Genomic DNA, 55,516 nt, shown 5'->3' with positions numbered 1-55,516 from the left:
CAGGGCGGTGGCTATGCTGAATTCGCCCTCACCCGCCCCAACCAATGCATACCTTTGCCCAAAAGCGCCAGTCTGGCCGATGGCGCGATCATCGAGCCTTTGGCGGTGGCGCTGCACGGGGTGCGGCTGTCCGGCCTGAAACCGGGCGACAGCGCACTGGTGCTGGGCGCGGGACCGATCGGACTGGCAACCGCTTTTTGGGCCAAGCGACTGGGCGCCGCGCGGGTGGTGGTGCAGGATCTGGCCGACTGGCAGCGCGACCGTGCGCAGGCGATGGGGGCCGATGCTTTCATTGCCAATGCCGCCGATCCGGTGGGTGCCAGCGACCGCGCCTTTCCACACGGCAAGCCCGACGTGGTGTTCGAATGCGTCGGCGTGCCCGGCCTGATTGCGCAGGCGGTTGGGCAGGTCCGCAATCGCGGAACGATCCTGCTGCTGGGGCTGTGCACCCGGCCCGATACGTTCAATTCCTTCGCCATGCTGCAAAAGGAGGTGCGACTGGTCACCAGCGCTTTCTTCACCCGGCAGGACTACGAGCACGCGCTCGACGTATTAAGCCAGGGCGCGGTCGAGCCGCGACTGCTGGTGACCGGGACGATTGGGCTTGATGACGTGCCCGATATGTTCGCTGCGCTGAAACAGCGGACCCAGCAATGCAAGGTCCTGATCGCGCCGTGAGTTCGTAGTCCCTCTCCATTTTGCGAAGCCAAATGGGGAGGTGGCAGTTCCGCAGGAATTGACGGAGGGGTAGTGCTGCAAGGCCCTTACCCCTCCACCATCCGCTACGCGGACGGTCCCCCTCCCCATTTGTGCTACGCAAAAATGGAGAGGATCAGAACCGGCCCTACTTCTCGCCCAGCGCCTTGTCCTCGTTGGCGCGCTTGATCAGGTACTGGCGGATGTTTTCGACATCATCCGGGCTGAGTGACGACTTGAACGAGACCATGCCCTTCGGATTGTCGCCGTGCATCAGCACCCCGTCGATCACCACCGCGCGGATACCTTCGGCGGCATTGATGTACTGCGAGCGGCGCAGGTCGGGGTTGAGCGTGCCGGGCAGCGCGGCGTCGCCATGGCAGACCGAGCAGTAGCGCGCGAACTTGTCTGCACCGGCGGCGGCCTGTTCCGGCTTGCCGGTGAACGGCGGCGGATCGAGCGGCAGGTCATTGATGCTCTTCATCGCGGGCAGCGTGCCCTTGGCTCCAAGCTTGAACACCAGCAGACGGCTGATGTTGTAATGCCCGGCGCTCTTGCGCGCGACGACGCCAGTCGCGACGTCCCACACCCCGCCCCAACCGGCCATGACGGCAACATATTGTTCGCCATCGACGGTGTAAGTCATCGGCGCGGCGATCACCCCGGTCTGGGTCGGGAATGACCAGAGCTTGGCACCCTTGTCCGCGCTATAGGCCGCGAAATAGCCATCGGCGTTGCCCTGGAACACCAGGTTACCGGCGGTCGACAGCGTGCCGCCGTTCCATGGACCGGTGAAAGTGACGCGCCAGGCTTCCTTCTGCTTGATCGGATCCCAGGCGATCAGCGCGCCGGTGGTAACCGCCTTGGCTCCTTCACGGATCGCCTTGTCAGCCGGGGCTGCTGTCAGCGCGCCGTCCATCCCGGTCTGGAAACCGATATCGCTGGGCTTCCAGTCCTTGGCGGCGGCATAGGGCATGCCGGCCAGGTTGGCGGGAATATAGACCAGCCCCGTCTTCTGGCTGAAGCTCATCGGTTGCCAGCTGTGTGCGCCGGCGGCACCGGGAAGCGAAAGGAAGGGCTTGCCGGTCTGTTCGTACTTGGCTTCGGGATTGATCTGGGCGCGTCCGGTCTTGGGATCGATCCCGGTGGTCCAGGTCTGCTGCGAGAACACCCCGGCGCTGATGAATTGGCCGGTCTTGGCATCGAGCATGTAGAAATAGCCGTTCTTGGGCGCATGCAGCACCACGCGGCGCTTTTGCCCGTTCACGTCCAGATCGGCGGCAGTGATTTGCGCATTGGAATCGAAGTCCCAGCGGTCTTCCGGAGTTTCCTGGAAGTGCCATTTGTACTCGCCGCTATCCGCGTCGATCGCGACGATCGAGCTGGTGTAAAGGCTGTCGCCGGCGCGGCCATTGGCGGCCGGATTCCACGGTTCAGCATTGCCGGTGCCGAAATAGACCAGATTGGTGGCGGGATCATAAGTGATCGAATCCCACACGGTGCCGCCACCGCCCAGTTCCCACCACTTGGAATTGCCCCAGGTCTTGGCGGCTTCTTCCATGGCCTTGTTTTCAAACCCGTCAGCCGGGTTGCCGGGAACGGTGTGGAACTTCCACAATTCATCGCCGGTCTGCGGATCATAGGCGGCAATGTAACCGCGTGCCTTGTATTCGGCGCCGCCCGAACCGATCAGGATCTTCCCTTTGGCCACGCGCGGCGCGCCGGTGATGGTGTAATCCTTCTGGTTGGGGACCACGACCTTCTCGAAGGCAACCTTGCCAGTCTTCTGATCCAGCCCGACCAGTCGCCCGTCGAGCGTGCCGACATAGACCTTGTCACCATAAAGCGCGACGCCGCGATTGACTGCATCACAGCAGGCGCGGACCAGCGTGTCGCGCGGGACCTTGGGGTCATAGGACCATTTGAGCGCGCCGGTCTTGGCATCGAACGCCTTGACCATCGACCAGGCGGTGGAGACGTACAGCACGCCGTCATGCATCAGCGGAGTCGCTTCCTGCCCGCGCGCGGTTTCCAGATCGTGGCTCCACGCCAGGCCCAGTTGGCCGATGTTCGTATCGTTGACCAAGGTCAGCGGCGAAAAGCGCTGCTCGGCATAGTCTCGGCCATAGGTGAGCCATTCACCTTCAGGGGCAGAGGCGATCATTGCGTCGGTGACGCCTTCGGTTACCGGGGGCGAGGCATGCTTGCCGCAGGCGGCAAGCGGCAACAGACAGATGGCGGCAAGCAGCTTCAAACGCATTTCAATCCCTCTCCAAATTCCCCCGCTTCGCTTGGCACGAAGTCAGATCAATTGACCATCCGGTCACTGCCACCCCAATATGGCTTGCGCAGTTCCTTCTTATCCATCTTGCCCGCTGCTGTTCGCGGAATCGAGTCTATAAATGCAACTGTTTTCGGCGCTTTGACCCCGCCGAGGCGATTTTTGGTGTGAGTAATGACCGCTTCTGCGCTGATTCCGTCCGCAACGACGACTGCGTGGACCTGTTCGCCCCACTTTTCGTGTGGAATCCCGAACACGCAGCATTCGCGCACTTGCGGCAGTTCGGTGATGCAGGCTTCGACCTCGGTGGTGAAGACGTTGAACCCGCCGGTCACGACCATGTCCTTCTTGCGATCGACAATGTAGAGATAGCCATCGGCATCGAATTTGCCGACATCGCCGGTATGGTGCCAGCCGAACTTGCGCACTTCCGCCGTTTCCTCGGGTTTTTCGAAGTAGGAGTGCGAGACCAGCACCCCGCGCGCGCAGATCTCTCCGCTTTCGCCCAGGGCTACCTGCTTGCCATCGTCATCCAGCAGCGCGACCTTGATCGAACGGGTTACTTTGCCGCAGCTCGCCAGCTTTTCCGGCGCTTCCTTCGCAAATCGCGCGACGTCCTCGGGCGGGAACCAGGCGACGATCATCGGGCATTCGACCTGACCATAGCTCTGGCACATACACGGCCCGAACACTTCCACCGCCTGCCGCAGCTTTTCCGGACTGCACGGGCTGCCGACCAGAATGAAGATCCTGAGGCTGGAATAGTCATGACTGTCCAGCTTGGGCGAGGCGAGCAGCTGATAGAGCGCGGTTGGCGGCAGGTACATGTGGGTGATCTTGTAGTGATCGATGGCCTGCAAGACTTCCTCGGCATCGAAACCGGGCAGGATTACCTGGGTCGCCCCCAAACTCATCGTTGAAAGCGCGATCGGCCCGGCGGCGTGGGTGATCGGGGCAGAGACCAGCGCTACGGGAGCTTCAGTGCGCCCGCCCATGGCATCGGCGGCGGTTTCGATCATGGTTCCCCAACCCAGGTTGGTGACGTTCGCGCCCTTGCTGGGGCCGGTGGTGCCGCCGGTGGGGAATATCCCGACCATGTCCATCATATTGCCGAAGGCGTCGATCTCGGGTTCGACAAAGTCGGCAGCGCTGACCCCGGCCATGAACTGCTCCAGGCTGGGATCATCGCCGCAGGGCTGATCGAGACATACGAAGTGCCGCAGCGGCGGGCACAGCGCTTTGAGCTGCTCCACCTCGTCCGCTTTTGACGAATGGTAGAACATCCACTGGCAGCGCACATAGTTGATATAGCCAGCATTGGCGTCAATCGCGTTGCGGGTGTTGACCGGGATCCACTTGCCATTCGCGCGCCACATCGCCAGCAGCACCACCAGCAGCATCCCGTCGTTCGGGCCATACAGCCCCAACAGATCCTGGCTCTGGAAGCCCCCGCGCTGCAGCGCAGCGGCGATCCGCTCGGTCAATTCCTTGACCTCTGCAAAAGTCAGCTTGAGCCCGCTGGCGGTGTCGATAATCGCAAGGCGCTGGGGGTCGCGGTCATGGCCGCGGTCGAAATAGTCAATGGAACGCATGGTTTAACCCCACCGGTTGATTTCCGGGCCGGGAGCCCAGGACTGTTCAGGATTGGCACCCGTGGCCTGCGCCAGCGCGTTTTGCACGGCGGGATGGGCGCGGACGCGAGCGAGCCAGGCAGTGGCGCGGTCCTGACCGGCGAAGGCCTCTGGAACCAGTGCGACCATTCCGGTCAGCCAGCCATAGCTTTCGAAGTCTGCCAGTGTCAGCGGCCCCATCAACCAGTCGCGCCCGTCAGCCAGCTGGTCCTCGACCAGCTGCACCGTCGCAGTGACGTGGCGGACCGAATCCGCCACCTGCTCTTCGGGAAAGTCACCCGCCTGCACCGCAGCCCAGCGCGCAGCAAGGTCCGCGCTGGCAATCGCAGGCGAACCGAGCTTGCCCGCTGCATAGGCCCGGCACCCCAGAAACGCCGCCGCTGGCGCACAGCGTTCGGTTATCCGGCGGCACCACATCAGCATCTGCCAGTGGGCGAATGCCTCCCTGGGCTGGAGCGACTGCTTGCCGCGCTCGTCAAGGAACTGGGCGATGAACACGGACTCGGTCATCGCCTCACCATCGACCACCAGCACCGGACCTTCGCCTTCCACCCCCATGTCGCGGGCCACGGCATCGGTTAGGCCGGGCAATGTGTGGCGGTCCCCCGCGAGCAGATTGATCGGGCGGCACTCTGCCTCAACCCCGCTTTCGGCGAGTGCGGCCAGCACGGCCAGCGACGGACCGTTGGGTTCCCCATGGTACAGGATCATGCTCATCTCAGCGCACTCCGCTCGCAATGCCTTCGCTCTCGTCGCGCGGCGGGATGTAGTCCTGCTCCAGAATCTCGACCCGGCTTGCCATCGGAGTGCGGCCCAGTTTCCAGCATTCGCGCGTGGCGGGGCGGCGATAGATCGCGCGCAGCCAGCGCATGATGTTGGGGGTCAGATCATCGTTGGCGAGATGCGGTTGCGACAGCGGCATGGCATAGGCGAGGTTGAAGCCGTTCACATCGGCCAGCGAATACTGGTCCGAGGCGAGCCATTCGCGCTTGCCCAGTTCCGCCTCCAGCATCTGGATGCCCACCCCGATCCGCCGACCACTTTCGGCCATTTCTGCTTCGCTGAACAGGCCGAACACCGCCTTGCGCCAGGCGGTCTGGCGTTCGGGCAGCGGAATGCGCGCAATCTGCGCTTCGATCTTGTCCTGCCCGTGCGCCTTCAGCGCATTGGGGCCGACGAAGAATTTCCACCCGAACATCGAGAAGCTGGGGGCGAGCCACTGATCCATGAATTTCATCCACCAGCGGATCCGCCAGCGATCGCGCGCATCGCCGGGCATCAGGTCTGGCCCGTCGAACTGTTCGTTGACATATTCCATGATCGCGGTGGATTCGACCAGCACCCGGTCACCCCAGGTGCCACGATGGGTCATCGCCGGGATCGTCCCCTGCGGGTTGATCGCAAGGTATTCGGGCCGGTGCTGATCGAAGTTCAGCATGTCGATGTAGTGGCTGTCGAACGTGACACCCTTTTCCATCAAGGCCAGCATCGGCTTGCCGGAGTTGGCGTTCGGCTCCCAATGATAGAGGGTGACTTCGGCCATTCCGGACCTTTCCTGTTTTTTGTATGTATTGCATACTAAAACAGACTATCATCAGGTCAAGTGCCATATTAGGAATTCGTGAGAGAGGAGACCCGCCATGAGCGACATCGAAATGGAAGACTGGGCCGGAGAGGTAGGCAATCGCTGGCTTGAACATATCGACCAGTTCGAATCGATGATCGCACCGATCGGCGCGGCGCTGATCGCTGAAGCAGCGTTCCGGCCCGGTGAGCGGGTGGTCGATGTGGGGTGCGGCGGCGGGCTGACGACCTTGGCCATCGCTGATGCGGTTGGGCCGGAAGGCGCGGTAACCGGGATCGACATTGCCCCGCAACTGATCGCACTTGCCAATCAGCGGCGCGACCGTGAAGGCCGCAGCAACGCCACCTTCCAGTGCGCGGACGGCCAGATCGCGCGCGCGGCTGGCGCGCCGTTTGACCGGCTCACCTCGCGCTTTGGTGTGATGTTCTTTGGCGATAGCCAGACCGCCTTTACCAACATGCGCAGCTGGTTGAAACCAGGCGGCGAGGCCGTGTTCGCTTGCTGGGCTGCCCCCCAGGACAACCCCTGGATCGGGGTGGTCGGAGCAATCATCAGCCAGTTCGTGGAAGTGCCGCAGCGTGATCCGGACGGACCCGGCCCGTTCCGCTTCGCCGATCCGGAAGCGACTGGTGCGATGCTGCGCGCGGCAGGCTTTGTCGATGTCGATTTCAGACCGCACCGTGCCGACCAACCGCTGGGCGGAAGCGGCGCTGGTGTCGATGGTGCGATCGACTTTGTGCTGGACGCCATGGCGATGCGCGCACCACTGGCGGCGGCCGGTCTAGACGTGCCGGACCGCGCGCGGGCGGCGCTCAGCGAAGCTTTCCGGGGATATGAACGCGACGGCTCGGTGCTGATGCCCGGGGCGAGCTGGTTTATAACCGCCCGCAACCCGGGCTGAAGACGCTCAGCGCGGTGCTGCCATGCTCCACCGGATCAGCGCCCCGCTGCGCGCCTCTGCCGTCACGCGAAAGCCCTGCCTGAACAGTTCGCGGCGCAGCGCGACATAGTCGCTCCAGCGGGTCAGGCCCTCGATCCCGCGCCCCTTGGGCAGGCCCGCGCGCAGACCGGCAAAGCGCTGGGCGTGTTCGACGGCAAGGTCAATTCCGGTCCCGCCCGTCATGCGCGCAAAGGCCAGCGAATGGGGCTCGCGGCTGTCATGCACCACCAGCGCCCCGGTCTTGAACGCCATGGCCCCCGCAGGCACGGCCACGGCGGCACCAGCGACGGCCCCGGCTTTCAGCAAGCCGCGCCGGGTTACGGCGCTCACTTGGCTTTCCCCAGATAGGCCGCCACCGCCTCAAGCTCGGCATCGGTCAGATCGACCTTGGTTTGCGGTGGCATGGCGTTTTTGCCCAGCCGCACCACTTGCTTGACGTAGTCTGCCGTAAGATCGGTGCGATTGGCCAGCAGGCCCTTTTCGGGCGGTTCGCCCGCGGCCATGCGCTGCTTGGTCAGCAAGTTGGTGCCCATGCCGCCGGTCAGGTGGCAATAGCCGCAGTTCACTTCGAACAGGGTCTTGCCGTCACCACCTGCCAGCCGGTTGCCGCCGGGCGCTTCGGGCCGCATCTGGTAAGGCGGCGGCGGTGGCGGGCCTTTACCGGCCTGCGCCGGAGCGGCAGGCGCCTCGCCCTGCTTCGAACAGGCGGCAAGCAGCACGACGGCGGCCACGGTCAGCACGTGCTTCATGCCCGGCCCTCCTTCGCCTGATCGCGGTAGGCGCTGGGCCAGATCCCTTGCTTGCCCGGCGCGATGATCCCGTTGGGATCGAGCGCGTCCTTCACTTTTTCATTGAACCGGCGCAGCGCCCCGTCGTTGAAATCAAACGTATCCATCACCCGGTCCATCCAGCCCAGGTGCGTGCGATATTCGCCGTAACCGGCCTTGGCGGTTTCATCGATCAGCGCGTTGAACAGCTTTTTCATCGTCGCGATCTGTTCAGGCTGGTCGCGGTCAAACATCAGCATGTTGACGTTGTTGGCGAACCGCCCGCCGATGGTGAAGCTGGCGTAGAAATCGACATCGAAGCTGTCGATGATCTTGCGGCTGAGCTCCATCTGCCCCTGCACGTGCTTGCCGGTGGCCGGGACTACGGGCGAAAAGCCCATGTGCGCGCCGCGCCCGCCGATCCAGTCCGACATCTGCAGCGGCACGGCGCTGGGGATGCCCATGGTGGTTTCATAGGCATGGATCGGATCGCCGCTGCGCCACCAGTTTTCAGCCGGGGGGGCTTTCAGGTTCTTCGCCATCGCAGCCTTGATGATCTCGGCCTTGGCCTTGACCACCGGTTCTTCGCCATAGAGCCGCAGCGCGACCTGCCAGTAGCCCAGCTTGTGCTCTTTCAGCAGTTCCTGCACCCGCCATTCGGGAATCGCGCCGGGCTTGTCCCAGAAATCCTTGCGCTGCCCCTTCAGCACCATCTTGCCCAGCCAGCTGGGGATGAACACGTTCTGATCGATCAGGCCCGAAATCTTGAGCGGGGCGATCGTATCGACCACCCAGCCCACATCCCCCGCTTCGGGAATGTCGAACACCAGTTCCAGGCTGCTTTCGGGTGCCGGTTGCAGCCAGATCCCGGCCTTGGTCACGACCCCCAGGTTTGACTGGGTGAAGGCCAGATCAAAGGTCGGGCCATAGCTCATCGGGAACAGGTGCCAGGCCGGATTGTCCTTCATCGCGCCCATCCCGGTGCGCACCACATCGCCGTCGGGCAGCACCGCCTCGACCCCGCAGAGGTTGCGGGCATGGAGGCCATAGGGGGTGTAGCCGATCCCGTGTTCCAGCGCATTGCCGATCACGCTGCCCCAGGCATTGCCCGGCACGCTCATCCACAGCGGCAATTTCTTGCGCTGAATTTCCTCGTACAGGTCAAAGAACCCGACGCCCGGCTCGACCACGCAGTAGGCGAGCTTGTCATCCAGTTCGAGGATCTTGTTCATCCGGCCCAGATCGAGCACCACGCTGCCTGCCATGCGCGGCGCGGCGGTGCCGTAACCCAGGTTCTTGCCGCGCGCGACCGGCCACAGCGGGACCTTGTGTTCGTTGGCGAGGCGGACCAAAGCCTGCACTTCCTCCACCGAGGCAGGCGCCACTGCGGCCCCGGCAGGCCATTGTTCTTGCGGCCCCGGTGCATAAGCATCGGCATAGGCATCGCGGTCAGCATCGCTGGCCATCACCCAGTCCTTGCCGACGACCCCGGCCATGGCCTGCATGGCCACATCGAACTGCTGCGGGCTGACGCGTGGCGGTGTTGTGAGCTTCACGCTCTCCCCCTTCTGCTTTTTATAACAATTGTTATCGTTGAAGCACGGATTGCAGGCGCGGTCAACGGCTCAGGTCAGGTAATAATACCGCACATAGTTCCCGTCGGGCTTGCGCTCACCCACCCCGATCCAGATGTGGCGGGTCAGCCATTCGTACTTGCCCTTGGGCGCCTCAAAGGTGGGCTGCGCGCGCAGATAATATTCCGCGTGGGGCACGGCCTCACCGCCTTCGAACGCCCATTTGCGCAAGCGCGCCATCGTGTCCGGCTCACGCCCCCACAGATAGCCCTTGTTCTGCATGTAGATCGTCACCCCGTCATCGGTTTCCAGCATATAGCGGGCATCGAACACGGCGGTGTCATCGGGGCGGAAGTGGGCATAGTCACCGCCCGAACCCGGCACCGCGATCCCGTTCATTTTCGGCCCCTCGATCTCGCCCTTGTCGACATAGACCCCGCTGCGCCAGCCGCCGGTGGGAATATCAGGCACAATGCTGGTGCGGGTGAACCACAGCCTGATCGCGAAGCCGAATTCCAGATTGGGCATGTCCATGGTGGAGATCATCGCGGTGTTCCTCAGTAGTTCGAAAGGATAGCGGCGCTGGGTGCATCAAGCGCAATGCCCCGACGCCGCTTTTCGGTTTCCTCTTGCCGGACGCGGCCCTGCTCGGTGATCAGCCAGGCGTGGATTGCCTTGCTGTCGGCGGGGGTCAGCAGATCGTCCCAGCGCGGCATGCCCAGCACCACTCGCTGGCCTTTCAGGACAATGTCATCGAAAGCGGCATGGGTTTCCGGTTGCATCCGGCGCAGGTCAGGGGTGATCGAACGATGCTGGTTCGAATGACACAGCGCACAGCCCACTGAATAGAACAGGGCCTGCCCCTGCGCGAGCACAGCGGGCGTCACGCCTGGCAGCTGCGCCGGTGCGGGCGGAGCCACTTGCGGTTCGGGCAGCAGGTCCGGCTGCGGAACTTTCCCGCCATCCAGCCTGAACACCAGTATCCGCCCACGGTTGCCGCGCTGGTAAGCGGCCGAATAGCGCGGAACATAGGGATAGCCGCCCCCGCCCCAGGCCGCCATCACCGCCACATATTGCACGCCGCCGATCTTGTAGGTCATCGGTGCGGCCAGGATCGAAGTGCCGGTCTCGATCGCTTTCAACAGCTTGCCGGTCCTGGCATCGAAGACCCGCAGCTGTCCGGCAAGATTGCCCTGGAAGACCAGTCCGGACGCGGTGGAAAGCACTCCGCCCCGGTCCTGCCACCCGCCCATCGGCACGGCCCAACGGGTCCTGCCGGTAAGCGGGTCGATGGCGCGCAATTCCGACGTTCCGGGGTTGCGCAGAACTTCCTGATAGGCAGGCAGCGCCTTGATCCGGGCGACCAGTGGCGGCGGCAGTATCGCCAGGCTGGTCTGCAGGTCGGGTGTGAAAAACAGGGTGGCCGCCGTGTTGATCCCGTTTTTCTGGAATGGCGGATCGGCGGGCGGCATCAGGATCAGGTTGCCCATGTCCTGGACCGGGGCAAAATAGGTGCCGGTGGCCGGGTCGAAGCTGGCCGGGTGCCAGTTGCGCGCGCCGGGAGTGCCGGGGAAGATGATCTTGGGGCCATGGGACCAGTCGGCCGCCTCGGGATTGGGAATCGGCTTGCCGGTGGCCGGGTCGATCCCCTTGGTCCAGTTCTGCCGCACGATCGGCCGGGCGCTGAGCAATTTGCCGTCGCGGCGGTCCAGCACATAGAGGAAGCCGTTCTTCGGTGCATGCAGCACCACCGGTCGCTCTTCTCCGGCCACGGTCATCCGGGTCAGGATCATCGGCTGGGTAGCGGTGAAATCCCAGTTGTCCGCCGGGGTTTCCTGATAGTGCCACTTGACCCGGCCGGTCCTGGCATCCAGCGCAACCAGACTCGACAGGTACAGCTGGTCGCCGCCTTTGGGGCTGCGTTTGACGGTGTGATAGGGGCCGCCATTGCCCGTGCCAATGATCACCAGCCCCGTTTCCGGATCATAATTGATCGCGTCCCACGGAGTGCCGCCACCGCCGATGTCCCAGCGGCTGTCAGGATCCCAGGTCTTGGCTGCGGCTTCCAGATCGGGATGATCCTGCGCACCCAGTTTGGGATCGCGCGGGACGGTGTGGAACCGCCACTTGAGCTCGCCATCGGCCAGGCCAAAGGCAGAGACATAGCCGCGCACGTCGTATTCCGCGCCGCCATTGCCGATCACCACAACGTCGCCCGCCACTTCGGGCGCGCCGGTGGAATTGATCCCGCGCCCTGAACCGTCGCGGGTATCCGCCTTCCACAGCACCTTGCCGGTCTTGGCATCCAGCGCATAGAGCTGGGCATCGAGCGCGGCGACAAAGACCTTGCCGTTCGCCAGCGCCACCCCGCGGTTGGCCTGATCGCAGCAGACCGTGCGGTTGATCTGCATGTCGACTTCGGGTTCAAACCGCCACAATTCCTTGCCGCTTACCGCATCAAAGGCATAGGCGCGGCCCGCCACGCCGCTGGTATACATCACCCCGCCCGCCACCACCGGGGTCGCTTCAAGCACCCGGTTCGTGCCCAGGTCCGCTTCCCAGGCAAGGCCCAGCCGCGCGACGTTGGCGGGACTAATATCACCCAGCGCGGAATGATGGGTCTTGCCCGCATCGCCGCCGGGATTGGTCCACTCATCCGCCGCCTGCGCCTGCTGCGGCGGGGCTGCTTCACGCGGAGTGCAAGCGGTCAGCGCCAGTGCTGCCAGAACCAGCAGCCGCTTCATGCCGGGTCCCACGGGCTGGGCGTGTGATAGGGCACCGAAATGAAGTCCGCCTCGATCGCTTCGATCATGCCGTGGTCGATCTTGAACAATTCACCCAGGTAAAAGCTGTGCGGGCGGCGGATCGGGCTTTGGTTCCATTCGCCATTGGCCAGCTGATAGCGCCCCAGCCGCCCCGAATGATCGATGAACCCAAAGGCGAACACCAGCCCGCGTTCTTCGTCCACCAAGGGAAAGCGCCGCCCGCGCAGCCGGTCATCATAGCGGTAGATCCCCAGCGCGAACTGTTCTTCGCAGCCCATCGATGCCCAGTGGAACAGCTGCAATTCCGGGTTGTTGGTGGTCTGGACCCCGTTTTCCACCCGGTTGCAATCGGCGGTGAATTTGGTCCGGATCGTGCCATCGTTAAGCTGGAGGGTGGAGAAATAGCCATCGGCCAGTTCTACCATTTCCGCCCGGCTGACCGGGGCCACCACGTTCGTTTCCAGCCGCGGCTTGGTCCAGAACCGCTTGCCCGGCAGCGCCATGCCATATTCCGAATCGCGCACGATCACCATTTCGACTTCGGCAATCGCGCCCGAGGGATCGAGCCCGATGCGCAGACAGCAGGCCGATTCTTCGGCCGGTTCGATCACGCTGCCGAACCAGCCGACCTGCCGGGTGAGCGGATCGGCAAAGCGCAGGTCATAGCTGCCGAGCCGGTCGATCGTGGCCCAGACGCCGTCGCCAGGCACCAGCATCACGTTGTTTTCGCTGTGCCGCACGCCTGCCGCCCAATTCAGCCTGGCCGGATCACGCGCGCCCAGCGCGGCCAGGAAACGATCGAGCGCGGCATAAAGTTCGGCGCGGTCCATAAGCTCTCCCAAGCGGGCTTTACGCCCTCTGCTCGCTCAGGCATATCTTACCAATTGTTATAAAGACAAGGGGAGATTGGCGATGAGCCGGACGGCGGAGGAACAGGCCAACCTGGATCTGGTCATGGCAATGTACCGCGACGTGCTGATGCCGATGGATAGCACCCGGGTCGATGCCTATATCGCGCCCGACTACATCCAGCACAGTTCGCTGGCAGAGCCCGGCGTCCAGGCGCTGAAGGACTTCCTCGACATGGTGAAAGTCCAGTCACCCGGCGCAACGCACAACCTCAAGCGCGCCTTTGTCGACGGGGACCATGTGGTAGTGCATCACCATGTTATCCGGTTCGATGGCGATCCCGGCATGGCCGTGGTCGATATCTTTCGCGTCGCGGGCGGGCGGATCGTGGAGCACTGGGACGTGCTGCAGGATGTGCCCGCCGTGCCGGTCAACCCGCTGCCGATGTTCTGACAGGGAGAAGTGAAATGCGCCCGATTCTGATTGCTGCCCTGGCCGCTGCGGCCCTGCTGCCCCAGCCGGCCCTGGCCAAAGGCTGCGGCCTGACGCCCAAGCAGGTCGTGACCAAATTCATGACCCGGTTCTATATCGAAAAGGACGTGCGCGGCGCGTTCGAAGCCTGGGTCGATCCGGGCTATATCCAGCATAACCCGATGGCCGCCACCGGCCGCGATGCCGCGATCGGTTTTCTGGAGCCCTTCTTCAAAAGCAACCCGGGCATCCGCTATGAAATCAAGCGGGTGATCGCGGACGGCAATCTGGTCGCGGTCCATGCCTGGGGACGGATGAGCGAGAGTGACCGGGGCATGGCCGTGGTCGACATTCTGCGCGTCAAGGGCTGCAAGGTGATGGAGCACTGGGACGTGGTCCAGCCGGTGCCCGAAAAAACCGCCAATTCCAACGGGATGTTCTGATGCGCTTTGCGGGCAAATGCGTGGTTGTGCTGGGCGGCAATGCCGGGATCGGCCTTGCCGCCGCACGGCTGTTCCGGGCCGAGGGAGCAAAGCTCGCGCTGACCGGACGCAACCGCGAAACGCTGGCAGCCGCTGCGGCCGAATGCGAAGCGCTGGGGATCGCCAGCGACATGGGTGAGCCCGCGCAAAGCCGCGCGGCCATGGCCGAAATCGAGCGTGAGCTGGGCGGGATCGACGTGCTGTTCGTCAATGCCGGGGTCGGCGGCTTCGCACCGGTAGAGGCGGTGACCGAGGAATTCTGGGACGGGATCCATTCGGTCAACCTGCGCGGGGCCTTTTTCGCGATTCAGGCCGCGCTGCCCTTGCTGCGCGATGGCGGTTCAATAGTGATCACCGGATCGATCGGCTCGGTCGCCGCAGTGCCGGGCAATGTTGCCTATGCCGCTGCCAAGGCCGGGCTGCGCGCGATGGCGCGGATCCTGGCCAAGGAACTGCTGCCGCGCCGGATCCGGGTCAATCTGGTCAGTCCGGGGCCGACCGACACCGAAATTTTCAAGCGCGGGGCCAGCGCGGAGGAAATCGCGGGCATGCGGACAATGCTGTCCGGGGTGGTGCCAATTGGCCGGATGGGGACGAGTGACGAAATTGCCCATGCCGTGCTGTTTCTGGCCAGCCAGGAAGCCAGCTTTATCAATGGCATAGACCTCTACGTCGATGGCGGCTGCGTGGAGCTGGGTTGAACCGGGCTGTCCGGACAAGGTGACAACAGGGTTACAGGTTGTCCGGGCCTATTATCCTGTTATTTGAATTTGTTACGCCTAAAAAGGTGACACTTGCGCAGTTTCAGGAAATTTCGCGGTTGCAGCCGGGGGCCGACTGGCGTGGTGGGGAAGAACGACGATGTCAAAGAGCGGTGCCCTTATCGCAGATTCGCCGCGTGTAGGAAAGTTTGGCGTGGGATCCGCCCCGGCGCGTTCCGGGCCAGCTCTGATTTCTGCCGCTTCGTCACCCTGAACTTGTTTCAGGGTTCATCGTGCCGCACGCCCTGTTCGCCCTGGGAACGATCAAGCCGCGCGGTTTGCGGGCGATTCGACGCTCTCGTCTGGCTGCGAAATGAACCCTGAATCAAGTTCAGGGTGACGGCGGAACGGGTAGGAAGGGACGTTTACCCTACAGGATGAAATGATCCCCCGCCCCGCGCACGGTAATGTCACCAATCGAGACCCCCCACGGCTGATCGATCGCGTAAACGATTGCATCGGCGATGTGTTCCGGTGCCAGGCTGGCATAGTCGATATTGGCCGGGTCGAGCCGCTCCGCCGGGAATGTGCCATCCTGCATTCCGGCAACCATCGCGCCGAATTCCGGCATGTTCTGCGCCACGATGCCGATCCCGGCTGCCGGGTTGATCACCGTGCCCGACAGGCCGGTTGAAGGAACCCCGGTCGGCTTGACGATGGTCACCTTGATCTTGCCGCGCGTTTCAACCCGGAAACTTTCGGACAGGAAATTGACCGCGCTCTTGCTCGCGCCATAGACCGCCGCGCCCGTCACCGGGAAATTGCCATAGATCGAGCTGACGTTGATCACATGCCCCTGGCCCGCCGCGATCATCGGATCGTGCGCAGCGACCATGCCGTTGAGCACGCCTTTGATATTGATATCGATGCAGCGTTCCCACGCATCATAGGCGGCTTCGTGATCCGCAATGAATGCCAGCGGCATGATCCCGGCGTTGTTGAGCATGACTTCGACCGAGCCATAGGCAGACAGCGCGGCGGCAATCAGGGCCTTGACCTGGGCCAGCCTGGTCACGTCCACCAGCACCGCCTGCGCCTGCCCCCCGGCGGCGCGGATGTCCGCTGCGACCGCTTCGGCAGCATCCAGATTGATATCCCCCAGCGTCACTTTCGCTCCGCGCGCCGCCACCTTGCGCGCGACCAGACTGCCAAAGCCCCCGCCCGCGCCGGTAATGACGATCGATTTGCCGGTGATGTGGTCGGTCATCGTCTGCAGTCCCTCTCTCAAAGCCCAGCCGGCAGTGCATCCAGCAGCATGGTCTTGGTTTCCAGATAGCCCCACAGGCCTTCGGGTCCACCCTCGCGGCCAATCCCGCTTTGCTTGAACCCGCCGAACGGCAGGCCGAAATCCATCCGCAGGCCATTCTGGCCGAATCCGCCGGTGCGGATCCGGCGGCCGATCTGATAGGCGGCCTCAGCGTCCTGCGTCAGCACCGAACCGTTGAGGCCGTAATTGCTCTCATTGGCGATGCGGATCGCATCCTCCTCGTCCTCGCACGGGATCAGGCACAGCACCGGGCCGAAGATTTCCTCCTGCGCGATCCGGCTGTGGTTATCGACATTGGCGAACAGCGTCGGTTCGATGAAATAGCCCTGATTAAGGTGGCTGGGCCGCCCGCCGCCGCAGACCAGATCGGCGGTCTGCTTGCCTTCCTCGATATACATTTCCACCCGTTCCAGCTGGCGCTTCATCGCCAACGGGCCCAGCTGGGTGGCCGGATCATCGGAATGGCCGATCACCACTTTGGCCATTTCCTGCTTGATCGCGGCGGCGAGTTCATCGTGGCGGTGGCGCGGGACAATCGCGCGGCTGAGCATGGCGCAGACTTGCCCGGACAGCGTGTTGAGCGTGCCGGTCAGCAGCTGCGCCGCAGCTTCGGTCGGGAAATCATCGCGCACGATGGCCGCACTCTTGCCGCCCAGTTCCAGCGTACAGCGCGCGATCCGTTCGCCGCAGACCTGCGCGATCCGCTTGCCCGCCAGGGTCGATCCGGTGAAGCTGACTTTGTCTACGCCGTGGTTGCAGACCAGATGATCCGCCGCCTCGCGGTGGCTGGGGACCAGATTGACCGTGCCGGGCGGCAGGCCCGCAGCCTCAGCGGCTTCGGCAATGATATAGGCTTCCAGCGGGGTTTCCGGGCTTGGCTTCATGATCACGGTGCAGCCGGTCAGCAGGGCATAGGCAACCTTGTTGGCCATGATCCCGAACGGCCCGTTCCACGGCGCGATTGCCGCAACCACGCCAACCGGTTCGTGCACCACCAGACCCACTGCGGCGCCCATGGAGGGGCGCTGCTCGACGAATTTGAACGCTTCGGCAAAGTCGGCAATCTGGGCCAGCCCCATCACTCCGCCGCCGTGCATCGGCCCGGCAAAGCTGACCAGCCCGCCCATCTGCGCGGTCCAGGCTGCGGCCAGTTCGGGCACGCGGGTTTCCAGATGCGCGACCAGCTTGCGGAACGCTGCCACCCGCTCAGCCGGGGGCAGTGTGGGCCAGGGCCCGGTATCGAACGCGGCGCGGGCGGCGGCGACGGCCTTATCCATGTCCACCTCGTCCGCTTCGGCACAGCGCGCGACGACTTGTTCGGTATTGGGCGAGACCATTTCAAGCTGGCGGCCGCTGTGGGGCAGGACCCACTCTCCACCGATGTAAAGCTTGTCGGGATGGGCGATATTCACGCCTTGGGGCAGCATGGCAGACCTCTTCAAAGTTGTGGCGGCAGGGCGGCTTCGACCTTTTCGATCCTGCCGTCGTTGACCGTGTAGAAAATGAACTGGCGGATTTCCTGCACTTCGCCCGCGCGGATCGGAAAGAACCCGGTTGCGCCTTTGGCGTCAAGCTCCTCGCGGGTCAGGTCGCGGAGCGCCTCGATCCGGACGATCGCGTCGCAGGCGGTGCAGGTCTCGCTGGCGGCGAAGCCCCGCAGCGTCACGCTTTCCTTTACGTAGGAATGGAGCCAGGCATAGAACGCCTTCAACTCCTCGCGCGAGGTGATGACGATCCCGAAGAATTCCATGCGCGGCGGTTCGACATAGAAATCGGCCACCGCATCGTAATCCTTCGCATTGAAGGCGGCGAGGTATTGGTCATAGCGCGCACGATCGATCATGCCGCGACTCTCCCGGTATGTTTATAACAATTGTTAGAATTACACAGCTCCGGACGCAGCGCAAAGGAAAAGGGGCGACCGTTGCCGATCGCCCCCATCCCCACCTGGCTGGCAGCCATGCTGCCGGTCAGAATATCGATCAGAATTCCTTCTTGAGCGTAACCGCCCATTCACGCGGACGACCGACCTGCGAATAGATCGTGCCCGAGAAGGCCTGCACCGCGGCGAAGCGGAACGGGGTGTAGTACTTGTCGAACAGGTTCTGGACCTCAAGGCTGATCGACAGGTCTTCACCCTTGTTCTTCCAGGTCAGGCGCGCGTTGCCGAGCGTGTAGGCCGGGTAGAAATCGATCGGACCACCAGCAACCACGCGGCCCGCGCTGTTCTTGCCGGTATAGGCCAGGTCAAAGCGCGGCGTGATCGAACCCGCATCGCCCATATCGGCCTTGTACTGGATGCCGAAGCTGTACTTCCAGTTGGGCGATACGATCGGATCGGTGATCAGGATCGCATTGCCGACGCGGGCGTCGATCGTCGACCAGTTACCGGTCAGGTGGCTGAGCGAGGCATCGATATCCAGACCTTCAACCGGGCTCGCCATCATTTCGATTTCGAAGCCCTTGATCTTCCCGTCACCCGCATTCTGGCGGGCACCGCAAGGAGCCAGCGAACCGAGCGAAGCGCACGAGATCAGCGGCAGCTGGATCGCCTTGTAATCGTTGATGAAGGCCGACAGGTTGATCCGCAGCTTGCGGTCAAACAGGTCGGTCTTGATCCCGGCTTCATAGGCAGTGACCGTTTCCGGACCGAACGAACCGTTCAGCGCCTGCGCGGCGTCAAACGGACGTGCGGTCACGCCGCCGCCCTTGAACCCGGTGCCGGCCGTGACATAGGCCAGTACCTGCGGCGAGAAGCGGTAGTCGGCCGACAGACGCCAGTCGATCTTGTCGCCATCATAGGTGGCGACCACACCATCAAGCGCGCCAAGGAAGATCGACTTCGTGCCGTCATAGTTCTTGCGGACGAAAGTGTAATCCTTGTGCTCGTCGGTATAGCGCAGGCCGCCAGTCAGCGTCAGGGCTTCCGTCGGCTTGACGAAGACCGAACCGAACACCGCCTTGGAATTGGCGCGGACCGGATCGTTGCCCATGAACTGGAAGTTCAGGCCGGGCGCGATGTAGCGGATGTCCTGGCGGGTGAAGTAGGTCGACTGCTGCTTCGAATAGAACCCGCCGAGCGTCCAGTCGACCATGTCGCCGACCTTGCCGTTGAGGCGCAGTTCCTGGCTGAAGAACCAGAAGTCCAGATCGTTGTAACCGCCCGCACCCAGGCCCGCGAACGGCGAGAAATCGTCGTCCGTGCCCCAGATCTGGCGATAGCTGCGATAGGCCGTGATCAGTTGCAGGTTAAGGCTGTCCGACATGGTGATCTTGCCGTTGCCCGACACGCCCCAGCCCTTGAACTCGGTGGTGTTGGGCATGAAATAGCCCTGGCCCACCTGGCCGCCGGCCGGCAGATAGAAGCTGGCATAGGTGCAGAACTTGCCGCACAGCGCGTTGACCGTGGCTGCCTTGGTCGAACTGGTCACCACTTCGGCCGCATTGCTGCGGTTTTCATAGGTGTAGTCGGCGGTCACAGTGTAATCGAACGTGTCGCTCGGGTTGAACCGCAGCGAACCGCGGATCCCCGAATAGTCCACTTCGCCCAGCTTGGACATCACGCAGCCCTTGCTGCCGGTGCTGGGCAGCGGGGCGACCCCTTCGGCATTGCCGGGCTTGGCGCAGCCATAGTCGATCTGGTCAACATAGCCGTCCTGGCGCTTGTAGACGCCCGAGACGCGGCCATAGAGCCCTTCGGCCAGCGTGAAATTCGCGCTCGCCCGCAGTTCGGTGCGATTGCGGCTGCCATAGGTGCCTTGCACCGTGCCCGAATTTCCATCGGTCGGCTTCTTGGAGAACAGCTTGATCGCGCCGCCGATCGCGTTGCGGCCGGTGTTGGTGCCCTGCGGCCCGCGCAGCACTTCGACGCGCTCAAGATCGAGCAGGTCGAAAATCCCGCCGGTCAGCGTGGCGTAATAGACGTCATCGACATACATGCCGACGCCCGGTTCATAGGCCGGGTTAAAGTCAAACTGTCCGACGCCGCGGATCGAGGCACCGAGCGAGGAGCCATAAGCACCGCCCATTGCGTTGAGCGTTACGTTGGGAGCCTGCCGCGCGATCTGCGACAGATCGGTCTGGTTGCGCGATTCGAGCAGCCCGGCATCAACCGCGGTGATCGACAGGGGAGTGTCCTGCAGCTTCTGTTCGCGGAACTGCGCGGTAACGACGATTTCGCGGCCTGCGCTTTCATCATCGTTCGCCTGATCCTGCGCCATGGCAGGTGCAGCAATGCCCATCGCCAGCGACGACGCGCCGAGCGCAAGGCCCGCGCGCCAAAATGCTGTCATGCCGGAATGCTTGGCCATATTTCCCTCTCCTTGTGCTGGCCTCTGGGGGCCACCTCGATTTAGTGAGTAAGACATACAATATTTGCAAAGGCAAGCCCTGCTTGCGTCCACCACACATTTCGCGTGAGTGATGCAAAAAGGTCACGATTGTTAGCTTGCCGGGCCAAAGGCCAGCGTTTCGCCCCTTGCGCGCGGACGCGCGGGAGAGGATACGGCTCGGCCATGGACGCACCAGCCACCCCCTTAGCCGCCACTCAGGACGATCAGTTCGACCTGCTGGTTCGCCTGCTCAAGCTGGGCAGCTTCATCAACGCGCCGATGAAAGAGGGGGTCTGTGACCCCAGCGGGATCAGCCAGATCGAACTCAAAGTGATGATGGCGCTGGCCGGTGAAGGCGCGCTGGCCGGGCATGATCTGGTGGAGATCATGGGCGTCCCCGCCATGAACGTCAGCCGCGCGCTGGCCACCTTGCGCGACAAGGGCTGGATCGAGGACGCGCAGGATCGTGACAACCGCCGCCGCAAGCCCGTGCGGCTGAGCGCGGCGGGCGAAGCGGCCTATGCGCACAGCCTGCCCGCTGCACAGCAGGTGGCGCGCGACTTGCTGGCTGGCCTGTCTCCCCGCCAACTGCGCGATCTTGCCGGGCTGTCCGACAAGGTCATTGCCAACATGACCGACTGGATCCGTGCCCACCACGAAGGCGTGAAACTGGGCTGATCGCCGTCCCGCGTCAGATCAGGGCCACTTGCCCTGCAGCTTGCGGAAATGCTCGATCACAAATTCCGCCCCCAGTACGGGATGCGCAAAACTCATGCTCACTTCCTGCCGTTCGGGCCAGGTCGGGCGCCATTCGCTTTCCTCCAGGATCACGTCGGGACCGATCGGGTTTTCGGGATAGCACTGCGCCGCAGGCTGCAAATGCGCGATCGTGTGAGCCCAGCCGGTTTCGTAATCGGCCTGCCACTGCATCATGTAGTTAAGCCGCCGGATCTTCCACACCCCGTCCTCGCGGACATAGTCGTTTTCATATATCCCGGCCTCCCAGAACTGCTGCGGCATCCCTTCGGGCAGCGCATCGCGGATCGCATCGTGCCAGCCGCCCGCCAGCACGCCGCGGAACCGGCCCTTGGCAGTCTGGCGGTCGGGCGCGATCGTGATCACGTCCTGAAACTGGAAGTGATCGAGCAGCAGGCCCTTTACCGGCCCGCGCCGTCCGCCCGTGAACAGGTTCTGGAACCAGGTGCCGTACAGCCGCATGATTCCGGCATGGCCACGATACTCGCCTGACAGGAACACCACCGCGCCGTCCTGGCTGAACAGCCCGGTCACTTCCTCGGGTCGGTTATAGTCGATGTAATAGCCATAGGCGTTCTGCAGGCGGCGGATCGCGTTCAGATCCTCCAGCTCATCGATCCGCGCTTCGAGGGCCGCGAGGCGCAATTCGACATCGGACATTTCGACTCTCCCATTGATTTGTATGTAATGCTAACAATCGTGAACGATTTGGCGAGAGGAAATTTGGCAATGAGCGAATGGCAGGGCCGGGTGGCCTTTATCAGCGGCGGCGTATCCGGGCTGGGGCTGGGGATCGCGCAAGCCTTCAGCAGTGCCGGGATGCGGCTTGCCCTGTCCTACCGCAATGAGGACTATCGCGCCGCAGCTGCGCGCTGGTTTGCCGAGCAGGGGCGTGAAGAGCCGCTGTGGGTCAAGCTGGACGTGCTGGACCGCGCCGGCTGGGCCCAGGCCGCCGATCAGGTAGAGGCGCATTTCGGCGCAGTCCACGTGCTGTGCAACAACGCCGGGGTCAGCGTGTTCGGTGACACGGCAGAGGCCAGCCATGCCGATTTCGACTGGATCATGGGGGTCAACTTTGGCGGGGTGGCAAACGGGATTGTCGCCTTCCTGCCCAAGCTGAAAGCCGCGAGCGGGCGGCGCCACGTGGTCAACATCGCCTCTATGGCGGCTTACCTGTCAGGCCCGCAGGCCGGGATCTATACCGCCAGCAAGTTCGCGGTGCGGGGGCTGACCGAATCGCTGCGCTACAATCTGGTGCCCTTGGGGATCGGTTGCTCGCTCGTCTGCCCGGCGCTGATCCGCACCAACGCCTGGGACAGCGCCTTTCGCCGCCCGGCGGAATTTGCAGAGAGCGGGTTTGGCGCGATCAACAAGGCCGAGCTGGAACAGTTCGGCACCGCGTTTCAGGCCGGGATGGACCCGCTGGAAGCCGGGACCAGGATCGTCGCCGGGATGAGCGCAGACCGGGGTCTGATCTTTACCCACCCCGAATTCGCCGAGGACTTCAAGGCGATCTATGATGACAGCCTGGCCGCGCTGCCGGACGATATTGCTCCGCCTGAACGGCTGGAAGTGGAACGCCTGCGCCGCGCGGCCAATCATGCGGCGCTGGCGGGCAAAGCGATTTCGATCAGCGATCTGACCTGAGCGGAACCACTGACGGATCAGTCCTAAAACCACCTCCATTCGTGTCGAGCGGAGGTAGGGTCAGGAATGGTGGACGTAGCCGCTTCCGGCGCTATCCTCCCCGGCTGGGGGAGAACAGGAGTGCGCCATGTGTAATGATTTTACCGCCGAACAGGAAGAAGCCGCCCTCGCCGCCAAGGGGCTCAACCGCCGCGAATTTGCCGCGATCGGCACCGCGGCCCTGCTGGCTGCCGGAAGCACCGGCGCATTCGCCAAAGGCAAGGCTGCGCTGAAGGAAGCCACGGTAAGCTTCAAGACCGATGATGGCATGGCCGATGGCTTTTTCGTTCACCCGGCCAAAGGCAAGCACCCCGGCGTGATCCTGTGGCCCGATATCGCCGGGCTGCGCGATGCCTACAAGGAAATGGCGCGGCGGCTGGCGGGTGAAGGTTATGCCGTGCTGGTGCTCAACCATTATTATCGTTCCAGCCCGGCTCCGATCATGAATTCGATCGCCGAATGGCGCACCCCCGATGGGCAGGCGAAATTAAAGCCGATGATCGCCGCGATCACGCCCGAAGGCACGGTCAAGGACGCCTGGGCCTGTGTCAATTTCCTCGATGCGCAAAAGGCGGTGGACCGCAAGCGCGGAATCGGCACCCAGGGCTATTGCATGGGCGGCCCCTACACCGTGCGCGCGGCCTATGCTGTGCCCAGCCGGATCAAGGCGGCGGCATCGTTCCACGGTGGGGGTCTCGTTACCGATCAGCCCGGCAGCCCGCACCGGCTGCTGGCCAAAACCCAGGCCAGCTATCTGATCGCAATCGCGCGCAACGATGATGCCCGCGCCCCGGCAGACAAGGACGCCTTCCGCGACGCCGCCAAGGCCGCAGGGCGCCCGGCCGAAGTGGAAGTCTATAACGCCGATCACGGCTGGTGCACGCTTGACGCGCCGATCTATGACAAGGCCGAAGCGGACCGTGCCTGGGGCCGGTTGCTGGCGCTGTACAAGGGGCTGTAGGCCGGGGATCGCCCGCCCGAACCAGAACTCCGTCACCCTGAACGTGTTTCAGGGTGACGAGTGTCTGGAGCGGGGAATTGGCTCTATTCCTCCCAGCTCGGAGGAGGAATTCAGGCCCACCAGTACGCCGTTGCGCGCATTTCGATGCTGACGCGCGGCGGCGCATCCGCCGGGGCCAGCGGATCGTCGAAAGCGACGTGCGGGATGCAGTGCGCGCGGGCCGGATCGCTGTCATTGGTCTTGAACAGCACTGCTTCGTCGATCCGCAGGTCGGGATAGAAATACCAGCGATGCGCCGGATTGTGCGCCGCGACCCAGCTTTCAAATGACCATTCGGGCGAACCATCAACCGGATCGAAAATCGCCTGAGCCACGATCAGGTCCGCATCGGCAACGCTGCGTGCGTCACACAGCGCCAGCGGCACATCCTGCGGCGCCGGGCTGAGCGCGCGCCACAGGTTATAGGCGGCGCAACGGGTGAACTTTCGCCCGCCCGCCCCGCGCTGGGCAAACTGCGCGGCGGTGACATCGTTTATGTCGACATGGGCAAAGCGCGCCGGGTGCGAATTATCGGTGCTGCCAGCCTTGCCGCTCTTTTCGCTGAAGCGCAGGATGCCAGGGGCAGTGACCTGAACCTCATCCGCGCCGATCACATCCTTGATCAGCGCGGCAACTTCGGCGCGGTGAATTGCGGCCAGCGCGTTACGATCGGTCCAGTCAGTGATCGCGCTGGTGTGGCGGACCAGCTGGAACCCCTCGCGGTCGATGTGGGCATCGATCTGGCGGGCATCGTGCACCGGCATGGGATGCAGCGCTACGGGCACACAGTCTTTTTCGTGCGCGTTGGCGTAGTAATAGGGGCGGGTGCCATCCCGCTCGACATAGGCGATCAGGGCCTCGCGCATTGTTACCTCCGCAATCCAGGCCGAGCATTAGCCCCATCCATTCGTCATTGCGAGCGGAGCGAAGCGATCCAGGGGGGTTAGCGCCGCACTGGATTGCTTCGTCGCTATGCTCCTCGCAATGACGAAGAAGGGATCAACGCTTGATCTTGCTGGTATCGAACGTGCCCAGCCCCGGCTTGAAGCTCTTTTCATCCAGGAACTGGCGTGTCGCCTCATGCCGGGCCTCGACGCCGCCAAAGTTGTGCAGGGCTTCCTGCGCGCGGATCAGATAGTCCTCGGCGTTGTCATAGGTCATTTCGGTCATCCGCCGCACTGCCCACTTGGTCGCGCGCAGGGCGTGGCTGTCCTTGGCCTTCAGCGCATTGGCAATTTCGAGCACGCGGGCATGAAGCTGGTCAGCCGGGACTGCCTCGGTCACCAGACCTTGCGCTTCGGCCTGCTTGCCGGTCAGGTTTTCACCCATCATCGCGTGGTACAGTGCCTTGCGCAGCGGCATCAGATCGGCAACGACCTTGCTCGCGCCGCCGCCGGGCAGGATGCCCCAGTTGATTTCGGACAGGCCGAACTGCGCATCGTCTGCCGCGATCGCGATATCGCAGGCGAACAGCGGGCCATAGCCGCCGCCAAAGCACCAGCCGTTGACCATGGCGATGGTCGGCTTTTCATACCAGCGCAGGCGTTCCCACCACGAATAGGCTTCGCGCTGGCTCTTGCGGATCATGCCAAGACCCTGCTCCTCGGTTTCGCGGAAGTATTCCTTGAGGTCCATGCCCGCCGACCAGGCCTCACCCTCGCCGGTCAGCACCAGCACTTTCACGTCATCGCGAAATTCCAGATCGGCGATCACGCGGCCCATCTGGCGGTTGAGCTTGGGGCTCATGCAATTGCGCTTTTCCGGGCGGTTGAACTTGACCCAGGCGATCCCGTCTTCAACGGTGAAGGCAACGGTATCCTCTTCGGCGCGGTCGGTCTGGCTCATGGCAATCCTCGTTGGCTTGGCAATGTTGTTATGAGATATAACAAAACGAATTGCTATGCACAATAGCCATTGCTAACAACCATCGATCCTCCCCCCTTGGGGGAGGTGGCAGCCCGCAGGGCTGACGGAGAGGGCGTGCAGCGCGCCAGTCCCCCTCCGCCTCGTTGCACTCGGCACCTCCCCCAAGGGGGGAGGATTGGAGAGACATGAAAGACCCGCTGCTCGATCTTCCCGGTTATGCCTTGCGCCGCGCTGCCTCGGCGATGATGGCGGAGTTTTCGCGGCGGCTCGAACCGCTGGGGCTGCGCTATGCCGATGTTTCGGCGCTGCTGCTGATCGGGGCGAATAAAACGCTGACCGCCAGCCAGCTTGGCCGCATGCTCGATATCCAGCGCGCCAACATGGTGCCCTTGCTGGCGCGCCTGACCGATGCGGGCCTGATCACCCGCCGTCCGCTCGACGGCAAGTCGCACTCGCTGCACCTGACCGAAACAGGTGAAGCCAAACTGACCGAGGCGCGTCAGGTGATCGAACTGTTCGAACACTGGCTGGTCGCCAAGGTTCCGCCAGCGCACCGCGACCACCTCAAACCCGCGCTCGACGCGCTGTGGCGGGATTAGAGCGCCGCCGCGCGCAGCGTTTCCGCATTGTCTTCGATCATCTGCCGCACCGAACGCGGCGGGCGACCGAGCAGGCGCTGCACATCGCCTGAGCATAGCTCAAGGAACCCCTCGCGGATCGCCTGGCCAAAGGTGACCATGTCGTCGCTGTTCCACGGAATGCCAGAGACATATTGATCGTCGACCGGGCGGCGCGGGATGCCCATCGCGTCGAACATCGCATATTGCGCGTCGTCATCCACCGCCACGTATTCCAGCGGCACGCCGGTTGCTGCGGCCATCAGCGCCGTAACCTCGGCAAAGGTCTGCAGTTCCGGGCCGGTAATGTCATAGGTCTGTCCGGCATGGCCCTCGCCCGCCAGAACCGCGACGGCACACAGCGCGCAGTCCTCGCGCCAGACCATCGCCTCGCGCCCTTGCCCGGCATTGCTGATCCACTGGCCACTGGCCATCACCCCGGGCCCGGCCATCAGAATCATCGCATCGGCATAATGGGCGTCGCGCAGAAAAGTGAATTGCCGGCCAGAGGCGCGGATCAGGCGTTCGGTTTCGATATGATCGTGGCGCACTTCGGCAGGATTGGCGGGATCGTCGATGCCGATGAAGCTGGTATAGACCACGTGGCCGAGCCCCGCCGCCCCGGCCGCATCGACCGCCGCCTGATGCTGTGCCACCCGCGCGCCAACGCGGGTGCCGGAAATCAGCAGCAATCGCTGCGCCCCGGCCATGGCTTGGACCATGCTGGCAGGCTGGTCATAATCGCCATAGCGCACTTCACAGCCCTGCGCGGCCATGTCGGCCAGCTTGGCCGGGCTGCGGCTCATCAGAATCAGATCGGCGGCGCGGCCCTGATCGACCAGCGCCTGGGTAACGATCCGCCCATATTGGCCGGAGGCACCGGTGATTGCGATCTTGCTCATGCCAGGACGTCCAGCTGGGCCTGCGGCACCCACCAGCCGTGGACTTGCGGGCGCAGCCGGGTCGGGATGGTGATCCGCGCGACCGGGCCAGCGCCAAGGTTGCCGCTATCCACGATCCAGCATTCATGGTGGAACTGGTTGTCACCGGTCTGTTGATCGACAATCATAACCAGCCAGCCAGCATGACCCGGCGTGGCCGAGGGGACGTGGACCGGTTCATTGTATCCCCCCATTGGCGGCAGCGGCAGCGCCTGGGTTACTTGCGGCGCAGCGCTTTGCATCCCGTCCAGCCGCGCCAGCATGTTGAAGCTGACCCCCACTGGCCCGGCAAACAGTGGCGGCCCCTGCAGGTCCGGGTTCATCGTCAGCATCCAGCCGAGGTCATAAGGCTGACCTTGTTTCGCCGCCGGGATCACCGGGAAATCGCCCGGCGGGCCGATCTCGCTTTCCTTGACCTCTCCAGCGGGCCCCCGCGGATCGACTGTCCAGCGCGTCAGCGCACCCTTGATTTCCCAGGGTTGCAGGAAGATCCCCGAAGGTTCGCGGATGAAAGCGAAAGCGTTGGTGCTGTTAAGGCACGCGTCGAAGTGAAGCAGGCCGTCTGCATCCTCCCACGCGTTCATCATATGGTACGAGTGGACGCCCTTGGGACCCTTGAACCACTTGATCTCGCTGACATTGCCATAGCGCGGCATCACCCCCAGCCAGCTGTCAAGCTCGGGCTGGTGATGCCAGTGCTCCCCCCCGGCCTTGAGCCGGTCAAGGTCGCTGGTGGTCGGATAGATCGGGAACAGCGCATAGTTCTGGCTGATGGCGAAATCGTGCATCATCGCGCAGTACGGCGCATCAAACCACTGCTCGCTGCTGAGCGTGCCGTCTGCGCCAACCACGCAATAGGCCACCTTCGTGCTGGCCTGCCCGTCGGCTTCATAGCCATAGAAGAACAGTTCACCCGTAGCGGCATCGATCCGCACATGCGCAGTCATCGTCTCGCTTTTGAGCGCGCCGCCGAAATCATAGCTGCCCAGCGTTTCCAGCGTCAGCGGATCAACGCGGTAGGGGCGGCCATCTTCCTTGGCCATCAACAGCTTGCCCGCGTGCCACACCGGGGTGGTATTGGCGACGGTGCGGTCCACGCCCGCCATCTCGGGATCGTCAGTAAACGGATTGCGGTATTTGCCAAACCGCGCCCGGCCCAGTTCCGTTTCCGCCTTGTGCCGCGCGGTTTCGACGAATTTGATCGCGAAATCGACGCTGCCATCGGCATTGAACGAAAGGCGGCTGACCATGCCGTCGCCCGACAGCGTGTGATCGTCCGCGAATTTCGGCGGGAACGCGGGATCGGGTACCGCGCGGTAGAAGCTGCCGCGCACTTCCGGCGGGATCGTGCCCTGCACCGGCAGCCCGGTCAGGCGAACTTCCTGCCCGACCGGTTCGTTGAGCCCGGTGAAATAGGGGGTCTGCGGAAAGCTGCCCATGATCCTCATCCTAACTATTGTTACGGTTCTCTAGCACGAAAAAAAGGGCGCCGCCAGACCGGCGACGCCCCTCTTTTTTTGGCTGCGGGTCAAACCGCGATCAGAAAGTGCGCTTCAGCGAAACCTGCCAGGTGCGCGGCAGGCCGGGCACACCGGTAACCGCGCCCAGCGCCGTGGTGACATCGCTGACCGACATGTAATAGTACTTGTCGAACAGGTTCTTCACTTCCAGCGTCGCTTTCCAGGCCTTGTCGGCCGAAGTGAACGACAGTTGCCCGTTGCTGATGAACCGGCCCGGAATCCGCGACCACACGGTGTTTTCCGACGAAGTGTAGATCGCGCTCTGGTACGCCCCGTCGAGACGCAGCGTGACCGTGCCCGAGGTCATTTCATGATCATACTGAGCGCCCACCGAATAGGCCGTCTTGGGCGTATAGGGCGTGATGCCGTTCGCCGGGATCCCGGTGCCGACCAGCAGGCCAGCCGCTGACGGGGTGGTGTACTTGAAATCAAGATAGCTGAAGCTGCCATCGAGCGTGAAACCTTCGACCGGGCGGATCGTGGTTTCAAATTCGAAGCCCTTGACGTCAGCCGAACCGATATTGGCCGGACGCAGACACGGTGTGGGCAGCGAGGATTCCGGGCACACCTGTTTGCCCAGCGTGATGTCGCTGTACTTGTTGATGAAGCCCGCCCCGTTCAGGCGAATCCGGCGGTCAAGCAAATCGGCCTTGAAACCCACTTCGTAAGTGGTCAGCGTTTCCGGATTGAACGACAGTGCCTGGTCCGAAACGAACGGACGGGGGTTGACGCCGCCGCCCTTGAACCCGGTCGAGACCGAGGCATAGGCGAGGAATTCGCGGCTGAAGCGATAGTCCACCACCCCGCGCCAATCCCAACGGTTGCCCTTGAAGGTGCCGGTGACGTTGTAGATCCCGGCAAGGATGCAGTTCGGTTCAGAGAACACGCCATTCGTGACGAAACATTTGAACCCGTTGGGAATCGTCCCGTCCGGGTTGGACCGGAAATAGGTGTAGTCCTTCTGGTCCTTGGTATAGCGTACGCCGCCGGTGATGCTCATCGCCTCGGTCGGGTGGAACGTGGCGGTGGCGAACAGCGCCTTGGTGCTGCTGGGCGTGGTATCGGGACCATGGATGAAGTCGATCACCGGGGTCACATAGTTCAGATCGACGCGGGCGGTGTAGGTGCCCTTTTGCTTGAGGTAGAACCCGCCGACGGTGCCTTCGACCAGCCCGTCACCAGCCTTGAAGTTGAGCCGCAGTTCCGAGCTCCAGGCATGGTGGTTAAGCTGGTTGTCGAGCTGCGCGATCGGGATCGGAGTGGCATCCTGATCCTGTCCGAATTTCGATTCATAGGCCCGGTAAGACCCGATATAGAGCAGGTTCACACTGTCGCTGAGATCGAACTTCAGGCTGCCATGCACGCCCCAGCCGTTGAACTTGGTCACCGGCATGGCGTAATAGGGCTTGTACGGTGCCTGGGCGGTCGGCCGCGTGTTATCCAGGAAGTTGGAATAGCTGACAAAGCGCGGATCCCAGCCGAGCAGATTGCCGCCGGTATCGCAGCTGTAGGGGCCAGCCGGCACGAAAGCGCAGCTCATGTTGACCTGCGCGCCGTTCTTGCCGACCAGCCAGGGGTTCAGCCCCGTGCCAGTGAACGAAGCCGAATTGGCCACCGAGTTCGGATTGAACGTGGTTCCCGCCGGAGCCACCGCGCCCGCTGCGATCAGCACGGTGGGGATCGCTTCGGAATTTTCGCGGGTGTAGTCACCCGAAATATTCACTTCGACTGTGCTGGTCGGAGTCCAGCGCAGCGCGCCACGGATTGCGGTGACGTTCTGCCCGCCCATGGTCGAATAATCGCCATTGCCGCTGCCGCGCGCCAGATTGGCCGGGACGTTCGACGTGGGGTGGGTCAGCCCGTAATCGAGCATGCCGACATAGCCGTCATTGCTGCGGGCCATGCCTGACAGGCGCACGGCCAGATTTTCCGAAAGCTTCAGATCGGCCATGCCGCGAATGTTGAGCGACTTGTACGAGCCATAGCTGACCGAAAGCGATCCCGAATTATCGCCCTTGGGCTTGGTGCTGAACAGCTTGATTGCACCGCCGATCGAATTCTTGCCGGCCAGCGTGCCTTGCGGCCCGCGCAGGATTTCGATGCGGTCAAGGTCCATCAGTTCCAGCAGCGAGCTGGACAGCGTTGGGATGTAGACATCGTCGATATAGACGCCGACGCCCGGATCGAGCGCATAGTTGAAATCGGTCTGGCCGACGCCGCGAATAAAGGCGATCAGGCCCGAACCACCGTTCTGCGGCTGCGGGCGCAGCGTAACGTTGGGCGCCTGCGCGGCAACCTGGGTAATATCGGTCTGGCCGCGGCGTTCCAGCATTTCGGCATTGACCGCGGTGATCGCGATCGGGGTGTCCTGCAGCTTCTGTTCGCGGAACTGCGCGGTCACGACGATTTCGGTATCGGCAGTGTCCTTGGCATCGGCTTCCTGCGCGAATGCCGGTGCTGCTGAAAGCGCCATTGCCAGTGTGCTGGCGCCGATGCCGAACCTTGTGCAAAGCTTGGTCATGCCTTGATCCTCCCTCTCTCCAACGCGGCCCATTAGTAAGCCTTGCGTACAGTTTATCACCCATGTGAAAAATTCAAAAGAGTGAATTTGCGTGGTGCAGAGATTTTAGGCCGACCAGCCGATCAGGCAAATTCCTCCGTATCGATCGTACCCTGCATCATTGCGGCATAACGCGGCCCGGAAACCGTGTGGCGGTTGATCAGCGCCTCAAGCTCGGCCTTGAGTTCGGCAGAGAGCACATAGTCCCAGCGGGCGATGTTCTCGGCCAGATGATCCGGCACGGTGGTGCCGGGAATCGACACTACATGATCCCCGCTGGCGTGGACCCAGGCCAGGCTGAGCTGCGCCGGGGTCAGTCCTTCGCGTGCCGCAATCGCGGCGAAAGCATCAATCAGGGCCAGGTTTTTGGGCCAATTGTCACCCTGGAAACGCGGCATGCCCCGGCGAATGTCCTTTTCCGGCAAGGCATCGACATCGCGGACCCCGCCGGCCAGCGCGCCGCGCCCGACCGGTGAAAAGGCCACGAACGCAATGCCAAGTTCGCGGCAGGTATCCAGCACCGCGATTTCCGGGTTGCGGGTCCACAGCGAATATTCGGTCTGCACCGCCGTCAGCGGATGATGGCTGTGGGCTTCGCGGATATGCGCGGCGGACCATTCCGACACGCCGACGCCGCCGATCTTCCCGGCCTGGACCAATTCGGCCATGGCCCCCATCGAATCCGCGATTGGCACCTTGGGATCGAAGCGGTGCATGTAGTAGAGGTCGACCCGGTCAGTCTGCAGCCGGGTCAGCGATTCATCGATCGAGCGGCGGATGCTTTCGGGCGAGCAATCGATCCCGCGGTTGGGGCCATCGACCACGATCGCCATCTTGGTGGCGAGAAAGAACTCGTCGCGCCGCTCTTTCAACACTTCGCCGATCAGCGTTTCGTTGTGACCCAGGCCATAGATATTGGCGGTGTCGAGATGGTCGTATCCCAGATCGAGCGCCTGATGCAGCAACCGGGCGCTGTCCGCGCGTTCAGGCGGGGTGCCATAGGCCCATGACAGGGTCATGCACCCAAGCCCGACCGGGTTTACCGCCCGGCCGCCCAATTTGCGCTTGCCAATCATCCTACCGCGCCGCCTCCAGCTGCTGTTCCAGTTCGCCCAGCACCCTATAGCAATCAAGGACCGAGGCCACCGACGAATTGGGTTCGCGCCCTTCGCGGATCGCAGCGATGAATTCGCGGTCCTGCAGTTCGATCCCGTTCATGCTGACGTCCACCTTGGAAACGTCGATCGGTTCTTCCTTGCCGTTCACCAGATCATCGTAGCGGGCGATGTACGTCGCGCTGTCGCCGATGTAGCGGAAGAAAGTGCCAAGCGGCCCGTCGTTGTTGAACGACAGCGACAGGGTGCAGATCGCGCCGCTTTCGCTTTTCAGCTGGATCGACATGTCCATCGCGATGCCCAGTTCGGGGTGGATCGGGCCTTCGATGGCATTGGCCTGCACAATCTTGCCCGCCTGATAGGCGAATAGATCGACAGTGTGCGCGGCGTGGTGCCACAGCAGGTGGTCGGTCCAGCTGCGCGGTTCGCCCTTGGCGTTGATGTTGCGGCGGCGGAAGAAATAAGTCTGGACGTCCATCTGCTGGACGTTGAACTCTCCCGCCTTGATCCGGTTGTGGACGTATTGGTGGCTGGGATTGAAGCGGCGAGTGTGGCCGACCATGCAGGTCAGGCCCGTCTCGCGGCTCTTGGCCAGCACGGCTTCGCTATCGGCCCAGCTATCGGCCAGCGGGATTTCCACCTGCACGTGCTTGCCTGCGTCCATGCAGGCAATCGCCTGCGCGGCGTGCATCTGGGTGGGGGTGCACAGGATCACCGCGTCAACATCGTCGCGCGCCAGTGCGTCCTCCAGCTCGGTCGAGCTGTGCTTCGCGCCGTACCTGGCAGCAACGGCAGCGGCCTGTTCTCCGGTGCGGCTGATGATCGACGTAATTTCGACGCCCGGAATGTTTTTCAGCCCGTCGAGGTGCTTTTCGCCAAAGGCGCCGGCACCAGCCAGGGCAATACGGATCGGTTGGGTCATTCAGCAGGCTCCAGAACAATATGGCCGATGGCCGTGTTGCTGCACGGGATGTGGTAATGGCGGTGCAGGCGCTTGACCTTTTTGCCCAGCGCGCCGCGCATGATCAGCCACATCACCATTTCGATCCCTTCGCTGCCGGTTTCGCGCAGGTATTCGATGTGCGGGATATGCCGCACATCGTCGTTGTCCGCTTCCAGCAGGTCGAGGAACTTGTTGTCCCATTCGCGGTTGAGCAGCCCGGCGCGCGGGCCCTGCAACTGGTGGCTCATGCCCCCGGTGCCCCAGATCTGCACGTTGAGATCTTCGGGGAAGCTTTCCACCGCGCGGGCAATTGCCTCACCCAGCGCCCAGCAGCGGTTGCCCGAGGGGACCGGATAAGTCACCACGTTGACCGCCAGTGGCACCACCTTGCACGGCCATTTGTCGGGCTGGCCGAACATCATCGACAGCGGCACAGTCAGCCCGTGATCGACGTCCATCTCGTTGATGATGGTCATGTCGAAATCATCAAGGATCAGGCTTTGCGCGATATGCCAGGCGAGGTCGGCGTGTCCCTCAACGTCAGGCACAGGGCGCGGGCCCCAGCCTTCGTCGGCGCTCTTGTAATGCTCGCCGCAACCGATCGCGAAAGTCGGAATGATATTGGCGTCAAAGGCGCTGGCGTGATCGTTATAGACCAGGATCACCACATCGGGCTTTTGCTGGCGCTCCCATTCCTTGGTCCATTCGTACCCGGCAAAGATCGGGCCGAAGTAATCGTCCTGGGTCTTCCCCTGGTCGACCGCGACACCCAGCAGCGGCACGTGGCTGGAGGCGACGCCGGCGGTAATGCGGGCCATATCAGTAGCCTCCCTTAATCGAGCGGTTGCCAATCGGGCTGCGGCCGCCGTTGTTCATCATCTCGCGGTATTCCGGGAAGGTGTATTCAGTCATCGTGCTGACCGCCTCGGCAAAGCTCAGCCCATCGGTGCTGAACAGCTTGGCGAGGTAATAGACGTTGCCGCCCAGATCGAGCAGGCGGTTGTAATCGCGCGCCAGCAGCGCGTCCTTGGCCTCGCCCGACAGCTTCCACTCGTTCAGATAGGCCTGCTCGTCCGCCTTGAACCGTTCGCGGTTCTCCGCCTTCATCAGGCTCATCGCGAACTGGTTGATCCAATAGCCTTTGCGGGCGCGGGCAGCGGTATAGACACGGGTGCCCGGGATATCGTCAAATTCAGCGAGGTATTCGTGGATGTTCTGCTTCACAGGCCCCGTTCCTTCAGTTGGGCATCGAGCCGCGGGAAGACCCGGCGGGCGTTGCCTGCAAAAATCGCGCTGCGTTCAGCGTCGCTGATATCCAGTGCATCAACGTAGCGCTTGGTGTCATCGAAATAGAACCCGGTCGTGGGATCGATCCCGCGCACCGCGCCAACCATTTCGCTGCCGAACAGGATGTTCTTGTTCTCGATCACATCAGCCAGCAGGTTGATCCCAGGCTGGTGATAGACGCAGGTATCGAAGAACACGTTGTTCATCAGGTGGCTTTGCAGGTCCGGCTTCTTGAGCATGTCTGCAAGGCCGCGATAGCGCCCCCAGTGATACGGCACCGCGCCGCCGCCGTGCGGGATGATGAAGCGCAATGTGGGGAACTTGCTGAACAGGTCCCCTTCCAGCAGCTGCATGAAGGCGATGGTATCGGCGGCGATGTAATAGGCACCAGTGGCGTGCATCGCCGGGTTGCAGCTGCCCGAAACGTGGATCATCGCCGGAACGTCCAGCTCGCACATCGTTTCGTAGAACGGGAACCAGTAAGGGTCCGTCAGCGGCGGATGCTTGAAGTGACCGCCGCCCGGATCGGGATTGAGGTTGCAGCCGATGAAGCCCATCGTCTCGACGCAGCGCTTCAGCTCCGCGATCGAGCTGGTCATGTCGGCCTCGGGGCTTTGCGGCAACATGCAGACCGGGGCGAAGACATCAGGATAGAGCCCGGCCACGCGCCCGATCAGGTCGTTGCAGACCTGCGCCCACTTCACCGCCACACTCTGATCGCCGACATGCGGCGCCATCGCACTGGCGCGGGGCGAAAAGATCGTCATGTCCGCGCCGCGTTCCTTGATCAGGCGCAGCTGGTTGGCCTCGATCGTTTCGCGGATCTCGTCATCCGAGATTTCGGGATAGGGCGGATATGCAGTCCCCGCCTTGAACGCCGCCTTCTGTGCCTCACGCCACTCGTCGTGGGCCTTGGGCAGCACGGTGTAGTGGCCGTGGCAATCGATGATCATGGTCACAGTAAGATTACTCCTCCCCCGTCCCGTTCGTGTCGAGCGAAGTCGAGACACCAGCGCGCGGCGTCTCGACTTCGCTCGACGCGAATGGGGGTTGGGTCAATTTGGCAGCTTGTCTCTGCCGATAAACCGTGCCGCGCGTCATCACCGGGGGGACTCCCAGCGACAGCAGCGTCTTGGCGCTTTCTTCCATTTCCGCCGCACGCCGAGCGCCGTGCGTGTGCATCCGCTCCAGATTGTAGGCCGCGCGCGTGGCCCACGGCTGGCTCTTTTCGCTGGCGTCGAGCGAGGCGAGCACCTCGTCCACCACGCCCGCCGCTTCGGCCGCGGCCATCATCTCGTCGCTCAGCGCCTCGATCCCTTTGACCATGACTGAACGGATCATCTTGATCGCGCTGGCCCGGCCCACTTCATCACCGACCACGCGCAGATTGCTGAAGCCCAAGGCGCGCAGCTTGCCCTCGGCCTCTGCTGCTGCGCCGCCCGCCAACAGCAAGGGCACGGCCAGCTTCGCCGGATTGACCGGCGCCAATATCGCCAGATCGACATAGCGCCCGCCCGCCGCCTCAACCGCTTTCGCAGCCGCGCGTTTGGTATCGGGGGCGACCGAATTGCCATCGCACCACAGCGCGCCCTGCGCCAGATAGGGGGCATAATGCTGAGCGGCTGGCAGGGCCTGATCCGCCGTAACCAGCGACAGCACCACCGGCACCCCGGCCAGAGCGGCTTCGGCACTGGCTGAATTGGCCAACCCCTGTTGAGCCATGGCGGCGCGGCGCGCGGGCAGGAGATCCCACCCGCGCGCGCGTTCTCCCCACCCGGCAGCACCGGCAAAGGTCGATCCGGCTTCACCGAATCCGATCAGGGCAAGGTCACTCTGCATCGCCGCCGACATGCGCGCGCGGGGCCGCAGCGGCTAATCGAATGACGCCCGGACCTATCAGGATTTGCGAATCCATTCCTCCCCGTTCTGGGAAGAAATTAGAGGGATTGCCCCACTTCGCGCAGCAGATCCACAAATGCCGCCTGGGTCTGGGTCGGTCGCCAACCCTCACGAGTGGTCACGCCGATCGTGCGCGCAACCGGAACGGGCGTGGGCAGCGCGGCGAGCACTCCGGCCTGCAATTCGACCGAAACCTGATCAGGCGAAAGCAGCGTCAGGGCATCGCCGGACAGCAGCAGCTGCCGGATCATCATGGTCGATCCGCATTCCACCGCAACATGCGGCACGTCGCGCCCCATGGCGCGGACCATGCTTTCCCAATAGCGCCGCAGCGGCGTTTCGCGGCCCGGCAGGAACCACGGATAGGCAAACATCGCCTCCGCCACATCATGCGCGCCCAGCAGCGGATGCCCGGCGCGCATTACCAGCGCAGGGCGATCCTCGAACACCGGCTCCTGCGCCAGATCGTCAACCATCGCCACTTCGCGCAGCGCGCCCAGCATCAGGTCGATTTCACCATTGCGCAGCGGCCCGGCCAGTTCCGCATGGCTGCCTTCGTGAACCACTACGTCCACGCCGGGATGGGCGGCAATGAACCGCGCGATCGTTTCGGGCAACCAGCGTGCGCGCGACAGCGGCATGGCCCCTACCGCGATCCGCCCGCCCGCCTTGCCCTGCCATTCGGCCACTTCGGCCAAACCTGCACGCAGTTCGGCCATGGCCAGACCAAACCCGCGCGCGCGGCGTTCGCCCGCCGGGGTCAGGGCCAGGCTGCGCCCGCGCCGGTCGATCAGCAATTGCCCCAAGGCCACCGATAGATCGGCCACCGCGCGGTGGAGCGAGGCCGGGCTGATCCCCGCCGCTTCCGCCGCCGCCGCATAGGAACCCGCACGCACCACTGACAGGAACGCGCGGACCTGCGTTCCCGTCACGCGCGGGCTGCCAACATGCTGGATCGCCGCCTCGGCGCGGGGGGCCAGCAGCAATGCCGGTTCAGTCGGGGTCATCCCTTGCGGCCCGCGCTGGAACAGGGTCACCCCCAGGCTCGCTTCCAGCCCGGTGATCGCCTGGGTCAACGCAGGCTGCGACAGGTTGACCGCGCGCGCTGCCCGGCTGAGGCTGCCGTGACGGACAGTCGCCGCCAGCGCTGCATAATGCCGGATATTGGGCGGCCGATCGATCATCTCATCCAGTCGATTAGCAAATAATTATGGCCAGCGCCAACTTCGCATTATCGGTTGGATGGCCCCGCGCGCATGACCGGCTGTGCAGAATTCCGGGAGTGAGCAATGAGCGGTATTGTCGTCCAAAACATCGAACGAGCGCCCCTGGCAGTGATCGACGGCCTGGCCCAATGCGGCGTCGCCACCGTCCACGAAGCGCAGGACCGCACCGGCCTGCTCGCCAGCTATATGCGCCCGATCTACACCGGTGCGCGGATTGCGGGCAGCGCGGTGACGATCAGCGCCCCTCCGGGTGACAACTGGATGGTCCATGTCGCGATTGAACAGCTGAAGGAAGGCGACATTCTGGTGATCGCCCCGACCAGCCCGTGCGAGGACGGCTATTTCGGCGATCTGCTCGCCACCAGCGCCCAGGCGCGCGGGTGCCGGGGGCTGATCATCAACGCCGGGATCCGCGACGTGAAAGACCTGACCGAAATGCAGTTCCCGGTCTGGTCGAAAGCGGTGTTCGCCCAAGGCACGATCAAGGCCTCGCTGGGCAGCGTCAACGTGCCGGTGGTCTGCGCGGGGGCGCCGGTTCAGCCCGGTGACGTGATCGTCGCCGATGATGACGGCGTCTGCGTGGTTCCGCGCGCCAAGGCGGAAGAAGTGCTCGCCGCCGCCCAGGCCCGCGAAGCCAATGAAGGTGACAAGCGTGCCCGGCTCGCTGCCGGTGAACTCGGGCTCGACATGTACAAGATGCGCGAGAAGCTGGCCGAGATGGGGCTGAAATATGTCTAGGCCGAGCCACAGCGCACCGCAGCCGTTCGTGTCGAGCGTAGTCGAGACACGCTCACCCTGCGCCGGGTGTCTCGACTTCGCTCGACACGAACGGAGGTTGGTGTGATGGGGACGGGCATTCCCTGCATGTGGATGCGCGGGGGGACGTCGAAGGGCGGCTATTTTCTGAAAGGCGATCTGCCTGCCGACACGGCCACGCGCGATGCGTTTCTGCTGCGGGTGATGGGCAGCCCCGATCCCCGCCAGATCGACGGGATGGGCGGTGCCGATCCCCTGACCAGCAAGGTCGCGGTGGTCAGCAAGTCAGTGCGGCCGGGGATCGATGTCGATTACCTGTTCCTGCAAGTGTTCGTCGATCAGGCGATCGTTACCGATGCGCAGAACTGTGGCAATATCCTGGCAGGCGTCGGCCCGTTCGCGATCGAACGCGGGCTGGTCGCAGTCAGCGGCGATGAAACGCCAGTCGCGATCTACATGGAAAACACCGGGCAAGTCGCCGTGGCAACCGTGCAGACGCCGGACGGCGCGGTGACCTATGCTGGCAATGCCGCGATTGACGGTGTGCCCGGCACGCACGCTCCGGTCCCGACCCTGTTCCGCGACACTGCCGGATCAAGCTGCGGCGCGCTGCTGCCCAGCGGCAAAGTGGTGGACGTGATCGAAGGGGTGGAATGCACCCTGATCGACAACGGCATGCCCTGTATCGTGATGCAGGCGCAGGCGCTGGGCGCAACCGGCTATGAAAGTCGCGAGGAGCTGGAGAGCGAAGCCCTCGCGCCGCTGCGCGCCCGGATCGAAAGCATCCGGCTCGCCGCCGGGCCGCTGATGAACCTGGGCGATGTGAAGGACAAGACTGTGCCGAAGATGTTCCTGGTCGCTCCGCCCCGCAGTGGCGGCGCGATCTGCACCCGCAGTTTTATCCCCCACCGCGCCCACGCCACGATCGGCGTGCTGGCCGCAGTCAGCGTCGCCACGGCGGCGCTGCTGGAAGGCTCCCCTGCCCATGCCGTGGCACAGATCCCCGCCGGCGCGCGCAAGACCCTGTCGGTAGAGCATCCGACCGGCGAGATGAGCTGCGTGCTGGAAGTTGACGATACCGGCGCCGTCACCAGCGCCGCCCTGCTGCGCACTGCGCGCAAGCTGATGGATGGAGTGATCTTTGGCTAAAAGCCCTCTCCCCTTGCGGGGAGAGGGTTGGGAGAGGGGAGTGCACGGCCTCCCCCTCTCAACTTCGGCTAGCGGGACAAGCCCGCAAGCCTGCGTATCTCTCCCCTGAAGGGAAGAGAGCACTGTTCTGGAGTTCTGGTAACATGACTGACCGCATCGTTTCCTGGCACGGCAATCCGTCGAAGCCGCTCTACGTCCCGCCAGCCGGTGCGATTGACGCGCATTGCCACGTGTTCGGGCCGATGGCGGAGTTCCCGTTCAGCGCCAAGGCCAAGTACCTGCCCGAAGATGCCGGGCCGGACATGCTGTTCGCCTTGCGCGATCATCTGGGGTTCGATCGCAACGTGATCGTCCAGGCCAGCTGCCACGGGACTGACAATGCCGCGACGCTGGATGCCATTGCGAAAAGTAATGGCAAGGCCCGCGGCGTGGCGGTGGTTGATCCCATGATTCACGACGCCGAACTGCAGGCGCTGCACGATGGCGGGATCCGCGGGATCCGCTTCAATTTCCTGAAACGGCTGGTTGATGACGCGCCCAAGGACAAGTTCCTGGAGGTCGCCCGGCGGCTGCCGCAAGGCTGGCATGTGGTGATCTATTTCGAGGCTGACATCCTTGAGGAACTGCGCCCGTTCATGGACGCGATTCCCGTGCCGCTGGTGATCGACCACATGGGTCGCCCGGATGTGACCCAGGGGCCTGACGGCGCGGACATGAAGGCGTTCCGCAGTTTCCTGAACAGCCGCGACGATATCTGGTTCAAGGCGACCTGCCCGGACCGGCTCGATGCAAATGGCGATCCGTGGGACATGTTCGCCGAAAGCGTCGCGCCCTTGGTCGCGGACTATCCCACGCGCTGCCTGTGGGGCACCGACTGGCCGCACCCCAATATGCAGGATGCGGTGCCCGATGACGGCCATCTGGTTGACATGCTCCCCCGCATCGCCCCGACGGACGAGCTGCAGCGCCTGCTGCTGATCGACAATCCCGAAGCGCTGTACTGGGCGGATTAGGGTCAGGACCTATTAACCGCGCCTTCGAGGCGGCAGAATGGCCTAGCGCTTCGTCAGGAAGTCTTGAAATATCGACATATTCCCGCGCCTTCCTTCCTAGCCCTGAGCCATTCTGACTCAAACCTCGAAGGCGCGGTTAACAGGTCTTGACCCTAACTGTTGTTTGACTGCCCGGAAACGGTCGATCCGCGCGGCTTCACCAGGATCACTACTTCGTCGTAAACCGCCAGCAAGTGGCTGTCATACCATTGGTCGAGCAGGCATTTCACTCGCCCGAAATAGGCCGGAACCTGATCGAGCACGTAATGATCGCGCAGCTGCGCGCCCCCTGCATCGCCGTAAGTTGGCGGCAATTCCAGATCGAGCGCCTGCCCCTTCATATAGGAAGCGATTTCATCAACATGCTGGCGCAGCGCCATGCGGCGGCCATCGCCGCTGCTGCCGCCACTGCGGGCATGGCCCAGCTCTTCCTTGGCCTTTTCCAGCAGGCCTGTGACATAGGCATAGATCCGGTCCATGTTCTCACGCTTGAGCGCGATCATGGTATCAACATATTCCTTTTGCACGCGGATCGCGGCAGTTTCGGGATGCTCTGAGCCGTGAAAGCCCTGGCTCCACTTGACGGGATTATCCTGGATCATGCGGTGGGGAATACCGTGTTTCTGGTTACTTTCGGGTTAAGCATGGCGCCAATCCTGTCGATCCGGTTTTGCTTGCGGGCAGACAGGCACACGCTAAGTTCACAGTCCTAACCGCAAAAGAGGTGCTTGCCATGGGTGGTTTCCTGCTGACGTTGCTGCTGTTCGGTTTCGTCTTTCTGGCGATGGGCGTGCGCGTGGTGCGCCAGGGCTATGTCTATACGATCGAACGGCTCGGCAAATTCTCGCTCGCAGCCAATCCGGGGCTGCACCTGATCATCCCGTTCGTTGACCGGGTTGGCCACAAGATCAACATGATGGAACAGGTGCTGGACATTCCGGGGCAGGAAATCATCACCAAGGACAACGCGATGGTCGGGGTCGATGCGATCGTGTTCTTCCAGGTGCTCGATGCCGGCAAGGCCGCCTATGAAGTGTCGAGCCTGTTTGTCGCGATCATGCAGTTGACGACCACCAACCTGCGCACGGTGATGGGCAGCATGGATCTGGACGAAACCTTGTCCAAGCGTGACGAGATCAACGCCAAGTTGCTGATGGTCGTCGATCACGCCACCGCGCCGTGGGGGATCAAGATTACGCGCGTCGAAATCAAGGACATCCGGCCCCCGGCTGATATTTCCAACGCCATGGCCCGGCAGATGAAGGCCGAACGCGAAAAGCGCGCCCAGATCCTCGAAGCCGAAGGACTGCGCGCCGCCGAAATCCTGCGGGCCGAGGGTGAGAAACAGGCCCAGATCCTGTCCTCCGAAGGGCGCAAGGAAGCCGCCTTCCGCGATGCCGAAGCGCGCGAACGCTCGGCCCAGGCCGAAGCCCAGGCGACCAAGGTGGTCAGTGAAGCCATCGCCGGATCGGGCAGCCAGGCACTCAATTACTTCGTTGCGCAGAAATATACCGAAGCGGTTGCCGCCTTTGCCACTTCGCCCAATGCCAAGACCATCCTGTTCCCGGTTGAAGCGACCCAGCTGATCGGCACGGTTGGCGGGATTGGCGAACTGGTGCGCGATGCGCTGGGCGGGGACAAGAAGTGATGGGCGGCCTGCTGGACATGGATCCGCACTGGCTGTGGCTGGCGCTGGGCCTGCTGCTGGCGGTCGGTGAAATGGCGATCCCCGGCGTGTTCCTGATCTGGCTGGCCGGTGCGGCGATGGTGACGGGGCTGGCCAGCTGGCTGCTGCCGATCGGGCTGGCCCTGCAAATCGTGCTGTTCGTGGCGCTGGCGCTGGGATCGGTGTTTGTCGGCCGCAACTGGCTGCGCGCCAACCCGATCGACGCCGCCGACCCGATGATGAACGATCGCGGCGCGCGGTCGGTGGGGGAAACGGTGCTGGTAACCCAGATGATCGAGGGCGGCAGCGGCCGGGTCAAGCTGGGTGACAGCGAATGGCTGGCGCGCGGCCCCGATGCCGAACCCGGCACCCGCATGCGGGTATCAGGCCACGACGGCGCGGTGCTGCTTGTCGAACACTTGCACTGACCCCATATCACGCCCCCCATATCATGGCTCTGCCAGGAGACCTTCAATGCCCGACAAGCTGAACCTGACCGATGCCGAATGGCGTGAACGGCTGAGCCCCGAACAGTACCAGATCCTGCGCCAGCACGGCACCGAACGCGCCTTTACCGGCAAGTATGAGAGCAACAAGGCGACCGGCGTCTATATGTGCGCAGGCTGCGGAGCGCCGCTGTTTTCCAGCGCGACCAAGTACGATTCCGGTTCCGGCTGGCCCAGCTATACCGCGCCGGTGGAAGACGAGATGGTGACCGAGATCACCGACACCAGCCACGGCATGGTCCGCACCGAAGTGCGCTGCGCGCGCTGCGAAGGACATCTGGGCCATGTATTCCCGGATGGGCCGGGTGAAACCGGTCTGCGCTATTGCATCAACAGCGCCAGCCTGGATTTCCAGCCCAAAGACTGATTGCGATCAGTATTCCGGCGTAACCCGCACCCGCGCCGGAGTGCGCGGGAAGGTGCGCGCGGCGGTGTTGATCCGCTCACCCTTCCTCCAGGCCGCCAGTATCGCATCGAGATTGGCCGCCATGTTGCGCCGGTCGGTCGCGGAGATGGCCTTGTAGCTGCCGACATGAGTGCGATAGTCATCGTACCAGGCCGAAAAAGCCACCCAGTTCTTGTCAAGCGCATCCAGCTGCTGACCCATCGCCTTGTACAGCACGATCATCCGGCGCCAGCGGTGCTCATCGAAATTGAACCGGGTGTTGAACGCCTGCCCGGCTTCCAGCCCATAACGCATCAGCCCGCGTGACCGGCGGGCCGGCATGGTCAGGTTGAGCCCGCCTTCCTTCGGATCAAGATAGATGTGCACCACCCGTTCGCGCTGCCCGGCCAGTTGCGAGGTGAGCTGATCCTGCCAGTCCTTGGCCGAAGCCAGCACCTGCCAGCCGAACGTGGTCAGATCCTCGATCTTCTTGATCCGCACCCCGGTGCCCTGCCCGGCCTGATCGGGCAGAGCGACCCGACGTTTGACTTCGGCCGGGTCCCAATCGAGATCATCGAGCGAAAAGGCGAAAGTCGGGCGGCTGGGCAACGGCTGATCGAACAGATGGACCGGAAAGTTGCTGGTCAGCCCGCCGTCAGAGAAATGCACCTTGCGCACCCGGCGATAGGCCTTGGCCCCCAGGCTTTTGAGCACGCCCGGCAGTTCATAGTCCTCCATGTGCAGTTCGACCGTGGTGAACAGCACCGGGAAACTCAGGCTCATCCGCACGGCGACGATCACCGGCAGATCGGCCTCAGCGGGAAACAGCAGCTTGCCGCTTGCCACTTTCCAGGCTTTGCAGGTCGCTTGCAGGTAGGTCATGACCGGCGCGGGAAACAGCCGGGCCCAGCGTGCGGGATCGAACCCGGCAGCGATGCCCAGCCGTGGCAGGGTGTGCGGGCGGCGCATCGAAAGGTTGGTCGTCACCATCCTGAGCTCGATCGACGGCAAAGTGCCATCGCCGGACAGATCGCCAAAAGTCAGCGGGCGGGCGTGGTCCGCCTGGCCAAAGGCGATGTATTGCATCGAATCGTGCAGCCAGTCGGTCAGCCCCGGATGGGCCGCGCCGGGCTGGGTCGGGCCGGGGCACAGTCCGAACCCCAGTTCCTCTGCATCATCCATGGCTTGCCGCAGCGGTGCGGCCAGGTTGGCGCGCAAATGCCGCACCAGCAGCCAGACGGCGGCCAGCAGCATGGCCAGCAGCACCGCCAGGATCATGGTCGCAGCGCCAGCGTGCAGCAGCCAGGCCGCACCCGCCGCTACCGCCCCGGCAAGCAGTGCGCCCGGACCGGCATGGCGCCAGAGAAAGCTTGCTATTGCGCTGCGTCCCTGCCCCAGCCCGGCCACTTCGCGCACGGCCGCAACTGCGGGGGCCAGCGCAGCATTGGGCTGAAACAAATCGGGCAGCAGTTCCGGCAACTGATCGCAGCGTTCCTGCAGCCGGACATAGCCGCCCGGATCGCCGCCCCGGCGCGCATACTCGGCCGCCGCCGCAAAGGCTGCGGCAATCGCCCCGGCAGAAGTTCCACCCAGCGAGCGCAGCCGGTGCCGGGTGGCGATTTCTAGCACGGCATAAGGATAGACCACGCCCGATGTGATCCCGCCCTTCATGATCATGTCGCAATCGACCAGGTCGGGCTTGGCAAAGTCCGCGGCGGTGTATCGGGGAAGCTTTGCTTGTTCGGACATCGCCATGGCTCCTGCGGGAAAACGTCAGGGTCCCACTAATAACGCAGCCGATCAACCAGGGCGGTGACACAGCGCACAGGCCACAAAAATTTGCCCCATTAACCCCGGGTTACATTTGCCCTATGCATTGGCGCGCAAGGTGCGGGCCGCATTGGCTTAACCGCCGCACCAACGGGATGAACGAGCCACATGGCACGCAATGACATCCGGCGCGGGGCGCCTGCTTCGCGCCAGCCGGACCAGCCTGAACCTTCGCGCCTGGGCCGCGCTTTCCGCCGTCTGCTGGTCTGGGGCACGGGCCTGGCCCTGCTGGGGGCGCTGATCGTCGCGGTCGCGGTCGGCCTCGCCGCGCAGTCGCTGCCCGGTTATGACCAGCTCAAGTCCAGCCAGGCCGGCCAGATGATCGTGGTCCGCGCCCGCGACGGGACGGAACTGGTCTCATTGGGGCCCAGCTATGGCAAGTGGCTGGCCTATGAGCAGATCCCGCAGGTGATGAAGGACGCGATGCTGTCCACCGAGGATCGCCGGTTCAACAGCCATATCGGGATCGATCCGATCGGGATCCTGCGCAGCTTCTATGTCCGCGCGCGTGAAGGGCGCTGGAAACAGGGTGGCTCCACCGTGACCCAGCAGCTTGCCCGGACCGTGTTCCTCAACAATGACCGCACCTGGAGCCGCAAGCTGCGCGAAATCGTGCTGGCCATGGCGCTGGAATGGAAATTCTCCAAGGACCAGATCCTCGAACTCTATCTCAACAAGGTCTATTTCGGCGGCGGCGCTTACGGCGTGGACAGCGCGGCGCGCAAATTCTTTGGCCATCCCGGAACCCAGCTGTCGCTGCCCGAAGCCGCGATCATCGCCGGGCTGGTCAAGGCCCCGTCGCACTATTCCCCCACCGCCGATGCCGAAGCGGCGGTTGACCGCGCCAAAGTGGTGCTGGGCCTGATGCAGGAAAACCGCGTGATCGGCCCCGATCAGGCCGCCGCCGTCGATTTCAAGGCGATCAAGTTTGCCTCCGAAGGCGGGCAGAATTCGGTCCGCTATTTCACCGATTGGGCGCTGCCCCAGCTCGACATCCTGCTGGGTGAGAATACCGAACCGATCGAGGTCTGGACCACTCTGGACATCGGCATGCAGCGCGCTGCGACCGATGCCATCCAGAAAAACGCCCCGGCCGGGGCACAGGGAGCGCTGGTTTCGCTGGACCGCGACGGCGCGGTTCTGGCGCTGGTGGGCGGGACCGACTATGTCACGTCGAACTATAACCGCGCGGTCAACGCGGTGCGGCAGCCAGGTTCGGCCTGGAAACTGTTCGTCTATCTCGCCGCGCTGGAAGCGGGCTATACCCCTTCATCCGAAGTGGTCGATGCCCCTGTAACAATCGATGGGTGGAGTCCGCGCAATTCGGGCGGAACCTATGCCGGCAAGATCGATGTCCGCACCGCCTTTGCCTATTCCAAGAACACCGTGGCCGCCCAGCTGGGCAACGAAGTCGGCTTCAGCTCGGTCGCGGGGATGGCCCGGCGGTTCGGGATTTCAACCCCGATTTCGACTGTTCCGTCGATGGTGCTGGGCTCGAACGAGGTCCGCCTGATCGACATGACCCGCGCCTTTGCCTCGGTTTCGGCCAAGGGGCAGGCGATCGAACCTTATGGCATCACCAAGATTGCCACCACCGATGGCCGCGTACTGTATCAGCGCACCAGCAAGGGCGGGCAGATGCTGGTTCCGGCCTATGTCGCGGCGGGAATCACCGATCTGCTGCAAAGCGCGGTTGCGATCGGCACCGGGCGCGCGGCGCAGATCGGGCGGCCCGTCGCGGGCAAGACCGGCACCACCACATCCAACAAGGATGGCTGGTTCATGGGTTTTTCCAGCGGGATCACCACCGGCGTGTGGATGGGCCGCGATGATGACAAGCCGGTCCCCGGGCTGCAAGGCGGCACGGCCCCGGCCCGCGCCTTTGCCAGCTATATGCGCGTGGCAGTGGCCGGACGCCCGGTGGAACAGTTCGATACCGCCGCAACCCCGCCAGCCTGGCAACTGGAACCCGATGATGAAACCGCGATGTCCGGCAATCCGGACGATTACAGCTATGTCGATGAACAGGGCAACCTGATCGAACCGCAAGGCAGCGGAGCGTCCGGGCGCGGTCAGCCTGTTGGCGATGGCAATGGCGGCCCGGAACTGGTCCCGGGTGACGTGCCTCTGCCCGCAGCGAACCAGGATTTCCTGGATGAAGCCACCGGCCGCAAGCCGCGATCCGAACCCGGCACACCCAAGCCGGGGCGCATTCCGGTTCCGGCAGGGCAGTAACAAAAGAGCCCCGTTCCAGCCGGAACGGGGCTCGCTTGTTTCAGCTGGCTGGCAGGATCAGCGGATCCGCACTGGCAGATAGGTGGCCGGCTGGCCGCGGCGCTGGACCTGCAACAGCACGGCGTTGCGGCCATCGGCCTTGGCCTGACGGATCACCGCTTCCAGTTCGGCCACGGTGGTCACCGGGCGGTAATTGGCGCTGAGCACCAGATCGCCGCGCTGCAGCCCCTTGGACCCGGCATCGGACGATCCATCGACGACCGAGATCACCAGCCCGCGCGCCGTATCGGGCATGCCGATCTGGCGGGCAATCTGCGGATTGAGCGGCAGGACCGACAGGCCCAGCGCCTTTTCCGCCAGCCCTTCGCCCTGCCGCTGCGGGTTGCGGTTATAGGGATCTTCGCTGGGCGTATTCGGATTAAAGGTCTGCTGGGCCAGCTCATCCTCGGTCGGGCGCTTGCCGACCGTGGCAGTCAGGCTCATCGGTTTGCCGTTGCGGATCAGATCGATCGGGATGCGCTTGCCCGGCGCGGTGTTGGCGACGATGTAGGACAGGGTCTGTTCGGGCGAAACGTCCTTGCCATCAACCTTGACCACGATGTCACCCGGCTGGATCCCGGCATTGGCCGCAGGCTGCCCCGGCTGCACAGTCTGCACCAGTTCGCCGCGGTTGTGCGCCAGGCCCAGCGAATCCGCGACATCTTCGGTCACCGGCTGGATCTGTACGCCCAGATAGCCGCGATCGATTGTCTGGCCGCGGATCAGCTTGTCGACAATCGGTGCAGCGGTTTCTGCGGGGATCGCAAAGCCGATCCCGACCGAGCCGCCAGTGGGCGAAAAGATCGCATTGTTGATGCCGATCACCTGCCCCTTCATGTCGAACATCGGCCCGCCCGAGTTGCCCCGGTTGATCGAAGCGTCGGTCTGAAGATAGCGGTCATAGGCGCTGCCCGAACCGGTGCTGCGCGCAATCGCCGAAAGTATCCCCGAAGTGACCGTCCCGCCCAGCCCAAACGGGTTGCCGATCGCGATCACCCAGTCACCCACGCGGGCGCTGCGGCTGTCGCCAAATTTGACGAACGGCATCGGCTTGCCCGCATTGATCTTGAGCACGGCGAGGTCCGAAGGCGCGTCCTTGCCGATCAGCTTGGCCGGATATTCGGTGCCATCGGGCATGGTCACGGTGATCGATTCGACCTGGCCCTGGCCATCGGCGGTGATCACGTGGTTGTTGGTGACGACATAGCCATCGGCAGAAACGACAAAGCCCGAGCCGAGCGACTGCGCTTCCCGCGTAGTCGCGCCGCCACCCTGGCCGCCGCCGAACAGATCTTCGAACGGAGTCCCGGCAAAGGGATTGCCGTTCGCGACCTTAACCTTTTGCCGGGTCGAAATGTTGACTACGGCAGGCTGCAATTGCTGGGTCAGGTCGGCAAAGCTGGCCGGGGCCCCGGCCCGCGGGACCACGTTCTGCATCTGCGCGGCATCGTTCTGCGCCACCTGCGCACCCGCAGGCAGACCCGTGACCAGCGAGGCCGCAGCCCCGCCCAGCAGCAATGCGGTGGTTACTCCATAGGCGTATCGCACGTGTCCTGTATCCTCTTGCTAGTTCGTTCCTGCGCCAGCCCCGTCTGCGGGTAACACCGCCACGCGCCTGAACGGAATTTGAATGAAACGCCCCTGGCTGCCTAGTTTCCTTTGAACTGCTTCAGGTATTCGTTGTCGGGCGAGAGCACGATGGTTGAACCGTCCTTGTTCTCGGCCTTGGCAAACACGGCTTCATAGCTCTTCATAGCGCGGTAGAAGTCGTAAAACTCGGGATCCTGGCCATAGCTTTGAGCATAGGTTTGCGCGGCGCGGACCTTGGCGTCCTGGATGATCGCCTGGGTTTCCGCCGATCCGCGCGCCTGTTCCAGCGAGGCGCGCTGTTCGCGGTCCAGCTGCATCCGCGCCAGCGCGGTCTGCATCCCCGGTTCGGGCAGAATGGCCGCGGTGATCCGCAGGTCCACCACTTGCGCGCCATAGGCCCGCGCCTTGGCATCAAGCGCGCTGCGCACCCGGGCAAGCGTGCCGCCAGCACCGGGGGCGAGCAGCACATTGGCGCTTTGCCCGCCCAGTTCCTCTCGCAGCAGGGCCGGCAGGATCGCTTTCAACTGATCGACCAGCTTGGCCTGATCGCCTACCGTGTTGACCAGCCGGACCGGAGCGTAGACCCGATAAGTGGTATCGATATCCAGCTTCAACACTTGTTCGTCGGCGCTGCGAACTTGCTGCCCCTCGCTGGTAAAGCGCTGGAAATTGCGGTCGATCCACACGATCCGTTCGGCAAAGGGAATGCGCCATTCCAGCCCTGCGCCGCTGCGCTCATCTGGCCGGTAGAGGTTGATAACGCGGTCTGGCTTGCCCAGCCGCATCACCACGGCCTGGCTGGTTTCGGGCACGACCACCACACTCGCCAGCCCGATTGCAGCCACCAGCGCGGCGAAGAAGGCGGGACGGCGCCAGGCCTGAAGGTTCGCGGACAGGGTCATGGCTTCTTCGCCGGTTCGCTGGCCGCCGCAGCGCGCGCGGGCGGTGCGGGCAGGGTGACGTTGACTCCGGCCCCGACCACCACTTTCTGGTTGTTGCCCAGCACCTTTTCCATCGTATCGTAATACATCCGCCGCCGGGTGACGCCGGGGGCGGCTTTGTATTCGGCATAGGCCTTGTCGAACTCGGCAGTTTCAACTTCGGCTTTCGTCAGGGTCTGTTCGGCGAACTTGCGTGCGGTATTCTGGTCCTTGCGTGCCTCTTCCCGCACGTCGCTGACCCGGCGGAAGGCATCGGCCAGCCGCGCGGGCGGATCGGCGCGGACCACTTCGACCCCTTCCACGGCAACCCCCAGCCCATAGGCATCGAGCACAGCCTGAAGCCGCTGGCGGACGCGGTCCTGCAGGTTGCCCTGCCCGGTCCCGTCCCACACGGCGTCAAACTGCATTTCGGCCACCGCCGCGCGCATCTGCGCTTCACCCAGCCGTCGCAGCACGGTTTCGGGATCCTGCGCAGCAAAAGTGAAGGCCCTTAGATCGCGGACTTTCCAGCGCAGCTGCCAGGCCAGGTTGACCATGAACTGATCGCGGGTCAGCAGCATCGTCTCCCCGCCCTTGGCCGGGAAGCTCATCTGCGCGATTTCGGCGGTTTTGCGCACGGTCACCTGTTGCAGCGGCCAGGGAAGGGTCAGCGAAAAGCCGGGGCCGACCGTCCCCTCATAGCGACCGAGCGTGGTGACGAGGCCCTGTTCACCTTCACTCAGCACGTGGACCGAGCTTGCCGCAAGGCCGCCAAACAGCAGTGCCGCGGCCAGCGGCAGTGCCATCCGGCCCAGGTCTGGCCGGTTCGGGCCACTGCCGCCGGGCCGCCGCCCGCCGCGCGAACGGAAGATATCATCGATACTGGCCGAACGCCGTGCGGGGGGCTGTTCTTCGCCGCCCTTCCACGGGTTGCGCGGACCATCGTCCTTGCCCTGCGCGTCGCCCTGCTCTGCGCCATCACCGGGCGCGGGATCGGGTGCAGAGGTGCTGTCGCTCGCCCCGCTGCCCCACGGGTTCTTGCCCGCGTCCATCGCCAGTCTGCTGCCCCGCCCGGGGCCGCGAAATCCTCTCATGCAAGGCACTATAGGTACGCCTGACGCACAAAAACAGTGCCCGCCTGCGCTTTTTCCCTGCTAGGGGCCGGGCACGACCTGATTGGAGCCTGATCCGTGACCGACGACGCCCTGACTGCCCTGTTGCCTCCCCTGGCCCGCCAGCGCCTGCAATCGCTGCGGCTGAAGGATGGCGTAGCGGTGCTGGTGCTCGACGTGGGCGGGCTTGATGCCGTGGAACGCGAACGGCTGGAAGCCGCGACGAAGGAAGCCCTGGCCGGAGCACCCGGTGTGTCCGAAGTGCGTGTGGCGATGATGGCCGACAAGCCGCGCCGCCGGATCATCGCGGTGGGATCGGGCAAGGGCGGGGTCGGCAAGTCCACCTTGTCCACCAATCTGGCGGTCGCGCTGGCGCGGATGGGGCGCAAGGTCGGGCTGGTCGATGCCGATATCTATGGCCCGTCGCAGCCGCGCCTGCTGGGCAGTGAAGGGATCAAGCCGCAAGCCCGCGACAACAAGCTGGTGCCGGTGCCCAATCAGTGGGGCGTACCGATGCTGTCGATGGGCCAGCTGATCGAACCGGGCAAGGCAATCGCCTGGCGCGGGCCGATGGCGGGCAATGCGCTGGGCCAGCTGATCGACGCCGATTGGGGTGCGATCGATACGCTGGTGGTGGACCTGCCGCCCGGCACCGGCGATGTCCAGCTGACCATGCTGCAACGCCACAAGCCCGCCGGAGCGGTGATCGTGTCCACCCCGCAGGACCTGGCCCTGATTGACGCTACCCGCGCGATCCAGCTGTTCGAAGTGGGCGAAGTGCCGATCATCGGGATCATCGAGAACATGGCCGGTTACATGTGCCCGCACTGCGGCGAGGTCAGCGATCCGTTTGGTCAGGGCGGGGCAGAGGCCTATGCGCACAAGCTGGGCCACGCGTTTCTGGGCCGGATCCCGCTGGATCTGGCGATCCGCCAGCAAAGCGATGCCGGCACACCGCCCGCCGCCGGGGAAGGCCCGCAGGCCGATGCCTTTGCCGCGCTGGCACGCCGCGTTGCGACCTGGCTCGACAACCAGTAGGCTGGTTCCACGATGCATCTATCGCGGCGCGGATTTGTACTGGGCACCGGGGCGGCCGGGGGACTGCTGGTCGCCTGGGCGCTGACCCCGCGCCGCTTTCCCCCGCCATTGACCGCAGGGCCGGACGAAGTGCTGTTCGACGCCTGGCTCAAGATCGGCAAGGACGGCGTGGTCAGCGTGGCCGTGCCCGAAGTGGAAATGGGCCAGGGCATTTCCACCCTGATCCCGCAGATCGTCGCTTATGAATTGGGCGCGGACTGGCGGCAGATCGCGGTGGAACCGGCGCCGGTCAGCGGGGCCTATGCCAATGCCCCGCTCGCCGCGCACTGGGCGCAGCTGTGGATGCCGCTGCTGCCGGGTCTGGCGGACGAACCGGACGACCTGCTCGCCCGCCGCTTTGCCGAGCGTGAGGCTTTTACCACCGCTGCCGACGGCACCTCGCTGATCGCGCATGAGGAACCGGCGCGAATCGCCGCCGCCAGCGCCCGGGCCATGCTGGCTCAGGCCGCCGCCGCGCGCTGGAACGTGGCCTGGGAAGAATGCGATGCCGCCGGGGGCTTTGTCCTGCATGACAAGCAGCGGCTGTCATTTGCCGAACTGGTCGAGGAAGCGGCGGGCTATACTCCGCCCCGCCCCGCCGCCGTGCGGGTTCAGGCGATGGCCGAGCGCCCGGCAGAGTTCCCGGCCGGCGCGCCGCTGCGCTTTCCGCGGCTTGACCTGCCGGCCAAAGTCGATGGGACCTATGCTTTCGCGGGCGATGTCCGCCTGCCCGACATGCTCCACGCCGCGATCCGCCACGGCCCGATCGGCCAGACCCGGCTGGGCGGCTATGACACGCATCAGACCAAGGCGGTGCAAGGGCTGGTCAAGCTGGTCAATGGCGACAACTGGCTGGCGGCCGTGGCGAGCGACTGGTGGTCGGCCGAACGCGCGCTCAGCCTGATTGCTCCGCGTTTTGCATCGGATGATCAGGCCACCAGTGCCCGGATTGATCAGGCGCTGGGCGAAGCCTTGCTGACCGGCACCGCCCACCGCATCGCCGCAGCCGGTGATCCGGAAAAGTGGCTGTCCGAACGGTTCGAACATGTTGCCCACTATACCGTGGCCCCGGCAGTCCATGCCGTGCTGGAAACCGCCACGGCGACCGCGCGGTTCAAGGATGGTCGGCTGGAATTGTGGGCCGCCAGCCAAAGCCCGCAGGCCGCACGGCGCAAGGCCGCCATGGCGCTGGGGATCGATCTTGAGCAGGTGGTGCTCTATCCGATGCCAGCCGGGGGCAGCTTTGACCGGCGGCTGGAAAGCGACCACCTGGCCGAAGCCGCGCTGATCGCGCGCGAGGTGGAACGCCCGGTGCAACTGACCTGGTCACGCTGGCAGGAACAGGTAGCAGGCCTGCCGCGCACCCCGGCAAAGGCGGTGCTGGCGGCGCGCACGGCGCGCGATGGTTCGCTCACCGCGCTCAAGATCCGCGTCGCCATGCCCGCTACGGCGCAGGAATTCGGGGAACGCCAGTTCGCCAACCGCACCCCGCAGCAGGCGCTGGCCGCGCAGGATCAAGGCGATCCGCTGGCCATGCAGGGCATGGTGCCGGGCTATGCAATAGCCAACCTGGTCGTGGAACATGTCCCCGCCGCGATCGGCCTGCCGACCGGGCGAATGCGCGGAAACAGCCATGGCCTGGCCTGTTTCCTGATCGAAACCTTTATCGATGAACTGGCGGGCAAATCCGGGCGCGAGCCGCTGAGCTACCGGATGGCCATGCTGGGGCATGACATCAAGCTGGCCGCTTGCCTGCAGCGCGCCGCCGCGCTGGCCGAATGGAACGGCGGCGCAAGCGGCAGCGGACAGGGGCTGGCCTGCTTCACGATGACCACGGCGGGGCGCGAAGGGCGGATCGCCGTGATCGCCCAGGCCCGCCGCGATGAACGCGGGGTGCGGGTGGATAAGCTGACTGCGGTGGTCGACATCGGCCGGATCATCAACATCGACATCGCCCGCCAGCAGATCGAGGGCGGCCTGCTGTTCGGCATGGGCGTGGCCAGCGGCGCGACCACGGCCTATGGCGATGGCCTGCCGCTGACCGGGCGGCTGGGGCTGATGGCCCTGCCCGTGCTGGCCGATTGCCCCGAGATCGAGGTGGAATTCATCGACAGCACGCAGCCGCCATTTGATCCGGGTGAACTGGGCGCCATTGCCGCCCCGCCCGCGATCGCCAATGCGCTCTATTCCGCCGGTGGAATCCGGCTCCACGCCTTGCCGCTGACCAGCGAGAACCAATGACCCTGCCTGCCGATCATCCGCCAATCCAGCCCCCCCGTATTGGCGTGCTGCTGGTCAACCTGGGCACACCCGATGCGCCAACCCCGCAAGCGGTGCGGCGTTATCTCAAGCAGTTCCTGTGGGATCGCCGCGTGGTGGAAATCCCGCGCGCCGTGTGGTGGCCGATCCTCAATCTGATCATCCTCAACACCCGCCCCCGCAAATCGGCCCATGCCTATACCCAGGTCTGGGGACCGGACGGATCACCGCTCGCCGCGATTACCAAGGCGCAGGCGGCGGCCCTGCAGGCGCGGATGGGCGACGGGGTCATGGTCCGCTGGGCAATGCGTTATGGCAATCCGGCGCTGGGGGCGGAATTGCAGGCGCTGAAGGATGCCGGATGCGAACGGATCCTGATCGCCCCGCTCTATCCGCAATATTCCGGCGCGACGACCGCTTCGGCGATGGATGCCCTTGCCGCGCAGCTGGGCACGATGCGCTGGCAACCGGCGCTGCGGACGCTGCCGCCCTATTACGACGATCCGGCCCATATCGAGGCACTGCGGGCCGACACCGCACGCCAGCTGGCGGCGCTCGATTTCGTGCCCGAAGTGCTGCTGCTGTCCTTCCACGGCATGCCCGAACGCACCTTGCACCTTGGCGATCCCTATCACTGCCAGTGCCGCAAGACCGCGCGGCGGCTGGCCGAGGCGCTGGCGGGCGAGTTCCCTGAGCTGCGGATCGAGGTCAGCTTTCAATCCCGCTTTGGCCGGGCCAAATGGCTGGAACCCGCGACCGACGCCGTGCTTGCCGCCGAAGCGCGTGCAGGCACCCGCCGCCTTGCCATCGCCGCGCCGGGCTTTTCCGCCGATTGCCTCGAAACCCGCGAGGAACTGGCGATCCGGGGGCGTGAGCAATTCACCGAAGCCGGAGGCACGCACTATGCCGCGCTCGATTGCCTCAACACATCCGATGCCGGGATGGCCATGCTGGAGGCACTGGTGCGGCGCGAGCTGGCGGGCTGGATGGGGTGATGCCGGGGCGGCCTGACTAACAGCAAGGCGCGAATCAATCCTCCCCCAACGGGGGAGGGGGACCATCCGCAGTATGGTGGAAGGGGGCGAACAAGATTGCGCGCGGTAGCGCGCAGCCGCTATCGCGGC

Annotated in this window: 51 protein-coding genes (1 of these 51 running past the window's edge); 19 read left to right on the top strand and 32 right to left on the bottom strand. The window is 64.0% G+C overall.

Annotated elements, in window-relative coordinates; translation table 11 throughout:
- Positions 1–678: the 3' portion of an alcohol dehydrogenase catalytic domain-containing protein gene (locus MNBBLIKP_RS15295; RefSeq protein ID WP_088311132.1), read on the top strand. The gene continues 327 nt to the left of window position 1, outside the view; 678 of the gene's 1,005 nt are visible here — the last part of the coding sequence; the start codon falls outside the window, past its left edge; it ends in the stop codon at positions 676–678.
- Between the two features lie 166 nt (positions 679–844).
- On the opposite strand, the gene MNBBLIKP_RS15290 is transcribed toward MNBBLIKP_RS15295, so the two are convergent.
- The 4 genes from MNBBLIKP_RS15290 to MNBBLIKP_RS15275 are packed head-to-tail and all read right to left on the bottom strand — an operon-like array spanning position 845 to position 6,151.
- Positions 845–2,956 (bottom strand): PQQ-dependent dehydrogenase, methanol/ethanol family, encoded by a 2,112-nt coding sequence (locus MNBBLIKP_RS15290; protein ID WP_088311131.1) that lies wholly within the window; start codon positions 2,954–2,956, stop codon positions 845–847.
- A gap of 47 nt (positions 2,957–3,003) precedes the next feature.
- Positions 3,004–4,569, bottom strand: coding sequence for a class I adenylate-forming enzyme family protein (locus MNBBLIKP_RS15285; protein WP_088311130.1), 1,566 nt, complete (start codon positions 4,567–4,569; stop codon positions 3,004–3,006).
- Between the two features lie 3 nt (positions 4,570–4,572).
- Positions 4,573–5,325, bottom strand: a complete 753-nt coding sequence (locus MNBBLIKP_RS15280; RefSeq protein WP_088311129.1) for a glutathione S-transferase family protein — start codon at positions 5,323–5,325, stop codon at positions 4,573–4,575.
- A gap of 1 nt (position 5,326) precedes the next feature.
- On the bottom strand, positions 5,327–6,151 hold the full coding sequence (locus MNBBLIKP_RS15275) for a glutathione S-transferase family protein (protein ID WP_088311128.1): 825 nt from the start codon (positions 6,149–6,151) through the stop codon (positions 5,327–5,329).
- 97 nt (positions 6,152–6,248) lie between these two features.
- On the opposite strand from MNBBLIKP_RS15275, the gene MNBBLIKP_RS15270 reads away from it, so the two are divergent.
- On the top strand, positions 6,249–7,094 hold the full coding sequence (locus tag MNBBLIKP_RS15270) for a class I SAM-dependent methyltransferase (protein WP_088311127.1): 846 nt from the start codon (positions 6,249–6,251) through the stop codon (positions 7,092–7,094).
- A gap of 6 nt (positions 7,095–7,100) precedes the next feature.
- On the opposite strand, the gene MNBBLIKP_RS15265 is transcribed toward MNBBLIKP_RS15270, so the two are convergent.
- The 6 genes from MNBBLIKP_RS15265 to MNBBLIKP_RS15240 form a co-directional block, all read right to left on the bottom strand.
- A complete protein-coding gene (locus MNBBLIKP_RS15265) occupies positions 7,101–7,463 on the bottom strand; it encodes a twin-arginine translocation signal domain-containing protein (RefSeq protein WP_088311126.1) in 363 nt (120 codons plus the stop codon).
- Complete coding sequence (locus MNBBLIKP_RS15260; protein WP_088311125.1) at positions 7,460–7,882, bottom strand: c-type cytochrome; 423 nt, start codon at positions 7,880–7,882, stop codon at positions 7,460–7,462. Before MNBBLIKP_RS15260 ends, MNBBLIKP_RS15265 begins: the two co-directional genes overlap by 4 nt.
- Complete coding sequence (locus tag MNBBLIKP_RS15255) at positions 7,879–9,456, bottom strand: FAD-binding oxidoreductase (protein ID WP_088311124.1); 1,578 nt, start codon at positions 9,454–9,456, stop codon at positions 7,879–7,881. The genes MNBBLIKP_RS15260 and MNBBLIKP_RS15255 overlap by 4 nt, the downstream gene beginning before the upstream one ends.
- Positions 9,457–9,525: 69 nt before the next feature.
- Positions 9,526–10,020: a DUF3237 domain-containing protein gene (locus tag MNBBLIKP_RS15250; protein WP_088311123.1), complete on the bottom strand. Its 495-nt coding sequence runs from the start codon at positions 10,018–10,020 to the stop codon at positions 9,526–9,528.
- An 11-nt stretch (positions 10,021–10,031) separates the two neighbouring features.
- Complete coding sequence (locus tag MNBBLIKP_RS15245) at positions 10,032–12,218, bottom strand: PQQ-dependent dehydrogenase, methanol/ethanol family (RefSeq protein WP_088311122.1); 2,187 nt, start codon at positions 12,216–12,218, stop codon at positions 10,032–10,034.
- Positions 12,215–13,069 carry a hypothetical protein gene (locus tag MNBBLIKP_RS15240; RefSeq protein ID WP_088311121.1) on the bottom strand — a complete coding sequence of 285 codons (855 nt, stop codon included), beginning with the start codon at positions 13,067–13,069 and terminating at the stop codon, positions 12,215–12,217. The genes MNBBLIKP_RS15245 and MNBBLIKP_RS15240 overlap by 4 nt, the downstream gene beginning before the upstream one ends.
- An 82-nt stretch (positions 13,070–13,151) precedes the next feature.
- On the opposite strand from MNBBLIKP_RS15240, the gene MNBBLIKP_RS15235 reads away from it, so the two are divergent.
- The 3 genes from MNBBLIKP_RS15235 to MNBBLIKP_RS15225 are packed head-to-tail and all read left to right on the top strand — an operon-like array spanning position 13,152 to position 14,742.
- A complete protein-coding gene (locus MNBBLIKP_RS15235) occupies positions 13,152–13,541 on the top strand; it encodes a nuclear transport factor 2 family protein (RefSeq protein ID WP_088311120.1) in 390 nt (129 codons plus the stop codon).
- Positions 13,542–13,555: 14 nt separating this feature from the next.
- Complete coding sequence (locus MNBBLIKP_RS15230; RefSeq protein WP_088311119.1) at positions 13,556–14,002, top strand: nuclear transport factor 2 family protein; 447 nt, start codon at positions 13,556–13,558, stop codon at positions 14,000–14,002.
- A complete protein-coding gene (locus MNBBLIKP_RS15225; protein WP_088311118.1) occupies positions 14,002–14,742 on the top strand; it encodes an SDR family oxidoreductase in 741 nt (246 codons plus the stop codon). The genes MNBBLIKP_RS15230 and MNBBLIKP_RS15225 overlap by 1 nt, the downstream gene beginning before the upstream one ends.
- Positions 14,743–15,172: 430 nt before the next feature.
- Here MNBBLIKP_RS15225 and MNBBLIKP_RS15220 read toward each other — a convergent pair whose 3' ends face one another.
- From MNBBLIKP_RS15220 to MNBBLIKP_RS15205, 4 genes are all read right to left on the bottom strand, one after another.
- Complete coding sequence (locus tag MNBBLIKP_RS15220) at positions 15,173–16,009, bottom strand: SDR family oxidoreductase (protein WP_088311117.1); 837 nt, start codon at positions 16,007–16,009, stop codon at positions 15,173–15,175.
- Positions 16,010–16,026: 17 nt separating this feature from the next.
- Positions 16,027–17,496, bottom strand: a complete 1,470-nt coding sequence (locus tag MNBBLIKP_RS15215; protein ID WP_088311116.1) for an aldehyde dehydrogenase — start codon at positions 17,494–17,496, stop codon at positions 16,027–16,029.
- An 11-nt stretch (positions 17,497–17,507) separates the two neighbouring features.
- The gene (locus tag MNBBLIKP_RS15210) at positions 17,508–17,912 is read right to left on the bottom strand and encodes a nuclear transport factor 2 family protein (RefSeq protein WP_088311115.1); all 405 of its coding nucleotides are present in this window, start codon (positions 17,910–17,912) and stop codon (positions 17,508–17,510) included.
- Positions 17,913–18,051: 139 nt separating this feature from the next.
- A complete protein-coding gene (locus tag MNBBLIKP_RS15205; protein WP_088311114.1) occupies positions 18,052–20,379 on the bottom strand; it encodes a TonB-dependent receptor in 2,328 nt (775 codons plus the stop codon).
- A 204-nt stretch (positions 20,380–20,583) separates the two neighbouring features.
- Here MNBBLIKP_RS15205 and MNBBLIKP_RS15200 point away from each other — a divergent pair, with 204 nt between their 5' ends.
- A complete protein-coding gene (locus MNBBLIKP_RS15200; protein WP_088311113.1) occupies positions 20,584–21,078 on the top strand; it encodes a MarR family winged helix-turn-helix transcriptional regulator in 495 nt (164 codons plus the stop codon).
- Between the two features lie 18 nt (positions 21,079–21,096).
- On the opposite strand, the gene MNBBLIKP_RS15195 is transcribed toward MNBBLIKP_RS15200, so the two are convergent.
- Positions 21,097–21,816, bottom strand: a complete 720-nt coding sequence (locus MNBBLIKP_RS15195) for a nuclear transport factor 2 family protein (RefSeq protein WP_088311112.1) — start codon at positions 21,814–21,816, stop codon at positions 21,097–21,099.
- Positions 21,817–21,885: 69 nt separating this feature from the next.
- Between MNBBLIKP_RS15195 and MNBBLIKP_RS15190 the strand changes: the two genes are divergently transcribed.
- Both MNBBLIKP_RS15190 and MNBBLIKP_RS15185 read left to right on the top strand, forming a co-directional pair.
- Positions 21,886–22,803: an SDR family oxidoreductase gene (locus MNBBLIKP_RS15190; RefSeq protein WP_088311111.1), complete on the top strand. Its 918-nt coding sequence runs from the start codon at positions 21,886–21,888 to the stop codon at positions 22,801–22,803.
- 127 nt (positions 22,804–22,930) lie between these two features.
- Positions 22,931–23,803, top strand: coding sequence for a dienelactone hydrolase family protein (locus tag MNBBLIKP_RS15185; protein WP_088311110.1), 873 nt, complete (start codon positions 22,931–22,933; stop codon positions 23,801–23,803).
- Positions 23,804–23,913: 110 nt separating this feature from the next.
- Here MNBBLIKP_RS15185 and MNBBLIKP_RS15180 read toward each other — a convergent pair whose 3' ends face one another.
- Positions 23,914–24,708, bottom strand: coding sequence for a CmcJ/NvfI family oxidoreductase (locus tag MNBBLIKP_RS15180; RefSeq protein WP_088311109.1), 795 nt, complete (start codon positions 24,706–24,708; stop codon positions 23,914–23,916).
- Between the two features lie 133 nt (positions 24,709–24,841).
- Positions 24,842–25,687 carry a p-hydroxycinnamoyl CoA hydratase/lyase gene (locus MNBBLIKP_RS15175; protein WP_088311108.1) on the bottom strand — a complete coding sequence of 282 codons (846 nt, stop codon included), beginning with the start codon at positions 25,685–25,687 and terminating at the stop codon, positions 24,842–24,844.
- 206 nt (positions 25,688–25,893) lie between these two features.
- On the opposite strand from MNBBLIKP_RS15175, the gene MNBBLIKP_RS15170 reads away from it, so the two are divergent.
- Entirely contained in the window at positions 25,894–26,307 is a 414-nt protein-coding gene (locus MNBBLIKP_RS15170) for a MarR family winged helix-turn-helix transcriptional regulator (RefSeq protein WP_088311107.1), read from the top strand.
- Here MNBBLIKP_RS15170 and MNBBLIKP_RS15165 read toward each other — a convergent pair.
- The 10 genes from MNBBLIKP_RS15165 to MNBBLIKP_RS15120 all read right to left on the bottom strand — a co-directional run bounded on the left by MNBBLIKP_RS15165 (position 26,304) and on the right by MNBBLIKP_RS15120 (position 37,774).
- Positions 26,304–27,227, bottom strand: coding sequence for an NAD(P)H-binding protein (locus MNBBLIKP_RS15165; protein WP_088311106.1), 924 nt, complete (start codon positions 27,225–27,227; stop codon positions 26,304–26,306). The two genes, MNBBLIKP_RS15170 and MNBBLIKP_RS15165, sit on opposite strands and share 4 nt — an antisense overlap.
- On the bottom strand, positions 27,224–28,705 hold the full coding sequence (locus MNBBLIKP_RS15160; protein WP_088311195.1) for a carotenoid oxygenase family protein: 1,482 nt from the start codon (positions 28,703–28,705) through the stop codon (positions 27,224–27,226). The genes MNBBLIKP_RS15165 and MNBBLIKP_RS15160 overlap by 4 nt, the downstream gene beginning before the upstream one ends.
- Before the next feature lie 100 nt (positions 28,706–28,805).
- Positions 28,806–31,307 carry a TonB-dependent receptor gene (locus tag MNBBLIKP_RS15155; RefSeq protein WP_088311105.1) on the bottom strand — a complete coding sequence of 834 codons (2,502 nt, stop codon included), beginning with the start codon at positions 31,305–31,307 and terminating at the stop codon, positions 28,806–28,808.
- A 122-nt stretch (positions 31,308–31,429) separates the two neighbouring features.
- On the bottom strand, positions 31,430–32,365 hold the full coding sequence (locus tag MNBBLIKP_RS15150; RefSeq protein WP_441339285.1) for an aldo/keto reductase: 936 nt from the start codon (positions 32,363–32,365) through the stop codon (positions 31,430–31,432).
- Between the two features lie 58 nt (positions 32,366–32,423).
- Complete coding sequence (locus tag MNBBLIKP_RS15145; RefSeq protein WP_088311194.1) at positions 32,424–33,371, bottom strand: Gfo/Idh/MocA family oxidoreductase; 948 nt, start codon at positions 33,369–33,371, stop codon at positions 32,424–32,426.
- Between the two features lie 8 nt (positions 33,372–33,379).
- A complete protein-coding gene (locus tag MNBBLIKP_RS15140) occupies positions 33,380–34,222 on the bottom strand; it encodes a class III extradiol dioxygenase subunit beta (RefSeq protein WP_088311103.1) in 843 nt (280 codons plus the stop codon).
- A gap of 1 nt (position 34,223) precedes the next feature.
- Positions 34,224–34,628 (bottom strand): protocatechuate 4,5-dioxygenase subunit alpha, encoded by a 405-nt coding sequence (gene ligA, locus MNBBLIKP_RS15135; protein WP_088311102.1) that lies wholly within the window; start codon positions 34,626–34,628, stop codon positions 34,224–34,226.
- Positions 34,625–35,650 (bottom strand): amidohydrolase family protein, encoded by a 1,026-nt coding sequence (locus MNBBLIKP_RS15130; protein ID WP_088311101.1) that lies wholly within the window; start codon positions 35,648–35,650, stop codon positions 34,625–34,627. The genes ligA and MNBBLIKP_RS15130 overlap by 4 nt, the downstream gene beginning before the upstream one ends.
- A gap of 7 nt (positions 35,651–35,657) precedes the next feature.
- Positions 35,658–36,530, bottom strand: a complete 873-nt coding sequence (locus MNBBLIKP_RS15125; protein WP_088311100.1) for a DUF1932 domain-containing protein — start codon at positions 36,528–36,530, stop codon at positions 35,658–35,660.
- A 98-nt stretch (positions 36,531–36,628) separates the two neighbouring features.
- A complete protein-coding gene (locus MNBBLIKP_RS15120) occupies positions 36,629–37,774 on the bottom strand; it encodes a LysR family transcriptional regulator (protein WP_088311099.1) in 1,146 nt (381 codons plus the stop codon).
- Between the two features lie 105 nt (positions 37,775–37,879).
- On the opposite strand from MNBBLIKP_RS15120, the gene ligK reads away from it, so the two are divergent.
- From ligK to MNBBLIKP_RS15105, 3 genes are all read left to right on the top strand, one after another.
- Positions 37,880–38,554 carry a 4-carboxy-4-hydroxy-2-oxoadipate aldolase/oxaloacetate decarboxylase gene (gene ligK, locus MNBBLIKP_RS15115; protein WP_088311098.1) on the top strand — a complete coding sequence of 225 codons (675 nt, stop codon included), beginning with the start codon at positions 37,880–37,882 and terminating at the stop codon, positions 38,552–38,554.
- A 105-nt stretch (positions 38,555–38,659) separates the two neighbouring features.
- On the top strand, positions 38,660–39,721 hold the full coding sequence (locus MNBBLIKP_RS15110; protein WP_254913077.1) for a 4-oxalomesaconate tautomerase: 1,062 nt from the start codon (positions 38,660–38,662) through the stop codon (positions 39,719–39,721).
- A 143-nt stretch (positions 39,722–39,864) separates the two neighbouring features.
- Complete coding sequence (locus MNBBLIKP_RS15105) at positions 39,865–40,734, top strand: amidohydrolase family protein (protein ID WP_088311096.1); 870 nt, start codon at positions 39,865–39,867, stop codon at positions 40,732–40,734.
- A gap of 152 nt (positions 40,735–40,886) precedes the next feature.
- On the opposite strand, the gene MNBBLIKP_RS15100 is transcribed toward MNBBLIKP_RS15105, so the two are convergent.
- Positions 40,887–41,375, bottom strand: coding sequence for a hypothetical protein (locus MNBBLIKP_RS15100; RefSeq protein WP_088311095.1), 489 nt, complete (start codon positions 41,373–41,375; stop codon positions 40,887–40,889).
- Positions 41,376–41,506: 131 nt separating this feature from the next.
- Between MNBBLIKP_RS15100 and MNBBLIKP_RS15095 the strand changes: the two genes are divergently transcribed.
- The 3 genes from MNBBLIKP_RS15095 to msrB are packed head-to-tail and all read left to right on the top strand — an operon-like array spanning position 41,507 to position 43,312.
- Positions 41,507–42,421: an SPFH domain-containing protein gene (locus tag MNBBLIKP_RS15095; protein WP_088311094.1), complete on the top strand. Its 915-nt coding sequence runs from the start codon at positions 41,507–41,509 to the stop codon at positions 42,419–42,421.
- Entirely contained in the window at positions 42,421–42,867 is a 447-nt protein-coding gene (locus MNBBLIKP_RS15090) for an NfeD family protein (protein WP_088311093.1), read from the top strand. The genes MNBBLIKP_RS15095 and MNBBLIKP_RS15090 overlap by 1 nt, the downstream gene beginning before the upstream one ends.
- 46 nt (positions 42,868–42,913) lie before the next feature.
- Entirely contained in the window at positions 42,914–43,312 is a 399-nt protein-coding gene (gene msrB / locus MNBBLIKP_RS15085) for a peptide-methionine (R)-S-oxide reductase MsrB (protein ID WP_088311092.1), read from the top strand.
- Positions 43,313–43,318: 6 nt separating this feature from the next.
- On the opposite strand, the gene MNBBLIKP_RS15080 is transcribed toward msrB, so the two are convergent.
- Positions 43,319–45,079: a patatin-like phospholipase family protein gene (locus MNBBLIKP_RS15080; protein WP_176399797.1), complete on the bottom strand. Its 1,761-nt coding sequence runs from the start codon at positions 45,077–45,079 to the stop codon at positions 43,319–43,321.
- A 189-nt stretch (positions 45,080–45,268) separates the two neighbouring features.
- Between MNBBLIKP_RS15080 and MNBBLIKP_RS15075 the strand changes: the two genes are divergently transcribed.
- Positions 45,269–47,395, top strand: a complete 2,127-nt coding sequence (locus MNBBLIKP_RS15075; RefSeq protein WP_088311090.1) for a transglycosylase domain-containing protein — start codon at positions 45,269–45,271, stop codon at positions 47,393–47,395.
- 57 nt (positions 47,396–47,452) lie between these two features.
- Here the strand turns inward: MNBBLIKP_RS15075 and MNBBLIKP_RS15070 are convergent, their stop codons facing one another.
- From MNBBLIKP_RS15070 to hflK, 3 genes are all read right to left on the bottom strand, one after another.
- A complete protein-coding gene (locus MNBBLIKP_RS15070) occupies positions 47,453–48,982 on the bottom strand; it encodes a Do family serine endopeptidase (protein ID WP_176399796.1) in 1,530 nt (509 codons plus the stop codon).
- 101 nt (positions 48,983–49,083) lie between these two features.
- On the bottom strand, positions 49,084–49,926 hold the full coding sequence (locus tag MNBBLIKP_RS15065; RefSeq protein ID WP_088311089.1) for an SPFH domain-containing protein: 843 nt from the start codon (positions 49,924–49,926) through the stop codon (positions 49,084–49,086).
- The gene (gene hflK / locus MNBBLIKP_RS15060) at positions 49,923–51,038 is read right to left on the bottom strand and encodes a protease modulator HflK (RefSeq protein ID WP_088311088.1); all 1,116 of its coding nucleotides are present in this window, start codon (positions 51,036–51,038) and stop codon (positions 49,923–49,925) included. The genes MNBBLIKP_RS15065 and hflK overlap by 4 nt, the downstream gene beginning before the upstream one ends.
- A gap of 291 nt (positions 51,039–51,329) precedes the next feature.
- Between hflK and MNBBLIKP_RS15055 the strand changes: the two genes are divergently transcribed.
- The 3 genes from MNBBLIKP_RS15055 to hemH are packed head-to-tail and all read left to right on the top strand — an operon-like array spanning position 51,330 to position 55,387.
- A complete protein-coding gene (locus MNBBLIKP_RS15055) occupies positions 51,330–52,094 on the top strand; it encodes an Mrp/NBP35 family ATP-binding protein (RefSeq protein ID WP_441339286.1) in 765 nt (254 codons plus the stop codon).
- A 12-nt stretch (positions 52,095–52,106) separates the two neighbouring features.
- The gene (locus MNBBLIKP_RS15050) at positions 52,107–54,374 is read left to right on the top strand and encodes a xanthine dehydrogenase family protein molybdopterin-binding subunit (RefSeq protein WP_088311086.1); all 2,268 of its coding nucleotides are present in this window, start codon (positions 52,107–52,109) and stop codon (positions 54,372–54,374) included.
- Positions 54,371–55,387: a ferrochelatase gene (gene hemH / locus MNBBLIKP_RS15045; RefSeq protein WP_088311085.1), complete on the top strand. Its 1,017-nt coding sequence runs from the start codon at positions 54,371–54,373 to the stop codon at positions 55,385–55,387. Before MNBBLIKP_RS15050 ends, hemH begins: the two co-directional genes overlap by 4 nt.
- Positions 55,388–55,516 lie beyond the last annotated feature (129 nt).

Source organism: Novosphingobium sp. B 225 (assembly GCF_002198665.1).
In the GTDB taxonomy this organism is placed as follows: domain Bacteria; phylum Pseudomonadota; class Alphaproteobacteria; order Sphingomonadales; family Sphingomonadaceae; genus Novosphingobium.
This window is presented reverse-complemented; position numbering and strand designations above follow the sequence as displayed.

Bases quoted from the DNA above. Each gene is read 5' to 3' on its own strand.
- MNBBLIKP_RS15290 (WP_088311131.1), bottom strand. From the start codon at position 2,956: ATGCGTTTGAAGCTGCTTGCCGCCATCTGTCTGTTGCCGCTTGCCGCC.
- MNBBLIKP_RS15285 (WP_088311130.1), bottom strand. From the start codon at position 4,569: ATGCGTTCCATTGACTATTTCGACCGCGGCCATGACCGCGACCCCCAG.
- MNBBLIKP_RS15280 (WP_088311129.1), bottom strand. From the start codon at position 5,325: ATGAGCATGATCCTGTACCATGGGGAACCCAACGGTCCGTCGCTGGCC.
- MNBBLIKP_RS15275 (WP_088311128.1), bottom strand. From the start codon at position 6,151: ATGGCCGAAGTCACCCTCTATCATTGGGAGCCGAACGCCAACTCCGGC.
- MNBBLIKP_RS15270 (WP_088311127.1), top strand. From the start codon at position 6,249: ATGAGCGACATCGAAATGGAAGACTGGGCCGGAGAGGTAGGCAATCGC.
- MNBBLIKP_RS15260 (WP_088311125.1), bottom strand. From the start codon at position 7,882: ATGAAGCACGTGCTGACCGTGGCCGCCGTCGTGCTGCTTGCCGCCTGT.
- MNBBLIKP_RS15250 (WP_088311123.1), bottom strand. From the start codon at position 10,020: ATGATCTCCACCATGGACATGCCCAATCTGGAATTCGGCTTCGCGATC.
- MNBBLIKP_RS15245 (WP_088311122.1), bottom strand. From the start codon at position 12,218: ATGAAGCGGCTGCTGGTTCTGGCAGCACTGGCGCTGACCGCTTGCACT.
- MNBBLIKP_RS15240 (WP_088311121.1), bottom strand. From the start codon at position 13,069: ATGGACCGCGCCGAACTTTATGCCGCGCTCGATCGTTTCCTGGCCGCG.
- MNBBLIKP_RS15235 (WP_088311120.1), top strand. From the start codon at position 13,152: ATGAGCCGGACGGCGGAGGAACAGGCCAACCTGGATCTGGTCATGGCA.
- MNBBLIKP_RS15230 (WP_088311119.1), top strand. From the start codon at position 13,556: ATGCGCCCGATTCTGATTGCTGCCCTGGCCGCTGCGGCCCTGCTGCCC.
- MNBBLIKP_RS15225 (WP_088311118.1), top strand. From the start codon at position 14,002: ATGCGCTTTGCGGGCAAATGCGTGGTTGTGCTGGGCGGCAATGCCGGG.
- MNBBLIKP_RS15220 (WP_088311117.1), bottom strand. From the start codon at position 16,009: ATGACCGACCACATCACCGGCAAATCGATCGTCATTACCGGCGCGGGC.
- MNBBLIKP_RS15215 (WP_088311116.1), bottom strand. From the start codon at position 17,496: ATGCTGCCCCAAGGCGTGAATATCGCCCATCCCGACAAGCTTTACATC.
- MNBBLIKP_RS15210 (WP_088311115.1), bottom strand. From the start codon at position 17,912: ATGATCGATCGTGCGCGCTATGACCAATACCTCGCCGCCTTCAATGCG.
- MNBBLIKP_RS15205 (WP_088311114.1), bottom strand. From the start codon at position 20,379: ATGGCCAAGCATTCCGGCATGACAGCATTTTGGCGCGCGGGCCTTGCG.
- MNBBLIKP_RS15200 (WP_088311113.1), top strand. From the start codon at position 20,584: ATGGACGCACCAGCCACCCCCTTAGCCGCCACTCAGGACGATCAGTTC.
- MNBBLIKP_RS15195 (WP_088311112.1), bottom strand. From the start codon at position 21,816: ATGTCCGATGTCGAATTGCGCCTCGCGGCCCTCGAAGCGCGGATCGAT.
- MNBBLIKP_RS15190 (WP_088311111.1), top strand. From the start codon at position 21,886: ATGAGCGAATGGCAGGGCCGGGTGGCCTTTATCAGCGGCGGCGTATCC.
- MNBBLIKP_RS15185 (WP_088311110.1), top strand. From the start codon at position 22,931: ATGTGTAATGATTTTACCGCCGAACAGGAAGAAGCCGCCCTCGCCGCC.
- MNBBLIKP_RS15180 (WP_088311109.1), bottom strand. From the start codon at position 24,708: ATGCGCGAGGCCCTGATCGCCTATGTCGAGCGGGATGGCACCCGCCCC.
- MNBBLIKP_RS15175 (WP_088311108.1), bottom strand. From the start codon at position 25,687: ATGAGCCAGACCGACCGCGCCGAAGAGGATACCGTTGCCTTCACCGTT.
- MNBBLIKP_RS15170 (WP_088311107.1), top strand. From the start codon at position 25,894: ATGAAAGACCCGCTGCTCGATCTTCCCGGTTATGCCTTGCGCCGCGCT.
- MNBBLIKP_RS15165 (WP_088311106.1), bottom strand. From the start codon at position 27,227: ATGAGCAAGATCGCAATCACCGGTGCCTCCGGCCAATATGGGCGGATC.
- MNBBLIKP_RS15160 (WP_088311195.1), bottom strand. From the start codon at position 28,705: ATGGGCAGCTTTCCGCAGACCCCCTATTTCACCGGGCTCAACGAACCG.
- MNBBLIKP_RS15155 (WP_088311105.1), bottom strand. From the start codon at position 31,307: ATGACCAAGCTTTGCACAAGGTTCGGCATCGGCGCCAGCACACTGGCA.
- MNBBLIKP_RS15150 (WP_441339285.1), bottom strand. From the start codon at position 32,365: ATGACCCTGTCATGGGCCTATGGCACCCCGCCTGAACGCGCGGACAGC.
- MNBBLIKP_RS15140 (WP_088311103.1), bottom strand. From the start codon at position 34,222: ATGGCCCGCATTACCGCCGGCGTCGCCTCCAGCCACGTGCCGCTGCTG.
- MNBBLIKP_RS15125 (WP_088311100.1), bottom strand. From the start codon at position 36,530: ATGCAGAGTGACCTTGCCCTGATCGGATTCGGTGAAGCCGGATCGACC.
- MNBBLIKP_RS15120 (WP_088311099.1), bottom strand. From the start codon at position 37,774: ATGATCGATCGGCCGCCCAATATCCGGCATTATGCAGCGCTGGCGGCG.
- ligK (WP_088311098.1), top strand. From the start codon at position 37,880: ATGAGCGGTATTGTCGTCCAAAACATCGAACGAGCGCCCCTGGCAGTG.
- MNBBLIKP_RS15110 (WP_254913077.1), top strand. From the start codon at position 38,660: ATGGGGACGGGCATTCCCTGCATGTGGATGCGCGGGGGGACGTCGAAG.
- MNBBLIKP_RS15105 (WP_088311096.1), top strand. From the start codon at position 39,865: ATGACTGACCGCATCGTTTCCTGGCACGGCAATCCGTCGAAGCCGCTC.
- MNBBLIKP_RS15100 (WP_088311095.1), bottom strand. From the start codon at position 41,375: ATGATCCAGGATAATCCCGTCAAGTGGAGCCAGGGCTTTCACGGCTCA.
- MNBBLIKP_RS15095 (WP_088311094.1), top strand. From the start codon at position 41,507: ATGGGTGGTTTCCTGCTGACGTTGCTGCTGTTCGGTTTCGTCTTTCTG.
- MNBBLIKP_RS15090 (WP_088311093.1), top strand. From the start codon at position 42,421: ATGGGCGGCCTGCTGGACATGGATCCGCACTGGCTGTGGCTGGCGCTG.
- msrB (WP_088311092.1), top strand. From the start codon at position 42,914: ATGCCCGACAAGCTGAACCTGACCGATGCCGAATGGCGTGAACGGCTG.
- MNBBLIKP_RS15080 (WP_176399797.1), bottom strand. From the start codon at position 45,079: ATGTCCGAACAAGCAAAGCTTCCCCGATACACCGCCGCGGACTTTGCC.
- MNBBLIKP_RS15075 (WP_088311090.1), top strand. From the start codon at position 45,269: ATGGCACGCAATGACATCCGGCGCGGGGCGCCTGCTTCGCGCCAGCCG.
- MNBBLIKP_RS15065 (WP_088311089.1), bottom strand. From the start codon at position 49,926: ATGACCCTGTCCGCGAACCTTCAGGCCTGGCGCCGTCCCGCCTTCTTC.
- hflK (WP_088311088.1), bottom strand. From the start codon at position 51,038: ATGAGAGGATTTCGCGGCCCCGGGCGGGGCAGCAGACTGGCGATGGAC.
- MNBBLIKP_RS15055 (WP_441339286.1), top strand. From the start codon at position 51,330: ATGATGGCCGACAAGCCGCGCCGCCGGATCATCGCGGTGGGATCGGGC.
- MNBBLIKP_RS15050 (WP_088311086.1), top strand. From the start codon at position 52,107: ATGCATCTATCGCGGCGCGGATTTGTACTGGGCACCGGGGCGGCCGGG.
- hemH (WP_088311085.1), top strand. From the start codon at position 54,371: ATGACCCTGCCTGCCGATCATCCGCCAATCCAGCCCCCCCGTATTGGC.